Annotated in this window: 37 protein-coding genes and 4 pseudogenes; 30 read left to right on the top strand and 11 right to left on the bottom strand. The window is 59.9% G+C overall.

The annotated features are described in order from the left end of the window. Window positions 1–684 precede the first annotated feature (684 nt). From AC0L2C_RS28715 to AC0L2C_RS28690, 6 genes are all read left to right on the top strand, one after another. Window positions 685–2,478: a putative bifunctional diguanylate cyclase/phosphodiesterase gene (locus AC0L2C_RS28715; protein ID WP_473525002.1), complete on the top strand. Its 1,794-nt coding sequence runs from the start codon at window positions 685–687 to the stop codon at window positions 2,476–2,478. 69 nt (window positions 2,479–2,547) lie between these two features. Then, window positions 2,548–3,069 (top strand): ubiquinone biosynthesis methyltransferase UbiE, encoded by a 522-nt coding sequence (locus AC0L2C_RS28710; RefSeq protein WP_287240397.1) that lies wholly within the window; start codon window positions 2,548–2,550, stop codon window positions 3,067–3,069. Next, window positions 3,066–4,244 carry a class I SAM-dependent methyltransferase gene (locus tag AC0L2C_RS28705; protein ID WP_128168955.1) on the top strand — a complete coding sequence of 393 codons (1,179 nt, stop codon included), beginning with the start codon at window positions 3,066–3,068 and terminating at the stop codon, window positions 4,242–4,244. The genes AC0L2C_RS28710 and AC0L2C_RS28705 overlap by 4 nt, the downstream gene beginning before the upstream one ends. Window positions 4,245–4,258: 14 nt before the next feature. Beyond that, entirely contained in the window at window positions 4,259–6,625 is a 2,367-nt protein-coding gene (locus AC0L2C_RS28700) for a SpoIIE family protein phosphatase (protein ID WP_287240522.1), read from the top strand. A 2-nt stretch (window positions 6,626–6,627) separates the two neighbouring features. Continuing rightward, window positions 6,628–7,191 carry a slr1658 superfamily regulator gene (locus AC0L2C_RS28695; RefSeq protein WP_287240399.1) on the top strand — a complete coding sequence of 188 codons (564 nt, stop codon included), beginning with the start codon at window positions 6,628–6,630 and terminating at the stop codon, window positions 7,189–7,191. Window positions 7,192–7,211: 20 nt separating this feature from the next. Then, window positions 7,212–7,550, top strand: coding sequence for a slr1659 superfamily regulator (locus AC0L2C_RS28690; RefSeq protein WP_023797948.1), 339 nt, complete (start codon window positions 7,212–7,214; stop codon window positions 7,548–7,550). 230 nt (window positions 7,551–7,780) lie between these two features. Here AC0L2C_RS28690 and melA (AC0L2C_RS28685) read toward each other — a convergent pair. The 6 genes and pseudogenes from melA (AC0L2C_RS28685) to melA (AC0L2C_RS28660) form a co-directional block, all read right to left on the bottom strand. After that, window positions 7,781–9,153 (bottom strand): annotated as a pseudogene (gene melA / locus AC0L2C_RS28685) (alpha-galactosidase). A gap of 23 nt (window positions 9,154–9,176) precedes the next feature. Further along, a pseudogene (locus tag AC0L2C_RS28680) lies at window positions 9,177–10,847 on the bottom strand (ABC transporter ATP-binding protein). A gap of 13 nt (window positions 10,848–10,860) precedes the next feature. Further along, window positions 10,861–11,988 (bottom strand): ABC transporter permease, encoded by a 1,128-nt coding sequence (locus tag AC0L2C_RS28675; RefSeq protein WP_473525001.1) that lies wholly within the window; start codon window positions 11,986–11,988, stop codon window positions 10,861–10,863. Then, a complete protein-coding gene (locus AC0L2C_RS28670) occupies window positions 11,985–12,998 on the bottom strand; it encodes an ABC transporter permease (RefSeq protein ID WP_091594700.1) in 1,014 nt (337 codons plus the stop codon). The genes AC0L2C_RS28675 and AC0L2C_RS28670 overlap by 4 nt, the downstream gene beginning before the upstream one ends. A 121-nt stretch (window positions 12,999–13,119) precedes the next feature. Further along, window positions 13,120–15,204 carry an ABC transporter substrate-binding protein gene (locus AC0L2C_RS28665; protein ID WP_473525000.1) on the bottom strand — a complete coding sequence of 695 codons (2,085 nt, stop codon included), beginning with the start codon at window positions 15,202–15,204 and terminating at the stop codon, window positions 13,120–13,122. Between the two features lie 204 nt (window positions 15,205–15,408). Beyond that, window positions 15,409–16,870: pseudogene (gene melA / locus AC0L2C_RS28660) on the bottom strand (alpha-galactosidase). 231 nt (window positions 16,871–17,101) lie between these two features. Here melA (AC0L2C_RS28660) and AC0L2C_RS28655 point away from each other — a divergent pair. From AC0L2C_RS28655 to AC0L2C_RS28640, 4 genes are all read left to right on the top strand, one after another. Next, the gene (locus AC0L2C_RS28655) at window positions 17,102–17,968 is read left to right on the top strand and encodes an AraC family ligand binding domain-containing protein (protein WP_473525008.1); all 867 of its coding nucleotides are present in this window, start codon (window positions 17,102–17,104) and stop codon (window positions 17,966–17,968) included. A gap of 465 nt (window positions 17,969–18,433) precedes the next feature. Then, window positions 18,434–19,648 (top strand): glycosyltransferase family protein, encoded by a 1,215-nt coding sequence (locus AC0L2C_RS28650; protein ID WP_473524999.1) that lies wholly within the window; start codon window positions 18,434–18,436, stop codon window positions 19,646–19,648. A gap of 1 nt (window position 19,649) precedes the next feature. Beyond that, window positions 19,650–20,894 carry a glycosyltransferase gene (locus AC0L2C_RS28645; protein ID WP_023797957.1) on the top strand — a complete coding sequence of 415 codons (1,245 nt, stop codon included), beginning with the start codon at window positions 19,650–19,652 and terminating at the stop codon, window positions 20,892–20,894. Further along, window positions 20,891–22,081 carry a glycosyltransferase family protein gene (locus tag AC0L2C_RS28640; protein WP_473524998.1) on the top strand — a complete coding sequence of 397 codons (1,191 nt, stop codon included), beginning with the start codon at window positions 20,891–20,893 and terminating at the stop codon, window positions 22,079–22,081. Before AC0L2C_RS28645 ends, AC0L2C_RS28640 begins: the two co-directional genes overlap by 4 nt. A 91-nt stretch (window positions 22,082–22,172) precedes the next feature. Here the strand turns inward: AC0L2C_RS28640 and AC0L2C_RS28635 are convergent, their stop codons facing one another. Continuing rightward, window positions 22,173–22,844: a class I SAM-dependent methyltransferase gene (locus AC0L2C_RS28635; protein ID WP_128168964.1), complete on the bottom strand. Its 672-nt coding sequence runs from the start codon at window positions 22,842–22,844 to the stop codon at window positions 22,173–22,175. A gap of 187 nt (window positions 22,845–23,031) precedes the next feature. Between AC0L2C_RS28635 and AC0L2C_RS28630 the strand changes: the two genes are divergently transcribed. The 4 genes from AC0L2C_RS28630 to AC0L2C_RS28615 all read left to right on the top strand — a co-directional run bounded on the left by AC0L2C_RS28630 (window position 23,032) and on the right by AC0L2C_RS28615 (window position 27,766). Beyond that, a complete protein-coding gene (locus AC0L2C_RS28630; RefSeq protein ID WP_473524997.1) occupies window positions 23,032–23,292 on the top strand; it encodes a hypothetical protein in 261 nt (86 codons plus the stop codon). A gap of 17 nt (window positions 23,293–23,309) precedes the next feature. Next, on the top strand, window positions 23,310–26,024 hold the full coding sequence (locus AC0L2C_RS28625; RefSeq protein WP_473524996.1) for an ABC transporter transmembrane domain-containing protein: 2,715 nt from the start codon (window positions 23,310–23,312) through the stop codon (window positions 26,022–26,024). A 302-nt stretch (window positions 26,025–26,326) separates the two neighbouring features. Further along, window positions 26,327–26,776 carry a cyclic nucleotide-binding domain-containing protein gene (locus AC0L2C_RS28620; RefSeq protein WP_473525007.1) on the top strand — a complete coding sequence of 150 codons (450 nt, stop codon included), beginning with the start codon at window positions 26,327–26,329 and terminating at the stop codon, window positions 26,774–26,776. Window positions 26,777–26,911: 135 nt separating this feature from the next. Next, entirely contained in the window at window positions 26,912–27,766 is an 855-nt protein-coding gene (locus AC0L2C_RS28615; RefSeq protein ID WP_128168946.1) for an MBL fold metallo-hydrolase, read from the top strand. 1 nt (window position 27,767) lies between these two features. On the opposite strand, the gene AC0L2C_RS28610 is transcribed toward AC0L2C_RS28615, so the two are convergent. Then, on the bottom strand, window positions 27,768–28,532 hold the full coding sequence (locus AC0L2C_RS28610) for a polysaccharide deacetylase family protein (protein WP_473524995.1): 765 nt from the start codon (window positions 28,530–28,532) through the stop codon (window positions 27,768–27,770). Further along, complete coding sequence (locus AC0L2C_RS28605) at window positions 28,529–29,617, bottom strand: glycosyltransferase family 4 protein (RefSeq protein ID WP_473524994.1); 1,089 nt, start codon at window positions 29,615–29,617, stop codon at window positions 28,529–28,531. Before AC0L2C_RS28605 ends, AC0L2C_RS28610 begins: the two co-directional genes overlap by 4 nt. Window positions 29,618–29,690: 73 nt before the next feature. Here AC0L2C_RS28605 and AC0L2C_RS28600 point away from each other — a divergent pair, with 73 nt between their 5' ends. From AC0L2C_RS28600 to AC0L2C_RS28565, 8 genes are all read left to right on the top strand, one after another. Next, window positions 29,691–30,869 carry a DUF3095 domain-containing protein gene (locus tag AC0L2C_RS28600; protein ID WP_473524993.1) on the top strand — a complete coding sequence of 393 codons (1,179 nt, stop codon included), beginning with the start codon at window positions 29,691–29,693 and terminating at the stop codon, window positions 30,867–30,869. A gap of 111 nt (window positions 30,870–30,980) precedes the next feature. Further along, on the top strand, window positions 30,981–32,324 hold the full coding sequence (locus AC0L2C_RS28595) for a nucleotide sugar dehydrogenase (RefSeq protein ID WP_473525006.1): 1,344 nt from the start codon (window positions 30,981–30,983) through the stop codon (window positions 32,322–32,324). A gap of 204 nt (window positions 32,325–32,528) precedes the next feature. Continuing rightward, window positions 32,529–33,869, top strand: coding sequence for an adenylate/guanylate cyclase domain-containing protein (locus AC0L2C_RS28590; RefSeq protein WP_473524992.1), 1,341 nt, complete (start codon window positions 32,529–32,531; stop codon window positions 33,867–33,869). Between the two features lie 165 nt (window positions 33,870–34,034). Continuing rightward, on the top strand, window positions 34,035–35,930 hold the full coding sequence (locus tag AC0L2C_RS28585) for an ABC transporter ATP-binding protein (RefSeq protein ID WP_473524991.1): 1,896 nt from the start codon (window positions 34,035–34,037) through the stop codon (window positions 35,928–35,930). Next, the gene (locus AC0L2C_RS28580) at window positions 35,927–37,825 is read left to right on the top strand and encodes an ABC transporter substrate-binding protein (RefSeq protein WP_473524990.1); all 1,899 of its coding nucleotides are present in this window, start codon (window positions 35,927–35,929) and stop codon (window positions 37,823–37,825) included. The genes AC0L2C_RS28585 and AC0L2C_RS28580 overlap by 4 nt, the downstream gene beginning before the upstream one ends. A 2-nt stretch (window positions 37,826–37,827) precedes the next feature. Beyond that, window positions 37,828–38,826 (top strand): ABC transporter permease, encoded by a 999-nt coding sequence (locus AC0L2C_RS28575; RefSeq protein WP_023797971.1) that lies wholly within the window; start codon window positions 37,828–37,830, stop codon window positions 38,824–38,826. Further along, window positions 38,823–40,004: an ABC transporter permease gene (locus AC0L2C_RS28570; protein WP_091594734.1), complete on the top strand. Its 1,182-nt coding sequence runs from the start codon at window positions 38,823–38,825 to the stop codon at window positions 40,002–40,004. Before AC0L2C_RS28575 ends, AC0L2C_RS28570 begins: the two co-directional genes overlap by 4 nt. Before the next feature lie 209 nt (window positions 40,005–40,213). Beyond that, entirely contained in the window at window positions 40,214–40,693 is a 480-nt protein-coding gene (locus tag AC0L2C_RS28565; protein WP_128173712.1) for a class I SAM-dependent methyltransferase, read from the top strand. 36 nt (window positions 40,694–40,729) lie between these two features. Here AC0L2C_RS28565 and AC0L2C_RS28560 read toward each other — a convergent pair whose 3' ends face one another. After that, the gene (locus tag AC0L2C_RS28560) at window positions 40,730–42,145 is read right to left on the bottom strand and encodes an adenylate/guanylate cyclase domain-containing protein (protein ID WP_027154825.1); all 1,416 of its coding nucleotides are present in this window, start codon (window positions 42,143–42,145) and stop codon (window positions 40,730–40,732) included. 186 nt (window positions 42,146–42,331) lie between these two features. Here AC0L2C_RS28560 and AC0L2C_RS28555 point away from each other — a divergent pair, with 186 nt between their 5' ends. The 5 genes from AC0L2C_RS28555 to AC0L2C_RS28535 all read left to right on the top strand — a co-directional run bounded on the left by AC0L2C_RS28555 (window position 42,332) and on the right by AC0L2C_RS28535 (window position 49,604). Further along, window positions 42,332–43,156: a hypothetical protein gene (locus tag AC0L2C_RS28555; RefSeq protein ID WP_473524989.1), complete on the top strand. Its 825-nt coding sequence runs from the start codon at window positions 42,332–42,334 to the stop codon at window positions 43,154–43,156. Between the two features lie 73 nt (window positions 43,157–43,229). Next, window positions 43,230–43,754, top strand: a complete 525-nt coding sequence (locus AC0L2C_RS28550) for a GNAT family N-acetyltransferase (RefSeq protein WP_287072582.1) — start codon at window positions 43,230–43,232, stop codon at window positions 43,752–43,754. Window positions 43,755–43,938: 184 nt separating this feature from the next. Next, on the top strand, window positions 43,939–45,318 hold the full coding sequence (locus tag AC0L2C_RS28545) for a hypothetical protein (RefSeq protein ID WP_473524988.1): 1,380 nt from the start codon (window positions 43,939–43,941) through the stop codon (window positions 45,316–45,318). Window positions 45,319–45,605: 287 nt separating this feature from the next. Continuing rightward, a complete protein-coding gene (locus tag AC0L2C_RS28540; RefSeq protein WP_473525005.1) occupies window positions 45,606–48,905 on the top strand; it encodes an ATP-binding protein in 3,300 nt (1,099 codons plus the stop codon). A gap of 18 nt (window positions 48,906–48,923) precedes the next feature. Then, entirely contained in the window at window positions 48,924–49,604 is a 681-nt protein-coding gene (locus tag AC0L2C_RS28535) for a redoxin domain-containing protein (RefSeq protein WP_027154820.1), read from the top strand. Window positions 49,605–49,663: 59 nt separating this feature from the next. Here AC0L2C_RS28535 and AC0L2C_RS28530 read toward each other — a convergent pair whose 3' ends face one another. Continuing rightward, window positions 49,664–52,642: a trifunctional glycosyltransferase/class I SAM-dependent methyltransferase/polysaccharide deacetylase gene (locus AC0L2C_RS28530; RefSeq protein WP_473524987.1), complete on the bottom strand. Its 2,979-nt coding sequence runs from the start codon at window positions 52,640–52,642 to the stop codon at window positions 49,664–49,666. A 160-nt stretch (window positions 52,643–52,802) separates the two neighbouring features. On the opposite strand from AC0L2C_RS28530, the pseudogene AC0L2C_RS28525 reads away from it, so the two are divergent. From AC0L2C_RS28525 to AC0L2C_RS28515, 3 genes and pseudogenes are all read left to right on the top strand, one after another. After that, a pseudogene (locus AC0L2C_RS28525) lies at window positions 52,803–52,957 on the top strand (IS110 family transposase); the annotation flags it as partial. A gap of 600 nt (window positions 52,958–53,557) precedes the next feature. Next, window positions 53,558–54,223 carry a coiled-coil domain-containing protein gene (locus AC0L2C_RS28520; RefSeq protein ID WP_236372665.1) on the top strand — a complete coding sequence of 222 codons (666 nt, stop codon included), beginning with the start codon at window positions 53,558–53,560 and terminating at the stop codon, window positions 54,221–54,223. A gap of 7 nt (window positions 54,224–54,230) precedes the next feature. Continuing rightward, window positions 54,231–56,047, top strand: a 1,817-nt coding sequence (locus tag AC0L2C_RS28515; protein WP_473524986.1) for a protein kinase family protein, incomplete at its 3' end; no start/stop codon positions are given.

Genomic DNA, 56,047 nt, shown 5'->3' with positions numbered 1-56,047 from the left:
ATCGCAACGTATGTCTTCTTTTCCATGCCAAACCAGCGCTCGCATGCTTAATCTCCGTAGGCCCGGTTCGCGGCGTCGTGAGAGCGAGCTCGGCCGCTTTCCTTCAGGCTGCGAATTGGCTTTCCGGGGTCCAACCGCGAGGCAGCATCCATGTTCCCCGCCTCCGTTAAAAAACTTAGGCCGGCTTTTGTAGGTGGGGCTGTTGGCAGTGTCGGAGCGTCGAGAAGGCGGTGGCGCCCTGCCGGACATCGTTAAGAAGGTCAAGGAAGATTCCCGGCTTCGCCGTGGGCGTGGTGCATGGCGGCAACGTGAAGGGGCCGGTTGCGAGTCGGGGTGGAGAAGGTTGGTTTTCAGGTCCTCTCCCTCTATCACCTTCAAAATTGCCCAAACAATTCTCCGGCCCCTTCATGGCTTCCCGGAAGCCCAGCGTTTGCGGGATGTGCGGCCGAAAGCTGGGGAGAGCGGAAACAACTTTCCCTTCAATCTGCTCTCCGAATGTCCATCATTCTCCGAAGCCGGGGAACCTTTTGGATCTTCGGTCCGGCCCATCCGCGGGCACAAACTTTGCGTTTCCGCCAATGGTTCGGCCAATGGCGTCTCTATGACTTGCCCGCAAGCACCGCCGCAACCTATAGGTTTGCAACTAGCCTTATGGTTTGCTAGCTTCACCGTAGGGATGAGGAGATGCGGATTTTGTACCGCCTTTGGAAGTGGCTCTTACGTCCGAAAGCGCTGGGTGCCGGAGCGAACAGGGAGGAGCTTTCACCGAGTCATCCGTCCTCCATCAGCGAAGCACGTCTCCTGGACTTTTTGGCGAACACGACTGATGGTGTGTCGTTCTATGATCAGGACTTCCGCCTGACGCACTACGCAACCAACCTCAAAAGCATCCACAGCCGCCCGCTAGTTGCGGGCGACGCTCTGTGGGAGATTTATCCGAACGTCGGCACTGAGCTCATCGAAAAATTTGTTCGCGTGCTGCGCGGCGGCACTCCAATAAATGTCAATCTGCAGCGATCGCTGGGGGAGGCGCCCCGTTCCGCTGTCGTTTTCGGCGCTGCGAATGGAATTGGAATCATTGAATCCAGAGAAAGGGAGCGGGGCGGGCGGGGCTCACCGGAAGAGCAAGAGCGTATGATGCTCCTTCATCAGGCGACGCACGACGCATTAACCGGATTGCAGAACCGGCGGGGGTTCAGCGAAAACCTGCAACAAGCTCTGTCGGTGGTCGATGAGCCAAATGCCACTGCCCTGCTGCAAATCGACCTTGACGGTTTCAAAGCGGTCAATGACACGCTCGGCCATGGCACGGGCGATACGTTGCTTCAACTGGCAGCAGGCCGGATCCGGGACACGCTGCAGGACGGCGAACTCGCATACCGGTTAGCTGGAGACGAGTTCGCCGTCATTCAATCGCGTACGGGACAGCCCGCCGAAGCGGAACGCCTCGCGGGGGCGTTAATTGAAGGATTCAAGGCGCCGTTCATGATCAACGACATCCCCGTCTTCGTCGGCGCGAGCATCGGAATTGCATTCGGACCGGGACACGCGACCGAGGGCGAGCAGTTGATGAAGGCCGCGGATATCGCCCTTTATGCAGCCAAAAGAGACGGACGCGGCTGTGCGCGAATTTTCAATCGCTCGATGCAGCTCCTGCTCGAACAGCGTGAAAATCTGAGGCGCAGTCTTCGAATGGCGCTGGACCGGAACGAGCTTTATCTTGAATATCAACCGCTCATTCGGGCTCCCGCGTCGGTCGTGGGCTTCGAAGCGCTGCTGCGATGGCGGCATCCCGAAGTCGGGACCATTCCTCCGAGCGTGTTCATACCGATCGCCGAAGCCGACGGTCTCATGGACGAGATTGGACGATGGGTGATCGAAGAAGCCTGCCGCCAAGCAACGAGATGGCCGTCTTCACTGACGGTCGCCGTGAACCTGTCGCCGGCGCAGTTCCTGAGCGGTTCGCTCACGGACACGGTTGCTCAGATCGTCGACGCAGTCGGAATCCGCGCCGACCGGCTTGAGCTCGAGATTACCGAAACCGTTCTTCTCGAGCAAACCGTCGACAACATTGACACACTGAATACCCTGAATGTCCTCGGGATAAGGATCGCGCTAGACGATTTCGGCACCTACTACTCCTCGTTGAGTTACCTTAAGAACTTCCCGTTCGACACTTTGAAGATAGACCGATACTTCATAAAAGACTTAGAAACCGATCGAAAAAGTCAGACGATCGTGCGATCGATCATAGGCATGGCGCACGGCTTGGGGATAAGCGTCACCGCGGAGGGAGTTGAAACGCCGGGACAAGCACAGTGGCTGATCAGGGAAGACTGTGATTACCTCCAGGGCGATTTCCTTGGACGGCCACTCGGAGCCGAGGCGACGCGCGATTTCATCAGGCGATCTCCCAAGGAACTAATACGCGAAAGTGGGGACGAAATCTGGCGATCCAGCGTCCGGCCCCATGCATAGCGGCGTGGACGAAACTGAGGGGTCGCATCGCTTGACTAAAATGCAGCCAGAAACGAGTGAGGAACGCCAATGAATATTGCTTCTCATGCCGAAGATGGCGAAGCAGTCTTTGAGACAATGATCCAGATCGATTTGGACGTCAAAACTTTTATGTCTGATTGGATACTCTGCGATCAACTCTCGACCTACTCGGCGCGGATGATCAGCCATAACAGAACTGACTCCGTACGGCATTCAAACCTCTTTTCCTCTGCGTTGAACGAATTATTGGAGGTCGCCTTTCGTACGCGGCATTACGGCGGTGAAATAGCCTGTAGAGTGTCCCGCCGGGGCGAGACGGACAGGATCGAACTGACGTTCCCTTGCATGCCCGAAGAACGACAATTCTTTGAAGAAGCGGTGTTTCAAATTACGGGATCCGAGGCAATGGAGCGCTATCTCAACTCAGTGTCCGGAGACCTCGCGCCCAGTCGTGAAGTCGTTCTCCTGGAACTCGCCATCGACTACAACGCGACCCTTCGAGTCGAGCAAGTCGGCGCTGAAATCATCACTCTTGTCGTCGATCTTCCGCTTGAGGGCATGCCAAGTTGAGCGCGTACAACCTTTTCCCGCGTTTCAGAGCGCAATACGATGCAAACGATCAGGAGTTCTCGATATCGGGAATACTGCGGCCCCAATCGATCGATGAGCTTGCGCCCAGCATTGCCCTGTTGAAGGAATCAATCGCTCGTGTACGCGGCACTCTGTACGTAAACGTCAAACGATTGACGCAAATGAACAACACCGCATTTCATGCTTTCTCGCGGGTCATTATTGACGCCTGTCGCGTTCGACCAGATCTCAGGTTCGTACTCGTAACGTCAAGCGTTGTCGGGTGGACGACCAGAAAATTCGGGCGCCTGAACGGAATCGAAGCGAACATCACTGTTCAAGAGTATGACAGTGATTTCTATCCGGGGCAGAGCTTCCTCGAAGAAGGCGGGTTCATTCCGATCCTCCGCACACAGACGAAGATGACTTGGCGCCACGAGCGCACAATCTTGCCGCGACACGGCATGCAACCCGGTATCATCATGGCCGACATCTGTTGCGGAATTGGTGATTTCGCCGTACTCGTGCAGAAAGAATTTCAGCCATCACGGATTGTCGCTCTCGACCATTCCAGATCAAGCCTTGCTTATGCGCGAAGCGTGGCTGCGGCGTTCGATATCGGAGGAATTGAATACACCTATGGCGACGCGTCAGAAATGCTGCTCGACCAAGATCAGTTTGACTTGGTCACATGCCGACACTCCCTGCAGGTGTTCAACAAGCCCGAACTGATTCTCAAGGAACTCTTTCGCATCTGCAAGCCGGGGGGACGCGTCTACATCACGAATGAAAAGAACTCGCACTGTCTGGGCGAACCGCGCGCCGATAGCATCCAGTGGACCTATAATGAAGTCGCCAAGCTTTGGGCGCACTTCCAGATGGATATCGAGCTTGGCCCCAAAAGCCGTCGATACCTGGTCGAAGCGGGGTTCGAAGACATTCGAGTCGAGTCTTTCGTGGTCACCAACCACGACGGCGATCCGCAGGACTTCGCAGATGTCGTCGCGGCATGGGAGAACGTCTATGCAGGCGAGATGGCGACAAAGCGAGGTGACCCGCCGGCGTTCATCAGACGGTTCCGACAGGGTTTCCAGGATCACATTTTCGCTGCGCTCCACCCCAAGGGATATGCCGGCTGGCCAATCTGGGTTGCATCGGGACGTAAGCCACTGTGAGCGAGTCGCATGCCATTTCCCCCAAACCCTGGTCCGTTTTCCGGCCTAACAGCTTCCGCGCGAAATTCATAATCGTTGTAGGCGGGGCGGTGCTGTTCGACCTCCTGGTCGGTGGGAGCGTCGCCCTGTGGAACGTCAACCGGCTTTCCCGCGACGCGACGTACCAGATCGAGAGCGGCCTCACCAAGGCGAGCCAGGAATACCTCCAGAATTATATCGAGACGACTGCTCTGCGCGCCGATCTCCTGTTCGACCAAATGCACTCCGAGGTTACCGCACTTGCAGGCTCCATGCAGAGACTGATCGATCATCCAGAGGCGAAGGAGGCAATCGGCAACGCGCTGGCGACGGACTCCTATTTCAATGCGCCGCTTATACATGACCCCAAGGGAAACTGGATGCAGAGCCCACAAGGGTCGCCTTCGGTCTTGAGTATCTGGGGATATCTTCTCTCCCCCGATGGCCGACCGAAGCCCGAAATTCTCCACAAAATTCAGGAGAGTGCGGCGTTCGACATTTTTGGCCCAAGCCAAATGGCAACAGGCGCCAGGAAGTTGCAGGTCTATTACGTTGGACCGAAGGCAGCACCTATCATGCGCACGACTCCTTACTCCGATCAGGCGCAAACCTTCGACAAGCTCTATCCGGGCCACAACAACGCAAATTTCTGGGATTTCTTCTTTCCTGGCGTCTATGAGCGCTGGCAGGGGTGGATCAGGGACCCGAATTCGCGCCCCGTAAAAGGCGATGACATCACGGCGACTGCCCCATATATCGATGCGATTACCGGTAAGCTCATAGTGAGTTTCTTCCATCCGCTCTGGACGAAGGACCGCAAGGATGTCGCCGGCATGGTCGCTTCCGACGTAACGCTCGATCAACTCGCTGAAATCGTCGAAAGCGTGAAGGTCGCTGAGACGGGCTTCGGTTTTCTCACCATGTCGAATGGCAATGTGCTCGCGATCAAGCCCGAAGGCGAGAAAACGCTCGGGCTCAAGATTGCAAGCGGTGCGGCGGGTCAAGGCGTTACCGGACTCGATCGCTCGCTCAAAAAGAGTACGCATTCGGCCGTTGCGGCGCTCGAACTTCCTGCCGACGACAAGACGGTCATCAAGCATATTTCGATTTGGGAGGATGGCGAAGCCGAACCTCACATCGTCGCGCTTCGCCGACTGGAGGCAGTCAATCTCTGGAACAGCACGGGGTCCATCACAGCCGAAAACCAGATGCTCGGCTTCGTCGTCCCGGAGCGGGAAATCTATGCTTCCCTGCTTGCAGCGCAACAGAGCATTTCCAGCGCGACCAACCGGATCCTGGTCTCCCAGATCATCGCAATTATCATTTCGCTCCTGATTGTCTTTGCGGCTGTCTTCGGAATCTCAAAGCGGATCACCGCAGGCCTCAGCGCGCTTGCAGCAGCCGCAAAGCGGCTCCAGGCACAAGACTATTCAGTTCGAGTAAGCATTCCGACGCATGACGAAGTGGGAGAGGTGGGGGTCGCGTTCAACCGGATGGCGGAGGAGATCAGCTTCCATACGGAAAATCTCGAGCAAATCGTCGATGAAAGAACGAAGGAGCTTGAAGACGCAAATCAGGAGATTTCCGCCCTCAACAGCAAATTGCGAGATGAGAACCTCCGCCTTGGTGCAGAGCTTGCAGTTGCCAAACATATCCAGATGATGGTTCTGCCGAGAGCCAGCGAACTCGAAGCCATCCACGGGGTCGAAATCGCCGCTTATATGCGGCCGGCCGACGAGGTCGGCGGCGACTACTACGACGTCTTGCAAGAGGGATCGCGGGTCAAGATCGGGATCGGCGATGTGACAGGCCACGGGCTCGAAAGCGGTGTGCTGATGCTGATGGTTCAATCCGTTGCACGCGCACTGCAGGAGACTGGCGAGGACAATCCACGTCAGTTTCTCGATCGACTGAACAGAGCCATCTATAAAAATATCGAACGGACCAACACCGACAAGCATCTCTCGCTGGCCTTTCTTGACTTTGAGAATGGGAGGGTGACCCTGTCAGGGCAGCATGAGGAGGTTCTCGTCGTTCGTGCAAATGGAGAGATCGAGCGTATCGATACCGCCAATCTTGGTCTGCCGATCGGCCTCGAACGCAACATCTTGCCGTTTATCGCAACGCGCGACATTCCGTTCAACAGCGGCGATGTGATCGTGCTCCACACGGATGGTGTGACCGAGGCGGAAGATCAGGAGGGAAAATTGTTCGGTTTGATACGCCTCTCTAACAGTGCGCGCCACTATCATCGCAGGAGCGCCGAGGAGATCAAAACTGGAATTATTGAGGACCTGATGGCGCATATCGGAACACAGAAAATCCACGACGACATCACGCTCGTGATCATGAGGCACAAGTAGGAATGACAACACTGTTCGGAACAGCCGACTTTGCAATTGGAATGAGAGAGAGCGTCAGCCGCGTGCGATTGTTCGATGGACCTCTCGACCTGAGTTGGCATCATTGCGCTACTACTTCGGACTTCATCGCGGACGTTTTTGCCCTGCGCTTCCAGTCTTCTCGCAACGACTACAGGGAAGTGCGACACAGCATTGGCTATCTAGTCAACGAACTGATTGAAAATGCGGTCAAGTTTCGTGCGCCAGGCGAGATCACGATCGAGGCGGCCATAGAATCGGAAAGCTTTAAAATCAAGGTTTCGAATGTTGTTGACGTCGAAACAACCGCTAAATTTCAAAATCTTCTGTCGGAGATCACAGCCGGCGATCCGGGTGAGCTCCTGATCCAGCGAATCGAAGAGAATGCCGCGGACCCTCAGACAACAAATTCCGGTCTTGGATTGCTGACGTTGATGAACGACTATGGCGCGAGCCTGGCTTGGGTCTTCAGCCCCGCCGACGAAAGGGACCAGGTTCGCCTGGAAACATATGCTTCAATTGTGGTATCATCAGAAACTTATAACTAAAACGAAATGAAGACAAAATCGTGGACATAACAACGACAAATTATCGCGTGTGGAACGAAGGAAGCGATGTTTATTTTGACGGCGTAATGAGGTTGTCCAGTTCTGAGGCCTATGCGCCCATTTTGCAGCTAATGATGAATGTCCTTACCTCCAATCCTACTACTATAACGATACATGTATCAGACTTGGAGTTCCTTAACTCGTCGGGCATCAATTTATTGGCCAAATTTACCATAGAGGTCAGAAAGCATCCAGAGATCCAACTCATTGTCCGGGGAAGCTCGGAAATACCTTGGCAGTCGAAATCGCTGCCAAATCTCAAAAAACTACATCCTGCGATGGTACTCTTCGTTGGCTGACAGGCGGGTTTATCCAGGCGCCAAAGACCATTCGGCTACACTTTCCGGACGTCTGCCTTTTGAGATGCGAATCGAAAAGGACGGGAGCGGGCTCATACGCTCTGGCATCCGGCTGAATGCCGCTTCCGAGGCGGCGGCCGAAAGGCCGGTCAGGGTCATGACTTCCGGTACGGCTGAACGTCGGCGTTGGAGACGCCATATCGCGGTTCCAAACCAGGACCGTTCCGTCCTTACGCTGCCTGCACGTTTTTCGAGATCCGCGCCCACTCCGGAATCCAGTCGCGGTGCGCGGCGAGCAGGTCGTCGACCAGCGACCAGATCTGGTCGAGATCGAGCTCGGCGGCGGTATGCGGATCCATCATCGCCGCGTGATAAAGATGCTCGCGGTTTTCCGTCATCAAGGCCGCGACAGTCAGTTCCTGCACATTGACATTGGTGCGGATGAGCGCCGTCAGTTGCGGCGGCAAGGTGCCGATGAAGGTCGGCTGGATGCCGGACGCATCGACCAGGCACGGCACTTCGGCCGCGCAATTTTCCGGCAGCGAGGTGATGCAGCCATTGTTGCGGACATTGCCGTAAATAACCGAGGGCTCGCCGGTCCAGACCGAGTTCATGATCGAGGAAGCATATTCATGGCTCTCCTCGATCTCGATGTTCTCGGCGCTCCGGTAGGCGGCCGCCTGCCCTTTCCACCGCTCGATCTGCTCGATGCAGCGCTTGGGATATTCATCGAGCGGAATGCCGAATTTCTCGATCAGATCGGGCCTGCCGTCCTTGATGAAATAGGGCGTGTATTCGGCGAAATGCTCCGAGCTTTCGGTGACGAAATAGCCGAGGCGGGTCAGCACCTCGTAACGCACCTTGTTCGGGCAGCGCGGATTCCAGTGGCTGGGTTTCGGAAATCGCCCGTCGCGGTAGCCGCGCACGAGATCCGGATAAAGGTCGCGGTAGCTGCCATCGGCCTGCCGATGCTCGAATTTCAGGTAGAAGGCCATGTGGTTGATGCCGGCGGCACGGTAACGGATTTCCTCGAGCGGGATTTCGAGATCTCGGGCGAGCTCGAAAGCCGTTCCCTGCACCGAATGGCAGAGACCGACCTGCTTGATGAGCGGATACTTTTCCGCAATCGCCCAGGTGTTGATCGCCATCGGGTTGACGTATTGCAGGAGGATTGCGTCGGGGCAGATTGCCATCATGTCTTCGCAGATTTTCCAGAGGTGCGGAACGGTGCGCAAACCCCGCATGATGCCGCCAACGCCGAGCGTATCGGCGATCGTCTGGCGCAGGCCGTATTTCTTCGGCACCTCGAAATCAGTGACCGTGCAGGGCTCGTAGCCGCCGATCTGGAAGGCAACGACGACGAAGTCCGCGCCTTCCAGGGCCTTGCGCTGGCTGGATGCGTCTCGATCGTCGCCGCAGAGCCAAGCGTCTTGACCAGCTTTCCGGCGACGATCTCGCTTTCTTCCAGGCGCTGCGGATTGACGTCCATCAGCGCGATGGTAGCGCCCGAAAGAGACGGCCGCTGCAGCACATCGCCGATGACATTCTTCATGAAGACGGTGGAACCGGCCCCGATGAACGTGATTTTGGGTTGTCTCGTCATGAATTGCGCCTCTTGTCTGCGATTTACGCGGCTACCTCGAACGCGGCCCTGACGAGCCGTTCAGTGTAGGCGGTCCTCGGATGGGAAAGAACCTCGTCGACGGGTCCCTCCTCGACGATTTTACCGTGCTGCACCACCACGACCCGATGACAGAGCGCGCGTACGACCTTGAGATCGTGGGAAATGAAGAGGTAGCTCAGTCCGCGCTCGTCCTGCAGCTTGCGCAGGAGGTCGATGATCTAGGCTTGAACGGAGAGATCGAGCGCCGATGTCGGCTCGTCGAGCAGGATGAATTCCGGCTCGAGTGCGATTGCCCGCGCAATAGCGATGCGCTGGCGCTGGCCACCGGAAAACTCGTGCGGAAAGCGCGACAGGATGTTGTGCGAAAGCCCGGCGCTGACAAGCGCCTGCTCCACGCGCTGCAACCGATCACTTTTGTCGTCGCCGAGCCGATTGACGATCAGCCCCTCCTCGATGATCTGGCCGACCGACATGCGCGGATTGAGCGAGGAGAGCGGATCCTGAAAGACGACCTGCATGCGCGATCTGAGCGGCCGCATCTGGTCACGTGTCCTTGCGTGGATCGGTTCGCCGTCGAAGAAGATTTCGCCGCCGTCGGCCGTCAGAAGCTTCACCAGCGCCTGCCCGAACGTCGTCTTGCCGGACCCGGATTCGCCGACCAGCCCCAGCGTTTCGTACCGGTGAAGCTTTAGGCTGAGGCTGTCGACGGCGACGAGTTCCTTGAGCCGCGGCTTGAAGAACCCACCATGCTTCAGCATGAACGACACCCGCACATTGCTGCCCTCGAGAATGACGGCTGAGTCCACCGGCGTCGGATTGGCCATGCCCTTTGGTTCGGACGCCAGAAGATGGCGTGTATAGGGATGCTGCGGGTTCTTGAAGAGCGCTTCAGTGGTGTTGTGCTCCTTCACCTCGCCCTGGCTCATTACATAGACGTAGTCGGAAAACTGGCGAACGACCGTCAGATCGTGAGTGATCAGGATTACCGCCATACCGACCTTCTGCTGCAGATCACGGATGAGGTTGAGTATCTGCGCCTGCACGGTGACGTCGAGTGCCGTCGTGGGTTCGTCGGCGATGAGTACGTCCGGATTATTGGCGAGCGCCATGGCGATCATGACGCGCTGGCGCTGACCGCCTGAAAGCTGGTGCGGATATTGGTTGAAGCGGCTTTCCGGGTCCGGAATCTGCACCTGCCGCAACAGCTCCAGCGTACGCTCCGCTGCTTGCCTGCGGCTCATCTTCTGATGAACGCGGATCGCCTCGATGATCTGCGCGCCGACCGTGTAGACCGGATTGAGCGAACTCATCGGCTCCTGGAATATCATCGAAATGCGGTCGCCGCGCAGCGCCCGGCGCTGCCGGTCGGAGAATTTCAGCACATTTTTCCCATCATATTCGATCCGCGAGTGCACGGCCACGGCGGCGCGCTTGGTGAGCAAGCCCATGACCGTGCGCGCCGTCACCGACTTGCCGGAGCCGGATTCTCCCACCACAGCGATGGTCTCGCCGCGATAGAGCTGAAACGAGACATCCTTGACCGCGTCGACCGTCCCGCCTTCTACCTTGAAGGTCACCGCGACATTGCGGGCGTCGATGATCGGACTGCCGGTCCTCACCGCATGATCGTGACGTTCGTCCGGCGCCATCGAGGTCTTTTCCGTCAGAGCCATGGTGCCGGCCTTCTCAATAGGGATCGACGGCGTCGCGAAGACCATCGCCCAGCGCATTGAACGCAAAGACGGTGACCAGCACGAAACCCACGGGGGCAAGGATCCAGGGATAGGACCCAATGACGGAGTATGTCGCGGTATCCTGCAGCATCAGCCCCCAGGAGATCAGCGGCGGCTTCACCGCGAAACCGAGCAAGCCGAGGAAGGATTCAAGCAGCACGACATTGGGGATCGCCAGCGTGACGGCGACGATCACGTGGCTCATGACGTTGGGGAAAATATGCTGAAAGATGATCCGGCGGTCGGTTGCGCCGATCGCCATCGCCGCCCGCACATAGTCGATCCGCGCCAGCGCCAGCGTCTTGCCTCGAACTTCGCGCGACAGCTGTGCCCAGCCGAGCGCCGACATGACGACGATGACGAACGCGAGGAAGACATTGGTCGGCGCCGTCACCGGAATCAGCGAGGTGAGCGCGAGATAAAGCGGCAGTTGCGGAAAGGCGAGCACCAGTTCGACGAAGCGCTGTACCCATGCGTCAAACCTTCCGCCGAAATATCCGGACACCATGCCGACCGTCGTGCCGACTACCGTGATGATGAACACCACGGTCAGGGCGATCATCAGCGAAATGCGCGAGCCGTAGATGATGCGCGACAGCACATCGCGGCCGAATTTGTCGGTGCCGAGGAAATTGACCGGGCTTCCGTCGGTGGCGCCGAAGAAATGCCGCTGCGCCGGGATCAGTCCGAAAAGCCTGTATCCGAACCCTTTGACGAAAAAGCCGAGCGTCTGCGGGTTTTCGTAGTCGGGGCCTACGATCGGCTGGAACGTGACGGGGTCGAATTCATCTGTTTCACGAATCGGATAGCTGCGCGGCGGAAAGACGAAGTTCCCGCCCCGATCCGTCATGCTGATTGTCTGAGGCGGCGCGAAACCGACGCCGGTCAGCTTCGGATCGACGGGTGCGAAGAACTCCGCGAATATCGTCATGATCATCAGGAGGCAGACAAGGATCAGCCCTATCATGCCGGTCCAGGATCGCTTCAGACGGCGCCAGACAAGCGCGGTATAGGTTTCGTTGCCATTGCCTTTGGCCGGCAGCACGGAGGCGCAGATTATGGATTGGACGTCGGCTTTCATGCGTCGGTCCCTCCCCCAAGGCGAACCCGCGGGTCGAGCGCTGCAAGCAGCATGTCGGCGATGATGTTGCCGACGATCAGGGTCACCGACAGAACCAACATGAAGGTCGCCGTGACATAGACGTCGCCGATCCACATCGAGCCGACGATGGCCGGGCCGACCGTGGGCAGGGCGAAGATGATCGCGGTTTCGATCTCGCCGGTCAGCATGTAGGGCAGCACGACGCCCTGATACATGACGAGCGGATGCAGCGCGTTCGGCACAGCGTGGCGCATGACCACCGTGCGCTCGCTCAAGCCCTTGGCCCGAGCCGTTTCGACATATTGGGCGTTCAGCGTATCGAGAAGATTGCCCCGCATGACGCGCATGTTGTAGGCGAGCCCGCCCAAAGTGGCGATCGCGATGACCGGCCAGACATGCTTGACCAGATCGACGAACTTGCCCCACGACCAGGGCGCCCCGCCGTAGCGGGCGGAATGGAAACTGTTGATCTCAGTAACATTGAAGTGGAACACCAGGATATAGACGATGATCAGCGCCATCAGGAATCGCGGTACTGTCATGCCGAGAAACGAGATCCCCGACAGCACGCTGTCCACCCAGGAATATTGCCGGGTTGCCGCCAAAACGCCGAAGGTGATGCCGATCACCGAAGCCAGGATATGGCAGACGAGCGCCAGCGCCAGCGTACGGGGCAAACGTTCGCCGACCACATCGGCGACAGGCTTGTTGTAGAAGAGACTGTGGCCGAAATCGCCGCGGGTGACGATGCCGGTGATCCAGTTGACGTACTGGAGGGGCAAGGGCTTATCGAGGCCATGCGCGATCTTGTAGGCCTGCGCCTGGGCGTCGGCCTTTTCGAAGGATGCGCCACCCTGGTTGATCAGTTGCGAGCGCACATAGTCGCTGTAGTCGCCCGGCGGGGCCTGGATGATCGCGAACGTCACGACGCTCAGGACGAAGAGGACAGGAATCGCCGAGGCGATACGCACAAGCAGAAATCTGAACATGATCGTGTTTGCTTCTCTTGTGGCTCGTGGCGATCTGCTCCTTCACGAGGCGCGGTATCTCCACGGTTCAATTCGCGACCTCCCCTCCGGCGGATGCTCGCCGGAGGGAAATCGACTGCGGTCAGTTGATCGGACCGCCTTCACCGGGCTTGCCCGGAAGCTGCTCGGGGAACAGCTCGTAGTCGCCCTGCTTGTCGGCAGCGACGAAGACCCGTTCACGGATGATCGTGTCCTCCGCCCAATTGAACATGAAGATCGGCACGCCTTCCGGAATGTTGGAGAAGCGCTTGTTGATGATGAGCGCACCCGGATATTCTGTCAGGCCGATCGTATCGAGATTCGTCGTCGAGACCTTCTGGAACTGCTTCATCAGATCAGCCCGCTCGTCATTGTCGTTGCTGGAGATGAACTTGTTGACGACGTCCACGAGTTCCTGTTCGAACGGCATCAGATCGACCGTGCCGTCCGTTCCTGCCCTGTGATGCCAACTCGTGCGCGGACCGGTCGGGGCAAGCTGGGTCGTGTTCTGCACAACTGAGGTCTGTTCCTGCTCGTTGCGGCGAACAAGCCAGTCGAAGCGCCCGGCATACTGGGTTGCGTCGCGCTTCGCGCCATCGATTGTGTTGAGCACGACCTTGAGGCCAAGCTGTTCCATCTGGCCGACCAGACCTTCCGCGAGATTGCGATCGGTGCTGTAGTCGGAATTCACCAGAAGCACGATCTGTACGTCCGAGCCGCCAGCTGTACCGGCCGGAAAGTTGACGGCGCCGTTGCCGTCCGTGTCCTTCAACCCGACCTTCTCCAGCAGCGCCTTGGCGCCTTCCAGATCGAACGGGTAGTACACCGTCGAGGCGCGATCATAGAAGCTCGTGCCAGAGGAAATGCCGCCGGGATAGATCGCGGTGAAGGGTCCTTTGACGAGGGATTCGCCGAGTTTCTTGCGATCGATGGCCATGGTCACGGCCTTACGGAAATCGACGTTGCGGTTGAGCTCGCGTACGGCCTGCGCCCGCTCGTCCGGCTCGCCCCAGCCATTGGCTGAAAAGTTCATGCGCAGATTGTAGCCGATCAGCCGGGCGCCAAAGGCCAGCCGCGCGGGAGCCGTTTCCTGTGCGGCGCGCTTCAGCGATTCCACGAAATTTTCAGGTTGCTCCAGGTTCGAGATATCGCCGGACCCGGCGATCGCCTGCACGTCGCGATCGGCCCAAGTCGAAAGCTTGTAGTGCAGTTCGTTGAGATAGGGCAGCTGATTTCCCTCTTCGTCCACCTTCCAATAGTAAGGATTGCGGCGAAGCACGATGACGTCGTCCGAACGGTATTCGATAGGCACCCAGGCGCCCATGACGGGCATATTCAAGTATTCCGGCGGAAAGCCGTTCTTGTACTCGTCGTAGGTGGTGCCTGCATATTTCGGATGCTTGGTCTTCAAAATGTGCGAGGGGCCAGGGCAGAAGGTTCCATAGGCCATCGCATAGAGATGCTGGCGCGGGAACGCGTCCTTAAAAGTCCATTCGATCGTATATTTGTCTACCGCCTTCAGGGTGGTGCCTTCTCCGAACGTTTCCGGTGTTGCACCGTTCAGCGGCGAGACGTTCGGATCGACGACATTGTCGTCCCAATAGAACATCACGTCATCGGCGTCGAAGGGATCTCCGTCGGACCACTTTGCGCCTTCGATCAACTTCATCGTCAGTGTGTGGCCGTCTTCCGACCACTCCCAGCTCTGGGCAAGATTGGGCAGCGGCTCGACGTCTTTGGCATCGACCTGGAAGAGCGGCGCGGTGCGCGTCAGGCATTCGAACATCGCAATGTCAATGCCGCCCCAGCCTTGCGTCTGCCCGGCGCTGTAGTTCCAGCCTTCCGGCCGGCCGCCGACGACGTGGCGCATCGTGTCGCCATAGACGCCTATCCCGTCGGGCATGTTGCCTGTCTTGAAGACCATCGGCTCCTTCGGCAGCCGCTCGGCCAACGGAGGCAGTTTCCCGGTCTTGACGAATTTTTCGGTGACCCACTCCGGCTCGCGATACTCGGATAGCGCCTTGAATTCCAGAATTGAATCGCGCGGCACGTAATTGATCGTGCCTTGCGCCGGAAACGGCGGCTGTTCCGGCACGATCGTCGGCTCGGAGGCCACGGCCTGGATCGCGAACGCCGATACGCCGAACAGAAGCGCGGCGGCGGTTTTCATGCGGCCAAAAATGTTCATTGTCCTGGTTTCTCCCTTATGCTTCGGGCCCGCCGCGATGGCATGGCTCTCCTCCTACAAGCATCGAACGAAGCGGTATTCCGCTTTCTCAGAAGCGGTATTCCGCTTTCTCGGATGACAGTGCCGTGCTGCCCGAGCGCATTCGCCGAGGCACGATCCTGGCCGCCCGGTTTTCCGGAACATTGGCTTATCGCAACCAATGTCTCAGCCGGCCGCGCGCAATGCGTCCTTTTCGGCCCTGATCTCTTCGATCGAGCGAACCTCGCGGCGGGCGACGCCCTTCCATTCCCGCGTTTTTACCGTCGCGCGGCTCAGCCGCTCCTTGGCGCTGTCGATCGCATGGGCGAACTGCGGCAACCATTGCGCTTGCGCCACGACCATCTCGTCGACCATCTGCCAGACCTCTTCCGGCGTGCAGATGGCGCCAACCAGCGGATCGTGCAGCACGGCCAGTTTCAGGAGGTCGATGTCGCCGGAGATTGCCGCGTGGACGGACATGCGCTGGACATTAATCGACGAAATGCAGGTCGCGGCGCAGGCTTCCGGAAGCGTCATGCCGGCCACCATGTTGATGCCGAAGCGATCGACGAAACCAGGCGATTCGATGATTCGGACGGAAGATTGGTGATGACGCCTTCGTTCTGACGTTGAAGTGACCGCGATAGACCCGACCGGTCTCGAGCGCCTCCAGTATGTGGCTGGCGTGCTCGTTCGAGCGGCGCCCGGGATCGAAGGGCTTTCCCGCATCTTCGAGGAATTGCGGGAACTCGGTTTCGAACCAGTTCCGGGTTTCGGTCGAATAGCGCAGATAACCGCCGGTTTCGCCGTGGATCCAGTCCGACATATCGATCCACTTGGCAGTCTCCTCAGGCCGTTTGCGATACCAGGGCAGATATTCCGACAGGTGGCCGTTACTTTCGGTCGAATAGACGCCGAAGCGCTTCAACACGTCGATCCTGAGTTTCTCCTGCCGCGAGAAGACAGGATGCGCCTCGAAGGCGGCGACGAGCTCATCCCTGCCGACCTTGCGTCCCTTGACGCGAACGTCGACGAACCAGGTCTGGTGGTTGATGCCGGAGCAGACATAGTCGAGCTCGCCTTCCCCGGCGCCGAGGATCTCGGCAATCTGCTCGGCCCCATGCTGGACCCCATGGCAGAGACCGACCGTATCGACCTTGCCGAATTCGATCGCCGCCCAGGTGTTTATCGCCATCGGGTTGGCATAGTTCAGGAATTTCGCGCCTGGCTCGGCCAGTTCGCGAATGTCCTTGCAGAAATCCAGAATGACCGGGATGTTGCGCTGGCCGTAGAGAATGCCACCGGCGCAGATCGTATCGCCGACGCACTGGTCGACGCCATATTTCAAGGGGATGCGGATATCGTCGGCATAGGCGGCGAGACCTCCGACGCGCACACAGCTGATGATGTAGCGCGCGCCCTCGATCGCCTTGCGGCGGTCCGTCGTCGCGGTCACCCGTGCAGAAAGCTGGCTCGACTTGACGATCCGCAGGAGAATTGACTCGATCATCTTGAGATTGTGCTCGCTGATGTCGGTCAGTGCGAACTCGATCTCGCGTAGCTCCGGCACACACAAAATGTCCGTGAACAGCTTCTTGGTGAAACCGACGCTGCCCGCGCCAATGATTGCGATCTTAAATCTGCTCATTCGAAGGTTCTCCGCAAGCGGACTGGACCGATAGGTAAAATCGGTTCGTGGAAATCCGGTCCAGGCGTGTTATTCGGAAGACACGCAACCAAGCGGCGTGCAACCAGGATTTCATCCTCATCCCTTTTGTTTTTTGGTCAATATGCGTAAGATCACGTGCCTCCGGTAGGGCGTAGATGTGCTTTGTAGGGTAATTTTGTGCTGCAAAAACTCGTCGACCTTGGACCGGTGATGAAGATGATTTCCCTGCCGCGCGCTCGGCAGCGATTGCACACCATGCCGACGAGCACCGGCTACGACGTGAGAACGGATGCCGGCTACAGCTGGGATGGCCGCAGGCGCGGGCAGACGCCGTTCGCAGTGATGCAGCACACCATCAGCGGCACCGGAAACCTGCGTTACGGAACCAGGTCCTACCGTATCGCTCCGGGCGAGACGATGCTGTTGGTTGTTCCGCATTCGCACCGCTACTGGGTCGAAAAAGGCGGGCGCTGGGAGTTTTTCTGGATATCGATGCATGGGGCGGAAGCGTTGCGCATCCATAGAGAAGTCCTGGCAACGAAAGGACCGGTGTTCAGGCTTCGGGCAGCGACCGTCGATAATCTGGCCGACTGCGCCTACCGGCTGGTCAAAGGCGACGGCTCAACGCCGGCACGCGCCTCGGCAATTTCCTACGAGGCGGCCATGGCACTCTATGATGACGTGTTCGAACTGCACGGAAATGATGTGGCGGAGAATTCGGTAGTGCGTCAGGTGACTGACTATATCGGTGCGCATCTGCATCTGCCGTTGCCGGTCGATGAGCTGGCGCGGCTTTCCGGTCTCAGTCGCGCGCATTTCTCGCGTGTGTTCGCGGCGCATGAAGGTATTCCTCCGGCTGAGTTCGTCCTCAACCGACGCCTCGACCGCGCCGCAAAGCTACTGACCATGTCCGCCGACCTTCCGGTGAAGGATATTTCCGGCATGTGCGGCTTCGAAGATCCCAACTACTTCGCCAAGGTATTCCGACGTGGCTTCGGCGTCAGTCCGACAGAATTCAGAACCACTGGCATGTATGCAAGCGCCGGCTATCAGCAGGGGCAGATTTTGGACAGATGACAAATAGCGCTGACCTGTCATCCTTTGATGGCTGCTTTTAGCGCGAGAGAGACCGTCAACCTGGTCACTCGGACATCGGCTTTCAGGAGGCGGCAAAGCTGGCCTTGTAAGCAAAAGGCGTCCCGAAAGTCGCCTCTCAATAGCTTGATTCCCTTGAGAGAACTTGGAGCGGATGAAGCGATTCGAAAGCTCGACCCCAACCTTGGAAACGTCTATTTCTGCCAACGCCGCCTTATCCGAATCTTCGCTGCCAATCCGAGATGATCAAGACCAGAAAATGATGCAGGTTCTCTGGACCAGCGTGGCAGCTGAGCAGACGCAGCTTCCTGGCTTCTGCATATGGACCCTCTTGGGTAATTGATAATTGCGCCGTCATGTTCCAAAACAGGTCGGCAGACCCGCGAGGATGTTTTCGTGCGGGGTCGTCCACGGTCCTCAGGCGAGAATTCCAAAAGACGTTCAACAATGACCCAGCACGTACAAAATGCTCGAATTCTCATGTACAGCCACGACACGTTCGGGCTCGGCCACTTGCAGCGCTGCCGGACGATCGCGCATTCGCTGGTCGAGGATTTCCGCGGACTTCAGGTGCTTATCATTTCGGGTGCGACGATCGCTGGCGCCTTCGACTACCGCGCCCGTGTCGACTTCGTGAAGATCCCCAGCGTCATCAAGTTGCGCAACGGCGAATACACCTCGCTGGAAAAGGATATCGATCTGCATGAGACGCTAAGGATGCGCCAGTCGATCATCCGCCACACAGCCGAGACCTTCCGGCCGGATATCTTCATCGTCGACAAGGAACCGCTCGGCCTGCGCGGTGAGATCGAGGACACGCTGTCCTACCTCAAGACGCGGGGCACCACGCTCGTGCTTGGCCTGCGCGAGGTGATGGACGCGCCGCATCTGCTCGAAGCAGAGTGGGCACACAGGGATGTGATGCGCAAGATAGGCCTGTTCTACGACAAGGTCTGGGTCTATGGTCCGCCGGATTTCTACGATCCGCTGATCGGTTTGGACGTGCCGCCGGCTGTCAGGGCAAAGATGAAGTTCGTCGGTTTCCTGCAACGGAGCCTGCAGAAGAACGAGTTGCCCGGCCACCGGCCCGACGGCGATTATATCCTCGTTACCACCGGTGGCGGCGGTGACGGCGGCGACCTGGTCCACAGTGTCATCGATGCCTATCAGCAGGATCCGCAATTGCAGCATAGGGCGCTGATCGTGCTTGGGCCTTACATGCCGGCGCGCAAGCGCAACAAGCTGCTCAGGAAGGGGGCCAAGATCCCCTATATCAAGATCATCGAGTTCGACAACCGCATGGAAGATCTGATTGCCGGCGCCAAGGCGGTCGTGGCGATGGGCGGTTACAACACCTATTGCGAGATACTGTCTTTCGACAAGCCGGCGCTGATCGTGCCGCGCGTCAAGCCCCGCGAGGAACAACTGATCCGAGCACGGCGCGCAGCCGAACTCGGCCTCATCGAGATGCTTTTGCCGGAAGAAGCCGAGGATTCCCAGCGGTTTGCCAATGCGCTGGAGGTGCTGCCGGCCCGGCCCGGCCCATCGCAGAGCCATCCGCATCTGACGCTGGAAGGGCTGCCTCACATTTCTGAAATCGTCTCGGAACTGCTCGACCGGCGGGGCGGCCATCACCTTTCGGTCATTGAAGGCATGATCTGAGTTGCAACATCGCAAGATCGTCGTGGTTCTGAAGGGCTATCCGCGGCTGTCGGAAACCTTCATCGCGCAGGAACTGCTCGGTCTGGAGCGTGCGGGGTTCGACCTGATACTCTTCGCGCTCAGGCGGCCGACCGACGCAAAACGCCACCCCGTGCATGACGAGATCAAAGCGCCGGTCCATTATCTGCCGGAATATCTGCATGAAGAGCCGCTGCGCGTGGTTCGCTCGCTGTTTGCTTATCTGCTTCGGCCGGGCTTCTGGCGCGCGCTCGGATCGCTGGCTATCGACCTCGGCCGCGACTTTACGCGCAATCGCGCGCGCCGCTTCGGGCAAGCGCTCGTGCTGGCGGCCGAATGGCCGGAAGACGCGGGCTGGCTGCACGCACATTTCGCGCACACACCGGCATCGGTGACGCGCTATGCCAGCCAGCTTCGTGGCCTGCCCTGGAGCTGCTCGGCCCATGCCAAGGACATCTGGACTTCGGCGGACTGGGATCTGGCTGGCAAGCTTTCCTCGGCCCGCTGGACGGTCACTTGCACGAAAACCGGCTTCGACCGTCTGAAAAAACTCGCTAACGGCAACGCGTCTGTGCATCTGAGCTATCATGGGCTCGACCTTGATCGCTTCGGCAGTTTCGGCGAGGCGCGAAAACAGCATGACGGCTCGGCGCCGGACCAACCGGTTATCATTCTGAGTGTCGGGCGCGCCGTTGAAAAGAAAGGTTACGATACGTTGCTGGAGGCCCTTGCCCTCTTGCCTGGTGATTTGGCGTGGCGTTTCGAGCATATCGGCGGCGGCGAGGAACTGGAACGGTTCAAGGCGCTGGCGCAAAAGCTCGGCCTGGATGGCCGCGTCTTTTGGAAAGGCGCGCTTGCGCAGGAGGAGGTGCTTGAGCACTACCGCTGCGCCGACATCTTCGCCCTGGCCTGCAGGATCACTGCAAATGGCGACCGGGACGGTCTGCCGAATGTTCTGGTGGAGGCGGCTAGCCAGCGGCTTGCCTGCGTGTCGACCGATATTTCCGGCGTGCCGGAGCTTCTATCGCCGGATGAAACCGGGCTGCTGGTTCCGACGGAAAACCCGATTGCCCTGGCGCAGGCGCTGGAGCGCCTGATCCGTGATCCCGTGCTGCGCGCCCGCCTCGGCGACGCCGCAGAGCGGCGCGTGCGCGGTAATTTCGATCATTTGGCAAGCATTGGACAGCTCAAGGAACTGTTCGAGCGGGAGTGGCGGGCCGCCGAATGAAGCGGCTGCGGGCTTTCTTCTATGTCCAGCACCTGCTCGGCATCGGCCATCTCGCGCGCGCCAGCCGCATTGCGGCGGCTCTGGTCGATGACGGGTTTGACGTAACCGTCGTGACCGGCGGAGCGCCGATCGCGGGGTTTCCGGGAGTGGGTGTGAAATCTGTAACCCTGCCACCTGTCACCTCCGGTGATGAAGGATTTTCCGGACTTGTCGACCTGCAGGGCAAACCCATCGACGATGATTTCAAGAGATGGCGTTCAGAGATGCTGCTGCAGGCGTTCCGGGATTGCAGGCCTGATATCGTCATTGTCGAGGCGTTTCCATTTGGACGCCGGCAGATGCGTTTCGAACTCCTGCCGCTGATCGAGGCCATCGACGCGACGTCGCCCAGACCGCTGCTGGCGACGTCGGTCCGTGATATCCTTCAGGAGCGCGTCAAGCCGGGCCGAAACGAGGAAACGGTCGATCTGATCAACAGGCATTTCGACCTTGTCATGGTCCATGGCGATCCGGCTTTCGCAACCATCGACAAGACATTTCCACTGGCTGGGGCGATCAAGGCCGAGGTCACCTACACAGGGCTCGTTGCCGCTCCGCCATCGCCCGCGGCCTCCGAGCGCTTCGACGTTCTGGTGTCGGTTGGCGGCGGGGCTGCCGGAAAGAGCCTTGTCAGCTCCACCATCGCAGCGGCGCGGAATGCCAACAAAGCTTGGAAATGGTGTTTGATCACCGGCCCAAACCTGCCGAAAAACGAGTTTGACGCGATCGCACGCGATGCTTCGCCGGTCCTGTCCATCTTCCGGTTCCGCGAGGATTTCGCCAGCCTGCTGACCGGCGCCCGCCTGTCGGTCTCGCAGGCGGGTTACAACACGGTCTGCGATGTCCTGCGCGCGGGTTGTCGCTCTCTGCTCGTTCCATTTGCAGCCGGCGGGGAAACCGAACAGACGGTTCGCACCCTGAGGCTCGAAGAAATCGGTCTTGCAACGGTGCTGATGGAGAAGGACCTAACGCCTGAAGGTTTGGCGCAAGCGATCGAACAGGCGCTTGCGGGACCGACGCCAGCCGCGCATCGTCTCGATCTGGAGGGCGCGCATCGCTCGGCGCAAATTCTGCGCCGGCGGTATCGAACATGGTCCCTAAAAGTGGGGCCCGGTTTCGGAGAAGTTCATGATCAAAACAGACGATAGATGCTAACGCGCGTCGCGTCTGGCGAGGTTCGTGCGACGCGCTTCAACTCCTCGTTTATGCATGTCGTTGTCCCAAACCGGGCGAAATGCGTCACACAGTTCCAATCAGCATAAAGCGCGTATAATTTTTTGTCGGCAGTTCGCCGGAGAACCGCACCTCCCGTAACGCCGCCATTGCTTCGAAGGCTGCAAGCGAAGCCACGCAGTTGATGTGCGTCGGCTCGCTGAAATAATCGTTCGATTGCAGCAGTACAGTCGTGCCCCGCGGAAGCAGAGCAAGCCAGGCGCGCAGATCGGCTATGTGTTCGCAGCTCGTATTGACCATCAGGTCGGGCCGCCCGGCCGCATAGTCGAGTGCGTACATATCTGCCGTCAGTGCCCGGAAACGGTCGCCGGCTTCCCGGTTGAGGGTCCGGGCGACCGGCGCGACTTCGGGATCGATGTCGATGCTATCGACCGCCGCGATGTCGAAGCGAGCGTCGTTGAAAAGCATAGCCGGCAATACGCCGTACCATCCACCCAGAACCCATATGCGCCCGAACCGGCCGCCGCAGCTTTCGAACAGCCTGTCGAGCGCCCACATCTTGCAGGCGACCTGCTTGTGGTTGAAGGCGTTGGCGATATCGGCGTTCGGATGCCTGGTGATGACGCGCGCCAGCGCTGCCACCAGGGGGCAGTTGACATAGGCAGCAATTCCCCGCGTCAGGTCAAAGGCTTGCTCGTGCCAGTCCATGCCGGCATTGCGTGGTTGCGTGACATCCATCATATTCGTCTTGTAGGTTGGGATTTCGGGCGACACAACGCAATCTTGCCTCCCGGAAGGCTGTTGATTCGCGGACGTGATTATGCTGCAAGCCGCTTCGCCATTGCCCGGTGCCGGAGAGAGCCTGTTGCATCTGTCCGGATCAGCGGCGTCCATTCGCCAGCACCAGCCGCGCAGCTGCTGCCTCGTGCTGCTCGGCTATTCGCCGAAACCCTACCGAAGCCGCGAACCGTTTGGCCAGCCGCATTCTTCGATGATCAGCAATGCCGATGTCGTTGTTATCGATCATGCGCCGGAACTGGATCGCGCCGCCTCGCATGTTCCTTCCATCGTTGAGCGCAGGACAATCTCCGTGCGCTGCAGCTTCGAGCTTGTCTTTGGCGACGAAGAAATTGCCGATACGCCATTCGCCAGCAGTTGCTTTTACATCCTGCATCGTTCCAACTGAAGGGTCCACAGCCGCATATGGAACCCAGCCTAGCCCGCTATATCTGGACGCACACCAAGAAGCAGCAGCTCTGGATATTGATGATCGTCGTGCTTTCGATGATCCCGTATTTCATGTCCTTCGACCTGCCGAAGCTGATCATCAACGGCCCGATCCAAGGTAGCGGGTTCGAGCAACCGGGCGCGACCCAGCCATTCATGAGGCTACACTATAACCTGCCGTTCATCGGAGAGGTCCAGTTCTTCTCCGGTTTTCAGCTCGACCGCGTGGCGACGCTGTTTGCGCTGAGCCTTGTGTTCCTCTTGCTGGTCGTCATCAACGGCCTGTTCAAATTCTATATCAACACCTACAAGGGCCGCCTCGGCGAACGCATGCTGCGGCGTATCCGCTTCGATCTGGTCGATCGTGTGCTGCGGTTTCCGCCGTTTTACTTCAAGCGGGTGAAATCCGCCGAAGTGGCGACGATGGTGAAGGACGAGGTGGAGCCGCTGGGCGGCTTCATCGGCGATGCCTTCGTGCAGCCGGTGCTGCTCGGCGGCCAGGCGCTGACGGCCATGCTGTTCATCGTGGTCCAGAATTTCTGGCTCGGAATGATCGCGGCCGGGATCGTGGCGGTCCAGATCGTGCTCATCCCGCGAATGCGGCGGCGGCTGATCGTGCTCGGGCGCGAACGGCAGTTGACGGCGCGCGCGCTTTCGGGCCGGGTTGGCGAAATCGTCGACGGCATCGGCGCGGTTCACGTCCACGACACATCAAACTACGAGCGCGCCGACATAGCTGCCCGGCTCGGGCTCATCTTCAAGATCCGCTTCGATCTTTACCAATGGAAATTCATGGTGAAGTTTCTGAACAATTTTCTCGCGCAGCTCACGCCCTTTCTGTTTTACATGATCGGCGGGTATCTGGTCATCCAGGGGCGGCTGGACGTCGGTCAGCTCGTGGCCGTGATCGGCGCCTACAAGGACCTGCCCGGACCGATGAAGGAACTGATCGACTGGGATCAGGCGCGGCAGGATGTCCAGGTCAAATATCAGCAGGTCGTTGAACAATTCACCGTCGATCGGCTCATTGCGCCGAGGATCGGGGCATTGACGATCGACGATCCCGATCCGATGACCAAGCCCCTGTCGGCGATCGGTCTGTCGCTAGCAGATGATGGCGGTGCAATGCTCCTCGACCGTGTCTCCCTCAAGATCAAGCCGGGTGAGACGGTGGCGCTGCTCAGTACCGCAACAGGTGGAGCCGAGGCGCTTGCAGAAGCCTTCGCAAGGCTGAACTGGCCGGACAGCGGAAGGGTCGCTTCGGGCGCCGACGACTTGCTTGAACTCCCCGAAGCAGTGACCGGCCGGCGCATGTCCTATGCCTCGTCGGATGCTTTCCTGTTCCAGGCAAGCCTACGCGATAACCTGCTCTACGGGCTGAAGCATGCGCCGCTGACATCGGTGCCTTATGACGATGCTGCGGCAGACCAGCACCGCTGGAACATGCATGAGGCGCGCCTGTCGGGCAATCCGGATCTTGATATCCACAGCGACTGGATCAACTATGTTTCCGCCGGCGCTACCGGCCCGCACGACCTCTTTGAAGCCGTGCGCCGGGTACTCGACGCGGTTGTTCTATCGCGCGATATTCTGGATCTTGGCTTGCGCTCTTCGGCCGATCTCACGCGTCACTCCGAGCTTGCCCGGCGGATCGTCGAACTGCGTGCGGCGCTGCGAACCCGGCTGGAACACGAAGGGCTGAGCGGACTGGTGGTTCCTTTCGAACCGGGCGCCTACAACAAGGAAGCAACGATCGGCCAAAACCTGCTCTTCGGCGCTGCCGCCGGCCCCGAACTGGCCGACAGGGCTCTGGCGGCCAATCCCTATTTTGCTTCTGTTCTGAGGCAAGCCGGCCTCGACCGCACGCTCTACGAAATGGGCATGGAGATCGCCGAACAGGCGATCGAGCTGTTTGCCGACCTGCCGCCCGATCACCCGTTCTTCCAGCAGCTTGCCTTCATGAGCGCCGAGGAGATACCCACTTACGAAACCTTGCTGCAACGGCTCAAGAACCGTCCCCACGAGGCGGTTTCGGAGAGCGACCGCGCCATGATCGTCACCTTGAGCTTTGCCTATATCGAGCCCCGGCACCGCTTCGGCCTGCTGAGCGACGAACTGATGAGCAAGATCGTCGCTGCACGCAACCTGTTCCATGAGAACCTGCCGCCCGAGCTGCAGAATGCCATCGAACGGTATGATCCTGCCAAATACATTGCCGCGGCCACCGTCATGGATAATGTCCTGTTCGGGCGTGTGGGCAACAACCATCCCGACGCGCCGGATCGCATACGCTCCATCGTCTATGACATTCTTGACGAACTTGGGCTTTATGCCGAACTTCTGGATGTCGGCCTGGACTTCAACGTCGGCTCCAGCGGCAGGCGGCTGACCAGTGGACAGCGACAGAAGCTCGATGTTGCCCGGGCCCTGCTCAAGCGTCCTGATTTTCTCATTCTCAACCGGCCGCTGTCGGCGCTCGACCAGCGCATGCAGGACAAGGTGCTGCGGAACGTGCTCGAGGAAGCGAGGCGCGACGGCCATTCGCCGGCAATTGTGTGGGTCGTGACGAATCCGGCGATGGCGATGATGTTCGATCGCGTTATCGTCTTCGACTCGGGTAAATTGGTGGAAGACGGAACACCCGAGACACTTTTGGCAGGGAACGGTACATTCAAGGGACTGTTGTCATAGAGCAGCGGACATTCAGATGGGATCATTCTGCCGGTGGGAATTTACTGCAAGGTCAAGGGATTCGACGACGGGCGCAGCGAGGCCACATCCCGCCGAAACCCGAAGGGTTTGCCGCAGATTCATCCGGCTCTTCGAGTTTCCGGTTGGCGGACGCCATTGCCAGGCGGCATCGCCCGATCGCACGACATCGGGCTCGCCACCTTTTGCGCGGCTCGTCTCGCCATCCCGGAAACAGAATTCATTCCATCTGGGCGTCCATTGCTCTAGTCTGGCAAACGCGAATTTTGGGAAGGTTTGCGACAATGCTGCTCAAGGATGAAGTTGCAATGCTGCAACGAGTTCCCTTGTTCTCTGCCATCGACCCGACAAAGCTCAAGCTGCTTGCGTTCACATCCGATCGTGTGAGCTACAGCGCCGGCCAGATCCTTTTCCGGCAGGGCGACGAGGGAGACGCCGCCTATGTCATCCTTTCAGGCACGGCGGATATTCTGGTCGATTCCGACAGCGGACCGATAAAAGTTGCCGAACTGGAGCCAAATTCGATTGTTGGCGAGATCGCCATATTGTGCAACAGCTCTCGCACCGCCACCGTCAGAGCGGCAAGTCCGCTGGAAGTCTTGAGGATCCGCAAGGATCATTTCCTGAGGCTTATGAGGGAGTTCCCGGAAATGACCATCGAGATATTGCGGGTTCTTGCCGATCGCCTAAGCCATACGACCGCGGATCTGATCGACGCAAGAAGCACCAAATAACGGATGACGTGCGCTCGATCCTCGCCGTCGCGATGGCACTGGCCTCTTGCTGAGAAGGTTACCCCGGAGAAAACCTGTCTCGCCTAGCAGCAGTTGTTTGGCTACGATGGGCGACGGGGACTGGGAAGGGGTAGCATGGACTACGAAGTTTTCCTGGTCAGGTTTTGGGGCGTGCGCGGCAGCACTCCGGTGTCAGGGCCAGAATTCTCTCGCTATGGCGGCAACACGAGCTGCATTGAGATGCGATGCGGCAAGCATACGCTTCTATTCGACGCGGGCTCTGGCCTACGGCCTGCCGGCGCCGCGCTACGGGCGTCAGGCGTGACCGATTTCGACCTGTTTTTCACCCATTGCCATTACGATCACATCATCGGGCTGCCGTTTTTTGCGCCGATCTATGACCGGAGCGTCAAGCTTACGCTTTGGTCCGGGCATCTTGCAGGACGCATGACGACCCGGCAGATGGTCGATGAGTTCATGCGGCCGCCGTGGTTTCCGGTGAAACTGGAGATCTGCAAGGCAAGCCTCGACTGCCGCGATTTCGTATCCGGAGACGTGCTTCGCCCGCGCGAAGGGGTGGTGGTCCGAACCGGCAGTCTTATCCATCCGGGCGGCTGCATAGGCTACCGGGTCGAATGGGGCGGCCGGGTCGTGGCGGTGATCACAGACACCGAGCACGAGCCGGACAAACTCGATCAGGCGGTGCTCGCCCTGATCGAAGATGCCGACCTCGTCATTTACGATTGCACCTACACCGACCAGGAAATGAAACGCCGCCGCGGTAACGGGCACTCGACGTGGCAACAGGGCGTCAAGCTCTGTGAGGCGGCCGGTGCGCGACGGCTTGCGCTGTTTCACCACGATCCGACACGCACCGACGAGCAACTGGACGAGATCGAGCAACTGGCCAAAGACAGGTTTGCCGGCGCTTTTGCCGCTCGGGATGGCCAGACGCTCGAATTTCCGGGCTCGTTGCACAAAAAGCGCTGAGCTATTTTCCTCTACTGGCGCTGCGCCCGATCAATGTCCCGATCGGAAGCCATGCGCAGGCTTCAGTCTGTGAGGTGACTGTGAACAGCCGTTCGAGGAACAGCCAGGCCGATTCATCATGTACGAGATGGTGGGTAAGCAGGCCGACCGGTTCGCCGCCGTCGATTGCACGCTGCAATTGCGCGATGATAGCCTGAACCAATAGGCCATGATCGCGGCAGCCGCGCGTGCCATGCCAATCCATGATGTCGACATTGCTGTTGATGACCGCCAGTGGAACCGGCTTCGGCGGCCCATAGACCGACAATGCCACAAATCCTATCGATCCAAGATGGGATACCAAGCCGGCGTCGATCCTGTTCCAGGGTGGCACCAGCATCGGAACGGCACGTGCGCCGTGCAGGCCGGTTATATGCGACAGCCCGCGAGCCAGGTCATCGAGCACCGCCTCGCGTGGCCGATGCGCGCCGAGCTCCTGCTTTTTCTGGTCCTCGGGCGCATGATTTCGGTGCGCCCAGCCGTGGATGGCGACCGCGGCATGCGGCGCCTCGTCAAGCCGGGCGACAAGCTTCTCATCAGTCAGGGCCGGAATGACGGCCAGAGTGACCGGAACCGCGAATTCACCGGTGAGGTCGAGCAGCCGATCGAGCGCAGGCGTCGGATCCACGGCGTCATCGTCACGCAGCCAGAACTCTGCCTTACGGTCCGCCCGTTGCCGGCACGCCAGTTCTTCCACCAAGGGCTGCCAGATCCGATCGGATGTCATGAGACCGGGATCTTCGCAAGAAGTTCGGCCAGACGCCCCGCTGCAACACCGAGGGAGCGTTCTTCGAGGATGAAACGTCTGGCTTCCGCGGCCATGATGGTTCTTTCGTCGTCACGGGCCAGAAGCCTTTCAATGGCAGAAGCGAACGCCGCCACATCGCCCGGCGGGGTGAGAAACCCGGTCTGGCCATCCCGCACGACCTCCGGCACGCCGGCGATGTCCTGAGCCACCACCGGAAGGCCGGCGGCCTGTGCTTCAAGATAGGCAACGCCATAGGCCTCGCCGTAACCCGGCCAGACGTAAATTCCCCCACTGTAGAGGACATCCGGCACGGCGGCCGGCTCAATCGCGCCAAGCCATACGATACGGTCGGCGGGCAAGCCGGCGAATTGCGCTTTGACCTCGTCACGGGCAGGCCCATCCCCGACGACCGACATGGTCCAGGGCAGGTGGCCGATCGGACCGAGCGCCTGCGCCAGCATGCGATAGCTTTCGACTTTGTCGCCCGGGCGCATCATGGCGACGGTAACGAGGCGCGTCGGACAACCCCGTGCCGGCATTTCCCCGAATGCCGATGTGTCGATGAAGGGCGAAAGCAGACCGAGAGCGGCGTCGGGAATCGCATCTGCCAGCCCCTGACGATCCCTTTGCGTGAAGCAGATGTTCAGCGCTGCCTGTTCGACGGCTCGCGCCACCAACGCCTGCGTGTCGGCCCACAAACCGGCGTTGCGCCGCCTCGAATAGGAGGCTTCCGCTGTCACACAGGGGATAGCAAAGGCCGACGCCAGTTCGGGTCCGATCAGGTCGGGCGCCTTGTAATAGGGATGATAGGAGAACCAGAGATCGGGCTTGCCGTCACGATCCCAAACCTTTGTCAGCCGCGCGGCTTCCTCTCGGGCTTCGATCTTGAGCGCATCGAAAATTTTCGGAACCGGTTCGCGTAGATAGAAGCGCAATTCGGATGCCAGTTCGACGCTATGCCCTGCATGCTCCAGCGCCTTGACCAGCGTCCGTGCCATCTGGCGGTCGCCGGAGGCAACGGGATGATTGGGCGACTTCAGCGGCGCGTAGAAGGCAATTCGCATCGCCCGACCCTATCATCGGAAAGCCTGCGCAAGTCAATTTCGAAGCATGATCGACTCACTTTCAAGCAGTGGAATGTGGTATCTAATGCTCATGGAAACAGCTGCAGCGTCCGATCCGTTTGTCGCTTCTTTGCCGGTCTTCGCAAGGTTCGAAAGCGTTGCCGATATCGATAACTATCGGCCTCTCCCGGATGGCTGGGCGCTGGCCACCGCCGACATCGTCGGCTCGACCAAGGCGATCGACGCTGGGCGCTATAAAACCGTCAATATGGCCGGCGCCAGCGTTATCTCGGCGCTGCTCAATGCGCTGGGTCGGCGAGATCTTCCCTTTGTCTTCGGCGGCGACGGCGCGCTCGTGGCGTTTCCCGGCTCGGCACTGGAGATCACCCGCAACGCGCTGGCCGCTGTCCAGAGATGGGTGGCGGACGAACTGGACCTGACCTTGCGTGCCGCAATCGTGCCGATAGAGGATATAAGAGCGCAAGGCCTCGACGTTCGCGTGGCGAGGTTCCGGGCCTCCGAAGCGGTCTTCTATGCCATGTTCGCGGGCGGTGGCGGCAGTTGGGCGGAAGCCGAGATGAAAGCGGGGCGCTACCGCATCGATCCTGCGCCAGCCGGCACACGGCCGGATCTTACCGGCCTCTCCTGCCGCTGGAACCCGATCGACGCCCGGCATGGCGAAATCGTCTCGATCATAGCCATCCCGGGGGCGTCGCGCGACTTGCGCGGTTTTCAGTCTTTGGCTTCCGACATCATCGCCCTTGCCGGGGGGCAGGAACGCGATGGCCACCCGTTGCCGGTGAACGGTCCGGCCTACAGTTTTTCGCCCGCCGGCCTCGATATCGAGGCGCGGGCCATGGCGCCGGCAGGATGGCGGTGGCTGTCGAAGCTGTGGATATTGTTCCAGCTGACGCTTACGGCTGTCACCGATAGATATGGCTGGACGATCGGCAGCTTCGATCCGAAGATCTACAAACGCGACGTGGCCAGCAATTCGGATTTCCGGAAGTTCGACGACGGCTTGAAGATGACAATCGACGTTGACGCGGACGTGTTGCAACGGATCGAGAACCGGCTGAAACAGGCGGAAGAGGCGGGCATCTGCAACTATGGCCTGCACCGCCAGAAATCGGCCTTGATGACATGCCTCGTCGCCTCGCCACTGCAGCGCGATCACGTTCATTTCATCGATGGCGCCGCCGGCGGCTATGCGATGGCCGCCGCAAGCCTGAAGGCGAAGGTGCCGGTCTGACGACAGCTTGCGGAAATCGATTTTCCGCAATATGCCTCGGGGTTCTTGGGGAACCAGGTGAGCCTCGCCATGGGCGCGGACGGCCTGTCCGAATTGACGGAAAGCAGATTTTTGGACGCCTCACGATCGACATATGACCGTCTTCTGAACCTGATTTCGACGCGCGCCGCGCAAGTCGGCGTGATCGGGCTGGGCTATGTCGGGTTGCCGCTGGCAGTTGCGATCGCACGCGCCGGCTTCCCGGTTTCCGGCTTCGACATCGAAGCCCAGAAGGTCGAGAGCCTGAACAACGGCCAATCCTACATTGAGGCGGTGACGCCGACAGCCCTTGCCGGCCAGGTGGCGAGCGGACGGTTCCGCGGCACTGCGGATTTTGCCGAACTGGCCGTCTGCGATGTCATCATCATCTGCGTTCCGACACCGCTGACGAAAAACCGTGAGCCGGACCTCTCCTTTGTCAGGAACACGGCAGGCACCGTAGCGAAGCATCTGCGTCTCGGCCAGCTGATCGTGCTGGAATCGACCACCTATCCCGGCACCACCGACGACGTGATCAAGCCGATACTGGAAGAAACCGGCTTGCAGTCCAAGATAGACTTCTTCCTCGGTTTCTCGCCCGAACGCGAGGATCCCGGCAACCGCAGCTTTGAAGTCGCGACGATCCCCAAGGTCGTGGCAGGCGACGGCATTGAAGCGGCGACACTCGTGCAGGCTTTCTACCAGGGCGTGGTCAAAACCGTCGTTCCGGTTTCCACCACGGCGACCGCCGAGGCGGTCAAGCTGACGGAAAACATCTTCCGCTCGGTCAACATAGCCCTGGTCAACGAGTTGAAGGTCGTGCTCGGTGCGATGGGCATCGACATCTGGGAGGTGATCGAGGCGGCAAAGAGCAAGCCCTTCGGCTACATGCCTTTTTATCCTGGCCCCGGACTTGGCGGGCACTGCGTTCCGATCGATCCCTTCTACCTGACGTGGAAGGCGCGCGAATACGAAATGCCGACCCGCTTCATCGAACTGGCGGCAGAGATCAACACGGCCATGCCGCGTCATGTGATCGATGAACTGGCGAAGGCGCTGGACCGGCGCTGCGGCAAGGCGCTCAGCCGCTCGCGCATTCTCATCATCGGGCTCGCCTACAAGAAGAATGTGCCCGACATCCGCGAAAGCCCCTCGTTGCGGCTCATTGAACTCATCGAGGAATGGGGCGGCAAGGCGGAATTTCACGATTCGCATGTTTCCGAGATCCCGACGACACGGGAGCATATGACGATCAAGGGGCGGCGCTCGGTCGAATTGACCGAGGCGGCATTGAAGGATTTCGATGCTGTCGTCATTGCAACCGACCACGACGCGATCGACTATCAGGCGATCGCTGATCACGCTCTTCTGATCATCGACACACGCAATGTTTTTGGCCGCCTCGGGCTGGCCCGAGAGACGGTGGTGAAGGCCTGACCGCGACTGAGCCGGCGATTTTTTTGCCTGATGTCAGGATCGTGATTGCACTCCCCCGGCAGCCTCGCCACATAATGCCCCTCGCCGGCTTTTGCCCAAAGCCGGCTTCATTGATTTCGGGGGTCTTGTCCCTGGGGTCGTTAGCGGAGCGTGTTGGGGCGGATCAAAGGAGAATGGCTCGTCTTCGACGGGTCTCAAGACAGCATGAGCACAGCGCAAGCAGAAATTTCCAGCATTCTCATGGACAAGGTTGCCGATTGGCTCACCCAATCGGCGCTGGCGGGCGACGCCCTGGAAACATTGGTAAAGGGTTTTTGTGAACGGCTGGCTGCTGCCGGCCTGCCGCTGAAGCGGGTGCATTTGAGCTTTTCGATGCTTCATCCGCTTTATGACGCGCTTGGCTTCACCTGGCTTCGCGGCCAGGGCATGGAAGTGGAAGGCTTCCGCAAAGAGGACGGCGCTCATTCTGACAGATTCCTGACCAGCCCATACTACCATCTGCTCAGCAACAAGCTCGACCATCTGCGGCGCCGGCTCGACCCGTCGGTACCGTCGGAATTTCCTGTTTTCGATGACCTCAGGCTTATGGGCGTGACCGACTACATGGCATTCGTGCATCCCTTCAACGGCAATACCAGTCAGGGCATGCTCGGGTCCTGGTCGACCGACAGCGCTGCAGGCTTCAGCGACAGCATGATTTCAGCGCTGCTGCGCATCCAGAACCATCTCGCTATCGCAACGAAGATGGCGGTGCTCACCAAGCTGGCCGACAACATGATGACCACGTATCTCGGCGGCGACGCCGGCAGGCGCGTGCTGGACGGCCAGATCAAGCGCGGCGAGGGCGACACAATCCGGGCCGCACTGGTCATGGCCGATATGCGCGGCTCGACAAGGCTTGCCGAAACTTCCGGCCGCGAAATCTACATCGATACGCTGAACCAGTTCTTCGATGCCATTGCTGCACCTTTCAATCGCAGAGGCGGGCAGATCATGAGTTTCCTGGGGGATGGCTTCATTGCCGTCTTCCCTTGCGAAAGGCACCGCTCGCAGTCCGAGATCGCCTGCCAGGCTGCTCTTGCGGCAGCGCACAAGGCCACGGCGCGCATGAAAGATCTCAATCTGCGCAGAAAGGAGCAGGGATTGGGCGACATAAACTTTGGCATCGGCCTGCATGTCGGCAATGTGATGTACGGCAATGTCGGACTTACGGACCGGCTCACATTCTCTGTCTTCGGCTCGGCTGTAAACGAGGTCCAGCGCCTCCAGACCCTGACCAAGAAATATCCGCACAGCGTTCTCGCCAGCAAAGACTTCGCCAGCTATTGCGGCGCCAACAGCTGGCTGACGCTCGGCAACGAGGAACTGGCGGGCGTCAAACAGAAGCTGACGGTGCTTTCACCCGATCTGTCGGGTGCTCTCGCACTCGATGAAGACGGTGCGCTGGAGCCGATTCACGACCGAATATCCGACGCCGAGCAGGTCATGCTACTTCATCGCGATGCAGCGCGGCTGTCGGCGGCCGACCGGAGGAAGCTCCAGTAACCGCCACGATCTGATCCGAACGCCTTTGGTGCGCAGTCCGGTCGCCGGTTCCGCCAGGGAACTGGCGACCGATTTCGAATCCAAGTTGCTCTGCGCTGCCAATGCGTTAGTCTCGCTTTCTGGGCCCGCCGCCCGGCGGGCTGCCAGAGTGGGGCTGGTATGAGAATGAATTCGGGTGTTGATCTGCTGCGGATCGAGGATGTTGGCATCTCTTTTGCCATTATCGGCGGACCGTTGCATGCCGTCAGACGTGCAAATCTTCGCGTCTTGCCCGGCAAGGTCACTGCGCTTGTAGGCGAGTCCGGTTCCGGAAAATCGGTTCTCAGCCAGGCAGTGATGGGCATTTTGCCGAACACAGCCCATGCTCGCGGCCGTATCCTGTTTTCCGATCCTGAAAAGCCCGGCACGACGCAGGATATCCTGCAGATGCCGCGTGACGGACCCGAAATCCGGGCGTTGAGAGGCAGCCGCATCGGCAAGATCTTTCAGGAGCCGATGACATCACTGTCGCCGCTGCACACGGTCGGCAATCAGGTCAGCGAATCCCTGCAGATTCATACGCCCATGGCGCGGGCAGAGCGCAAGGCGCAGGCCGAGGAAATGCTCGACCTTGTCGGCTTTCCCAACCCCAAGCGCGCCTATGACATGTATCCGTTTGAACTTTCGGGAGGATTGCGTCAACGCGCCATGATCGCCATGGCGCTTATCTGCCGGCCCGCCCTGTTGATCGCCGACGAGCCGACAACGGCGTTGGACGTCACCATCCAGGCGCAAATCCTGCAATTGCTGCGCGGGCTTCAGGCCAAGCTGAACATGGCGATGCTGCTGATCACGCACGACCTTGGCGTGGTCGCCAATGTCGCCGACGAGGTGGTGGTCATGTACCATGGCGAGATCATGGAAGCGGGACCTGTCGAGGCGATATTCCGCCGGCCAGGCCACCCTTACCTGAAGGGCCTGATGGCAGCCGTTCCGCATTTCGACCTGAAGCCTGGCGAAAGGCTAAAGGCGCTCCGCGAGGTGCCGGTGAATGTCGGGAACCTGCTCGGCAAGCAGACGTCGCCGGCATCGAAGGGGCCGGACGACATCCTGCTGTCGGTCAGGGATCTGACAAAGACCTTCACCATCCGCAAGTCCGGATGGTTCGGCGGAGATCATCAAACCTCTGTTCGCGCCGTCGACGGCGTGAGCTTCGATATCAGGCGGGGAGAGTGTCTGGGTCTTGTCGGCGAAAGCGGCTCCGGCAAAACCACCGTCAGCAAGATCCTCATGCGGGCTGTCACCCCAAGCGGCGGCTCTGTGATCTTCAACGGCCGCGATGGTCCGATCGACGTCCTGGAAGCCGAGGGAGACGCCCTGCGCATGCTGCGCGCGAAAATCCAGATGGTCTTCCAGGACCCGGTTTCGTCGCTTTCACCTCGCATGACGGTGGAGAACATCTTGAGCGAGCCGCTGGAGATCCATCAACGTGGCAATGCCGCGTCCCGACTCGTCACGGTCAAGAGCCTGATGCAGGCAATCGGGCTCGATCCGCGCTTCATAAAGCGTTATCCGCACAGTTTCTCCGGCGGGCAGCGTCAGCGTATCGGCATCGCGCGCGCGTTGGCGCTGGGGCCCGAACTCCTGATCTGCGACGAGCCGGTTTCGGCACTCGATGTCTCCGTCCAGGCGCAGATCCTGAATCTTCTGAAGGACCTGCAGACGGAACTGGGCCTGACCTACCTGTTCATATCCCACAACTTGGCGGTGGTGGACTACATGGCAGACCGCATCGCGGTGATGTGCGGCGGCCGTATCGTCGAGCTCGCGCCGCGCGAAATTCTGCTTAGGAAACCGGTCCACCCCTACACGCGCTCACTGCTCGCCGCAGTACCTTTCCCCGACCTCGACAGGCCGATGGACTTCACAACGCTGAAGCTCGACGGCGCTTCCGACACCAGCGCATGGGGACCGCAATTCCGCGACGAGAGCGACAAGGATATGCTGTCGCCGCTCGACCTTGGCGGCGGCCACCTCGTGCTGGCCCGGCGTACGGCCGATGTCAGCGAGTTACGCCATTGATCAGCCGGCGCACCGTCCTTGGACTTATGGCTTCGGCATTTCTGCCGGGCACGTCGCGCGCCGGCGATCTGGAGCCGGAATTTCTTCAGCCGCAGCTGAAGGCCAAGGCGCTGCCGGCACTCGCCGAACGCTTGCCCAAGAGCCCGCGCGCGTTGAACCTCGCCGCGATGGGCCGGCAGCCCGGCCAGTATGGCGGCACGCTGCGCACGATCATCGGCAGCCAGAAAGATATCCGGATGATGACGATCTACGGGTATGCTCGCCTGGTCGGCTATGACGAAAAGCTCAACTTGCAAGCCGACATTCTCGAAAGTTTCGACGTAGCGGATGATCGCGTCTTCACGTTCAAGATTCGGGAAGGCCATAAATGGTCTGACGGTAGCCTGCTGACGCCGGAGGATTTTCGCTATTGCTGGGAAGATGTCTGGCTGAACGATGAGCTTTCGCAAGGCGGGCTTGCCCCTGCCCTGCTGGCGAACGCCAAGCCGCCACGCTTCGAGATCGTCGATCCGTCGACGGTCCGCTATAGTTGGGATGCGCCCAATCCCGACTTCCTGCCCAAGCTTGCTGCTGCTTCGCCGCTATCGCTGGTTCTGCCGGCCACCTATCTCAAGCAGTTCCACAAGAAATACCAGGATCCATTTCGGCTCGCCGGCCTGATGAAGGAGAACCGGGCCAAGAAATGGACGCTCCTGCATATCCGCATGTCGCGGCAGTATCGCCCGGAGAACCCGGAACTGCCGACGCTCGATCCATGGCGGAACCGGACCAAGCCCCCGGCCGAGCAATTCGTCTTCGAGCGCAACCCGTTCTTTCATCGAGTAGACGAGAATGGCCGGCAAATGCCCTACGTTGACCGGATTGTCATGAATGTCAGCTCGCCGGCGATCATTTCCGCCAAGACCGGTGCGGGCGAGAGCGACCTGCAAAGCATGGGAATTGACTTCACCGACTACTCCTTCCTGAAGGATGCGGAGAAGCGCTACCCGGTGAAGATGCATCTCTGGAAACGCACACAGGGTTCGCGGCTGGCGCTGCTGCCCAATCTGAATTGTGCCGACCAGGTGTGGCGTGGCCTTCTTCGTGACGTTCGCGTGCGCCGCGCCCTTTCGCTCGCTGTGGATAGGCGCGAGATCAATTTGGCCGTGTTCTACGGACTGGGGCAGGAAAGTGCCGATACGGTCCTGCCGGAGAGCCCGCTCTACCGGCCGGAATTCGCGAAAGCCTGGGTCGCCCATGATCCCGACCAGGCCAATGCCCTGCTCGACGAGGCCGGGCTTCAGACGCGTGACGATGACGGCCTGCGGATACTTCCCGACGGACGCCCAGCGCAGATCATAGTGGAGACGGCCGGCGAAAGCACGCTGGAAACCGACGCGCTCGAACTCATCACCGATCACTGGCGCAAGATCGGGATCGCCCTGTTCATCCGGACTTCGCAGCGCGATATCTTCCGCAGCCGCGCGCTTGGCGGCCAGATCATGATGTCGATGTGGTCGGGCATCGACAATGGCGTGCCGACCGCCGACATGAACCCGTACCAGTTGGCCCCAACTATGGACGACCAGCTGCAATGGCCGCTCTGGGGTGCTCACCACTTGTCTCATGGCAAGGTCGGTGAGGCGCCCGATCTTCCGCCTGTGGTCGAGCTGATGGCTTTGCTCAAGCGCTGGAAGGCATCGACCGAAGCCACGGAGCGTGCCGAAATCTGGAACTCAATGCTGTCGATCTACACCGATCAGGTGTTTTCGATCGGCACCGTGAACGGAACGCATCAGCCGGTTCTGGTGTCCTCGCGGCTGCGCAATCTGCCTGACAAGGCGCTCTACGGCTACGACCCGACCGCCTATTTCGGTGTCTACATGCCGGATACATTCTGGCTTGGAGAGTCCTGAGCGTGCTTCGATATTTTGTCTGGCGCATTGCCGTGATGGTTCCAACGCTGCTGGTCATATCGGCACTGGTGTTCACGATCATCGAACTTCCACCCGGCGACTATTTCGACAGCTATGTTGCCGAGCTTCGGGCTCAGGGCGAAGCGGTGGATTCCGATCGCATCGAGATGATGCGCAAGGACTATGGTTTCGACCAGCCACCGGTCATTCGCTACTTCTACTGGGTCGGCGGGATGTTGCGCGGCGATTTTGGCTATTCCTTCGAATATGAGCTGCCGGTCCGCGACGTCGTCGGGGACCGAATGTGGCTGACGGTGCTGGTTTCCTTCGTCACGATCATCTTCACCTGGCTCATCGCCTTTCCGATCGGCATGTACTCCGCCACGCATCAATACAGCTGGGGCGACTACGGCCTGACTCTCTTCGGCCTTCTCGGCCTTGCCATTCCGAACTTCATGCTGGCGCTGATCCTGATGTATTTCGCCAACATCTGGTTCGGCACATCCATCGGCCATCTCATGGACCAGCAATATCTCGGCGAGCCGATGAGCTGGGCCAAGGCGAAGTCGATCCTCGCCCATCTCTGGATTCCGGTCTTGATCATCGGCACCGGGGGCACGGCAAGCATGATCCGGCGGCTGCGCGCCAATCTTCTCGACGAGCTACACAAGCAATATGTCGTGACCGCGCGCGCCAAGGGACTTCATCCGTTCAAGGCGCTGGTCAAATATCCGCTGCGCATGGCGCTCAATTTCTTCATTTCCGATATCGGCTCTATCCTGCCGGCCATCATCTCCGGCGCCGAAATCACGGCGATCGTGCTGTCTTTGGAAACGACCGGGCCGATGCTGATCAAGGCGCTGCAAAGCCAGGACATGTACCTGGCAGGGTCGTTCCTCATGTTCCTCGCCTTCCTGACGGTCATCGGTGTCCTGATTTCCGACCTGGCGCTGGCGCTGCTTGATCCAAGAATTCGTTTGCAGGGCGGTAGCACCAAATGAGCACGCATTCGCCGCTGCCCGCTCCGGGTGCTCCGCTGCAACACTACGTTTCTACCGCGCCCTTTGACCTGGAGTCGGTCGAGGCGATGACGCCGGAGCAGTCGAAGGTCTTTCAGGCGTCGCAGTTGCGGCTGATGTGGTGGAAATTCCGGGAGCACCGGCTTGCCGTTATTTCAGGCATATTCCTGGCAGCGCTTTATTTCGGAATACTGATCTGCGAGTTCCTGGCCCCCTACAATCTGCACACGCGCAACATGGACTACATCTATTCGCCGCCGCAGCGGGTGCACCTGTTCCACAACGGCCAGTTCGTCGGGCCGTTCGTTTATGGCCGCCAGATGACGCTGGATATGGACACGCTCAAGCGGAACTACATCGAGAATCAAGATGATGTTCAGCGGATCCGTTTCTTCTGCAAGGGCGACAGTTATCGGTTCTGGGGCCTGATCGAAGGTGACAGGCATTTTGTCTGCCCTGCCGAAAACGGCCAGCTCTTTCTGGCCGGCACTGACAGGCTGGGGCGCGACGTGCTCTCGCGCATCATCTATGGCGCACGCATTTCACTGACAATCGGCCTCGTCGGCATCAGTTTCAGCTTCCTGCTCGGCATCGTCATCGGCGGACTGGCCGGCTATCACGGCGGTATATTCGACCTGATCGTTCAACGGATAATCGAAGTTCTGCAGTCAATCCCCAGCATTCCGCTATGGCTGGCTCTGGCGGCGATCATGCCGATAACCTGGAGTCCGATCCTGATCTATTTCGGCATCACCGTCATCCTCGGGCTACTCGACTGGACCGGATTGGCGCGGGCCGTGCGTTCGAAGCTTCTAGCGTTGCGCGAGGAGGATTACGTTCTGGCTGCGCAATTGATGGGCGCCAGAAGCAGCCGCATCATCGGGCGGCATCTCATTCCCGGCTTCATGTCGCATCTGATCGCGACGGCGACGATCTCCATACCCGGCATGATCCTGGGCGAGACGGCGCTGAGCTTCCTCGGGCTCGGCCTGAGGGCGCCGATAACCAGTTGGGGCATCCTGCTCACGGAGGCGCGCAGCGTCAGCGTCATCGCGTTCTATCCATGGCTGCTTTTGCCGATGCTCCCCGTCATTCTCGTCATCCTGGCGTTCAACTTCCTCGGCGACGGCCTGCGGGACGCTGCAGATCCCTACAAGTGAGATCGCTATTCCGCCGCGCGCCGGGCCACCCGCTCCACCCGGTATGATCCTGTCGGCAGCCTGTTCGGTTATTGCAGGGTTCATCGTTCGCCTCTATACGTGCCGGGACGCGATCGGCGGTTAACATGTCGCCCTCGGGTTTCACCCGTGAACCGCTCTGGTCGCGGGCATTGCTGATCTCTTGAGCTGGTTTCAGGACACACACGCATATGACTCGCCTTGAGAATTTCATCAGCAGGATGACCGCACAGCGCGACATTCTCGATCAGGTTTGCCCCGAGGTGGCGAAGATGGAAGGGCCGGTGCTCGAACTCGGCCTCGGCAACGGCCGTACGTACCACCATCTGCGCGAGCGCCTGCCCGGACGCCGGATCGTGGTGTTCGACCGTGAACTTAGCGCACACGCCAGCTCAATTCCCGACGCTGAAGACTTCGTGCTCGGCGAAATACGCGAGACGGCGAAGAGGTTCATTGGCATCGACGCGGCTCTCGTTCATGCTGACATCGGCACCGGCTATGACGATCGCGACGCAGTGACCTCTACCTGGCTTCCCGATCTGATCGCGCGCCTGCTTCGCGTCGGCGGCTTCGCGGTCAGCGGCACGCCCCTCGAGCACCCGCTGTTGCAACGCCTCCAGCCGCCGCCTTCGGTGCCCGCCGATCGTTATTTTGTCTGCAGGCGCGTGTGAGGGGCCGAGACGACCCAAATCTTCGGGGCCAAATCTTCAGGGGATCATATATACTGCTATCTCCCGCTCAATGCCGCGCAGCGAGACCTCGTGGGGCACGGGCGTCAGCGCGTTCCTGTGCAACAGATCGGCGGTGAGATTGTCGTCGACCACGGCACGAGTGGCGAAGATCGCCTGTGCGTTGGCAAGGTTCTGGACCCGCGAAGCAATGTTGACCGTCTGGCCGAAATAGTCCTGTCGCTCGTTCATAGACACGGCGATGCAGGGGCCGGCATGGACTCCGATCTTGAGCAGCAGATCCTCGCGCCCGCTCTTGTCGTTGAGCTCACGCATGGCATCGCGCATCCTGAGGGCCGCAGCAATCGCACGATCGGGCGTCGCGAAGGTCGCCATCACCGCATCACCGATCGTCTTCACCACCGCGCCTGCCTCTGCCGCGACGATCTCGTGCAGAACCTGGAAATGCACGCGCACGAGATCGAAGGCTGAAAGATCGCCAACCCGCTCGTAAAGCTCGGTCGATCCGCGCAGGTCGGTGAACAGGAAGGTCAGGCTGGTGATTTTCAGGCGCTGGTCGATGTCGAGCGTATCCGTGCGATAGAGATCGCGGAACGTCTGGTTGGTGAGCAGGCGCTTGGCGGTCAGGAAGGGCCGGCGTTTGCCCAGGAGATCATGCAATTCCTGGCCGGCGATGAAGACCGTCGGCAGCACGCGGGTGTCGGTCCTGTTCTCCAGCGAAATGCGCAACGGGCCGGGTTGCATCTCCAGCGTCTGGTTCTGGACATGGTCGCGGTCGAAGACCAAAGAGAGGCTTCGGCGCTCTTTTGTTGGTTCGCCCTTCCCGTCGATGAACTGCGCTGAATGGGTGACCGGCTCGAAGACGATGACGAACTCAGACGGAAGCTGGATGGGCAGAACCGCCTTTTCACCGGGGGCAAGCTCGATATCCTCCAGCGAGAACGCTTCTATCTTTTTCGCGAAATCCTCTTCCGGCAGATCGACGCCGGACGCCCAGTAGATCTGGCGGAAATATTCCACCAACGGCAGTTCGTGTGGATTGTGGGCGGCAATCCTGCGCACGCGAGGACTGACGGTGAATGTCACCTCGACCATCTCGTCGAGGGTCGGCGAATAGCCCTCGGAGCACAGCGCGCAGGTGTATTCGTCCTTCTGCAGGGTTTTCAGCGTGGCGTTGGAGTCGAGCACGCCGCCACAGCCGGGGCATAGAACATTCCAGGAAATGTCGAAGATGCCCACCCGCGCCGCATGGAGAAAGGCGCTTATGGCGCGTTCCTCGTCGAGGCCATGCTTGCTGGCGAAGGCTGGCGCATTGATGCGGCAAAGTTCGCGGTCCTTGCCCTCCGCGATGGTTCGCCTGATCGCGTCGATTGCCTGCGGATCGACATCGGTCGATTGCCGCAGAAGCGAGAACAGATCCTGAGCTTCGTTCATCGTGCAGGCTCCGGAAAATGCGCCCCCGAGGCGTCTTTGGTCCGAGTGCTCCATCTTACTTCGAAACGCATCGTACGGCCATTCGAATAGATAAGCCTGGTGACAGTTCAATTTCCATTCGGCGGATTTTCACTGGCCGCAAGCGGCACTAGGATGGCGGGGCATTCATCTTTGGGGTCTTCTCCCATGCCGACATCCAACAACCCGCCATTTCCCGCGGCCCTGCGCCTTTTCTCTGTGGTGGTCATCATCGTCCTGATCGTCGGCGCCGGCCTGTTTTTCGCGCCTGTGCTGGTCAAGCCGCGCTGGCCTTGGGCCGTCACGCCTTTCAATGCCCGCTTCCTCGGCGGCTTCTACACCGCCGAAATGGTCGTGATGGCGGCGCTGCTGGTCTGGAATCGCTGGTCACCCGGCCGGCTCGTGCTCGTCATGGCCTTCATCTTCACCGCCATCGTGTCGGTGGCTTCGTTCATCAATCTCGGCTATTTCAACTTCGAGCGCAAAGCGCCCTGGCTCTGGTTTTTGGTCTATCTCGCTTCGGTCGCGGTATCCGGGCTGTTCCTGTGGCGGGCCAGGGCCCGTCCTTCAGCAAAAGGCGTGACCTTAACCCCCGTGTGGCGCGGCTACATGCCGGTGGAATCGGCGATCCTTGGGCTCTATGGCGTCGGCCTGTTGCTGTTTCCCCTGACATTCGGCAGCATCTGGCCATGGCCGATCGATGCCTTCCACGCTCAGGTCTACAGCGCCATCTTCCTGGCCGGGGCGGGCGGTATATATCTCGTCTGCAGAAGCGCGCCGCCCGAGGAACTGCTGGTGCTCGGCTTGGCGCAGTTTCTGATTGGCCTGCTTGCCATCCTTGGCCTCGTCATCACCGACGCTGCGGTGCACCGGATCGACTGGACAGCGACCGGAACATTGTGCTGGCTCGCCCTTTTCGGCTGGATCGGCATCAGCGGCGTCTTCAAACTCTACGCCGCCTCCCGGTATTTTAGCTCGCATCCGGCATCATAGGTTGCAGAGACGGCTGGATTTTCAGGTGACGTCCGGTGCATCGTGGCGGCCGATTGCCTTCGCCGGGAAAGCCATGACCAGCACGACCTCGCCATCCCCAAAGAAAATCCAGCCGCAGCTCCGGTCCATCCGGCTAAGCGATGCGGAGGCGCTTTGCGCTATCTTCAACATGCCGGGCTTCCGCTGGGGCACGCTCAGGATGCCTTTCGAGATGGTGGAGCAGGTGGAGCGGCGCATCGCCAAGTCCGGCCAGGAAACCACCTGGATCGTTGCCGAATTGGACGGCAAGGTCGTCGGCCATGGCAGCCTGGTCGTGCAGGGTTCGCCGCGCCGTTCGCATATCGGCGAGATCAATATCGGCCTTGACGATGCCTTTGTCGGCAAGGGTATCGGCTCTGCCATACTTGGCGCGCTGCTTGACGTGGCTGACAACTGGCGCGCCCTGAAGCGGGTCGAATTGACCGTCTATGCCGACAACGAACCGGCCATCCGTCTCTACACAAGACACGGCTTCAAGGTCGAAGGCCGACATGTGAAGGCCGGTTTTACCGACGGCCAGTACCATGACCTCCTGAGCATGGCCCGGCTGCGGTTCTGAGATCCGCTGTTTGGTCCTAACTGTTTAGCCAATCTGATAATTCGTGCCGAGTCGGCGCGAACAGGCGATTGCTCATGGAGACCTGCGTTGGATACGGTCAATTTCGCCTCCATGTGTGGGCCGGTCGCATCCAGCAAGTCTGGTCTCCCTTGGCGTTTGCACCGCAAGCGGCTAGACGGGACCAATGACCGCCGTCTTTGACCCTACGCCTCCGGTGGAAATTCTGGCAGTGCTGTCGCTGCTCTGCCCGGAAGTCGTGCGCGACATCGAGCAGAACTGGAATGCACCGGTTTCCGACTACGCCCGCCATCTGTGGCGGCCGGTGGCAAGGCCTGCATCGGGCCCGGCGATCGCTGCCCGCTCGATCCTGCGCGAAGTCCTGCATCAGCGCCTTGGTGTGATCATGCAGCCTGAAGAGATCGGCAAGGTCCTCGACGAGTTCGAGTACAGACCGGTGATTCAGTCCGGCCTGCACTGCCTGCTTCTGATGGACCGGATCACCTTCGATGCCCTCCTGCTTGCCTGGCTCGGCGCGGTCGAAAACGGGCTGTCGGCCTTCTTCAGCTTCATGGGAACGACGATGACCATGGAGACAATTGGCCGGGAGGGGCCGGGATGGCTCGATGTCGGTGACGACAAGGTCAACCTGTTTGGCATGGGGCGCCACAAACTGTGCCGCAAAAGCGCCTGCGTGGCCGGTCCCGTCACCCTCAACAAGCGCGCGCTCGAAGCGGTGGGCGACGAAACGGATGCCAGCCGCTGGCTGGGCACACTGCTTGCCAGCCAGGACAAGGTGTTTGGAACCGCCGCCGATGCGCTGACAGCCCTCAACGAGGATCTGGTCGCCGATTGGGATCGTTCCGGCATGGCCCAGCCGGTTTTCATCGATGATCGGCTCGCCGCGGCTGCCATGGCGCGGCATCTGGAACATGACGGCAGCCTTGTTTCCAGGCTGCTCCTTGAGCCCGCAAGGCGCCAGCGTCTCGAACGTGCCTTGCAAGCAGCCGCATCGAGCCCATTTGGCAGATTCCTGCCCAATGCCACGGCCTATTTCTGGGGCATCCGCGAGGAGCGCGTGCGCAAGCTCGTCCTCGAGAACGGGCACCTGATCGAGCCTGGCAGGCCGCATGGTCTTTCCATTCCGTTCGAGCGGCCGCATCTCAGGCAGGCGCTACTGGACGGCGTGCTGCTGCCGAACTTGTTCCTGATGTTCCTCGTCCTGGCCATATTGCCGCGCGTGCGGGTTGTGGGCGGCCTGAGACAGATTGGTTATGTAGCGCTTTTCCACTCGATCCTGCTGGCTGCGCTGGATGAAAACGCGCCGGAAGAGCGCGATCTGGCTGCGGAGCTGCGGGTTCGGGAAAACGCCTGGGGCATGCGGGTCATCGACGAAAAGATCTCGGTCCGCGAGCAGCTTGCCGGCCTGCCGGAAGGGGCGGTCTTCCCGGACCTGCTCCGGCAATACCGTTTGCGGACGTTTGCCGAGGCGACCGACGACCTGAAGCTGGTTCGCGAAAACGCCCGATGGCGCAAGATCGGCCAGGCAGAGATCAAGGCGAACTGAGCCTACTTCAGGTTGATTTTCTGGTGCGCAACCGCAAGCGACGGCGATCTATCGGTGAGCCTCTGGCGTCTGATCCGGCCGCGTCCTTGACGCTGATGCCTTTCGGGATTTCGACGGCGGCTTCCGCCTCGATCGGCAGCGCTCTGCCACCGGACCCACACGGATCGCTCGATGCCCATTTGCGCTGCCGCTTGCTGGTCGACGGCTATCGGTTCATTCTTGTGAACCTTGGCCGTGAAGTGCGTAGCGAGATCACGCCGTCACGGCCCCTAGTGAGGTCTTGTTCGATGGACTGCTCGGGCTGCGGTTTCGAGGTTGAGGGCGGTTACGCTTTCTGTCCGAGGTGTGGCAGGCGCCAGCCCGTGCCATGCGCCAGTTGCGGCTACCGCTGCGCACCTGATTTCGAGTTCTGTCCGAAATGTGGGGCAAGCGTCGGTGCGCCCGCAAAAGCCGTCGAACGGCCTGCTCCGACGCCAAGCCGGACCATTGTGCAGCCTTCTCGAACTCCGTCGCTGCTTCCGAACATCGAAAGCGAAGATGGGCTGTATCCCGTCTCTGACGCCGATCGCCGGACGGTAACGGTCCTGTTCGCCGACCTTTGCGGCTTCACGACACTCAGCGAGCAGCTCGACCCCGAGGTCATGCAAGCGCTGCAGAACGAACTTTTCAAGGAATTGACGGCGGCCGTGCGAAACTTTGGTGGTTTCGTCGACAAATTCATCGGCGATGCACTGCTCGCTTTGTTCGGTGCGCCGGTCGCGCATGAGGACGATCCGGAACGTGCGCTTCGCGCCGCTCTCGACATGATCGCCCGGACGGCGCGGCTCGGCGAAAGCACCCCCCACTCCGGCTCGCCTCTGTCACTCCATATCGGCATAAACACTGGTCCGGTCGTCACTGGCGGATTGGGGGTCGGCACCGCCAAATCCTATTCGGTGACCGGCGATACAGTGAATACGGCGCAACGCCTGCAATCGCTGGCCGCACCGGGTGAGGTGCTGGTAGGCGAGCTCACTCACAGGCTGACCCGGCACGCCTTCTCTTACGAGTCGCTGGGTGATGTCGTGCTTCGCGGCAAGGCTGGCAGTGTGCTCGTCCATCGACTGGATGCACCGCTTGCGGCGCCGCGTGCAGCGCGTGGGCTCGAGGCGCTCGGCCTCAGTGCGCCGATAATAGGTCGTGGTGCGGAGCTCAATAGAATGCTGGCGTGCCTTGACCAGGCGTGCGGCGGCTCGGCCCAACTTGTCCGCCTCGTCGGAGAAGCCGGTATCGGGAAATCGCGGCTGGTGAACGAGTTCGTCGCCCGCGTCGGCGACGAGGATCGTTTTCGCAACGTCGCCGTGCGGCAGGCCACGTGCTCACCGCTGGGCGAACAATCATTTGGCGCCTTGGGCGCAGTGGTGCGCAGCGCTGCCGGGATGATGCAAAACGACAATGGGGACGAAATGCGGGGGAAGCTCGCAGGCTTGCTTGCCGATCTCGGCCTGCAGGGCGAGGAGGCAAAGCGGCTGATGCCTTTGCTCTACCATGTGCTTGGCCTTGGCGACCCCGATACCACCTTGCAGCATGTCGAGCCCGAGCAGCTGCGGCGGCAAATTCTCTACGCAGTCCGCACAATCATCGAACGGCGGCTTGCGTTGTCGCCGCTGTTGATTGTCGTCGAAGACCTGCACTGGGCCGACGCCGTGTCGCTCGAGGCACTACGTTTCGTGATGGACAGGTTAGTGCGCACGCGGTTGATGGTGCTGGTCACGCATCGTCCGGCGCCGGACAATGACCAGCTCGACTCAAGTCGGGTCAGTCACACAGCGCTGAGGCTTTCGCCCCTCAACAGCGATGACGGACGCAGCCTGCTGGCGGCGCTTTTCGGCGAGAGCTGGGTAAACTCCGCGGGAGGGCTTCTCGACCAGATCCTCGAGCGCGCGGGCGGCAACCCCTTTTTTGTAGAGGAGATCGTTCGCGGCCTTATCGATCGCGGTGTACTGATGCGCGAGGGCCAGCGATGGCGGACTGTGGCAGGCGAAGTGGCAACCGGCATTCCCGCCACTATCCAGGCAATGTTGCTTGCTCGCGTCGACCGGCTGCCCCAAGAGGCGCGCCGGTTGGCCCAGGAAGCCGCGGTAATCGGCCCGCGCTTCAATGCCACACTTCTGAAAACCGTGACAGCCGACCCTGGCCGGCTAGAAGCCGGCTGCGAACTGCTTTGCGATGCGGAAATCATCGAGGAAGTTGCCGGATCAGGCTCGGTCTCGTCGCAAGGCTACCGCTTTACGCAAACACTGCTGCAGGACGTGATCTACCAGAATCTGCTCCTGCAACGCCGGACCGACATCCACGGGCGGGTCGGCGCTGCCTTGGAGCAACTGTGCGGCGACAAGCCGGAACGGCTCGAGGATTTGACCGTGCTCGGTTATCATTTCGCACAGAGCGCCGAGCGGGAGAAGGGCGCGCATTACCTGCAGGCGGCGGGCGATCGCGCTCGCATGATATACGCCAACGACGACGCCCTTCGTTTCTACGATCGAGCACTGACTGCGTTGGGCGCGATCGGGCAAACACCGCTCAAACTGGCAATTGCAGAGCGCATTGCCGATTTGAGCGGCCCGGTAGGCCGCCGCGAGATCGCGCACCACCACTACGAGACGGTGTTGCAGGCATACCGCGAGTCAGCCAATCGTGTCGCTTCGGCGCGAGTTTTGCGTAAGATCGGTCGGCTGCTCTGGGACGTCGGCAAGCGGGACAACGCAGAATCCCGCTATGCTGAAGCGGCAGCGCTCCTCGATGGAGCGGATGCTCCGATCGAGCAAGCGCAACTCTGGCAAGAACGTGGCCGACAGGCGTTCCGTAGCGGAGATCACGCTCTCGCGGTAAAATGGGCAGACGCGGCGCTGGATTGCGTACGCACTCTGACAACGGAGCATGTCTCCGAGGTAGGATGTGATGCCACTCTTGTGACCGCCGAGGCACTTAATACCAAGGCTGTTGCGCTGGCTCGCCTTGGGCGAAGCCGTGAAGCCGTGCGACAGGTTGAGCGTAGCATTGAATTGGCCGAAGCCGCCGGTCTACTGGGCGCGGCCTGTCGCGGCTACACCAATCTCGGCGTGCTTTACACGACTATCGATCCGGCACAGGCGATGGAGGTCTGTCGGCGCGGTCTTGAAGTGGCGCGCCATATTGGTGATTTGGGTTTCCAGGCGCGCCTTCTCGCCAATCTGGCTGTCGCTTGTTGTACTTTCACGGATCGCTGTCCAACGGAGGGCGTGCCTGCTGCCGAGAAGGCCATCGAGATCGACCGGGCGCTCGACCAGCGCGAGCACCTGGCGGTGCCGTTGATCGTGCTTGGGCAGATCCACCAGTGCCACGGCCGTCCGGAACTGGCGGTCGGCTTGTTCCACGAAGCACTGGACGTAGCCCGCGAAACGGGCGAACCCCAACTGCTGTTTCCGTGCTATGATGGTCTCGCAACGCTTAATCTCGACCTCGACAATCTGGCCGAGGCCGAACGCTACTTTTCCCTGGCGCAGGGCATATGCGCCCAGCACGGGCTCGACCCGGAAGCGCTTGTGGTGCTGCCTTTTCTCGACTAGCCGGGTTGGAGGTTGGAAATGTCCGCGCGTAGTGACTTGGTACCGCTTCAACCGGGCGACCGTGCGCCGAACTTGGTACTCGACGCCATTACCCAGGAAGGCAAGATCGCGCTTGACGACTATCGCGGACAAAAACCGGTGCTGGTCGGCCTGTTTCGAGGTCTGCATTGTGCGTTTTGCCGGCGCTATATCGCCGCCCAGGCGCGGCTTGATCCGGAGCTGCGCGAAAAGGGCGTGGAGAGCCTGACGGTGGTCAACACCCCGATCGAACGGGCGCGCCTCTATTTCCGCTACCACCCGATGCCGAATCTGCTTGCGGCCTCCGACCCTGAGCGCGCTTCACATCGTGCTTTTGGACTGCCCAATCTCGAATTCACCCAAAACGAGACGAACTGGCCGTACAAGGTCTCGATGGCAGCGGTAAAGGATATGCGGGTCGACATACCAGGCGAGTTGCCCGGTCCTATGGATCCTATTGCGGCCACCGAAATCCTCAACAAGATGGACCATTACGAAGTGACCGAAGCCGACGAGCAGATGGTGGCAACGGGACACGGACAACTGGTCGGTCAGTTCCTGCTGGACCGGCAGGGGATCGTCCGCTGGAGCTTCACGGAGGTTCCAGAGGGTGGGCGATACATGTTTGGGGCGCCAAGCCCGCAGGAGCTGATGTCAGCCGTGTCCCAAGTCGCCCAATAGACTTGCGAACGAGGTAAGGTAAACGGGCGGGACACTGAAATGACACTGACGAGACGAGTTCACCGTTCTTCGAGCACGGCCTCGACCTTGGCTACAAAGTCATCGAGTGAGCGATCCCCGCGAATCTCGATGCGCGGAAGGTCGATGGGATCGCAATCGAGGTCCGCCGGCCCGTGTCTGCCGCCGAAGCCGATCCGATAGCCGCACTCCTTGGCCAGCCGGCCAAGCCGTCGGTCGGTGACAGAAAAGGGTGCCGCGAACGCCGTGGTTGGCCGACCGGTCCACCGTTCGATGAACATGCGAGAGCGCAGGAGCTCGGCGGCCAGGTCGGAGCTCGACAGACCATCGATGGCGCGATGCGTCGCCAGATGGCTTCCGAAGAACGCACCTTCGGCGGCGAGGCGTCGCACCGTCCCGGCGTCCATAAGCTGTGTCGGCGGACCGCTGTCGGCGTCCCACAGTGCACTTTCACCCACTAGGTCCGTCACCAGGAACACTTCCGCGGTCAGGTCGTTCGCTCGCAAGATCGGCCAGGCATGGTCGGCAAAGTTCTGGAAGCCGTCGTCGAAGGTGATGAGCACTGGGCGGCCAGCGAAAGGTTGACGGCTGGCGATGAACCGTTCCAGCTGCTCGGACCTAATCGCGTGAAAGCCATTGGCGCGCAGCCATGCCATCTGACTGTGGAATGCGGCGGGCGTGAGCCGAAAACGGGCGAGCGCGGCCGGACCTTCATCGGCGACGCTGTGATACATGAGGACAGGGATACGCTGCCGCCGCTCGCTACGCGCAACGTCGCGGCGCAGGGCCCGCGCCCCGCCCCAGACGATATTTCGCGCGACCCCGATTTCGAGGCGCGCGCGGATTGGCGCATGATCGATCATCGGTTCCGTCGCCACCTCGTCCGGTGACAGGCGGCGGAAGCGGTCTATGCGATAGAGCTCGGTCTGGATCGATTGATCGAGGACGAGGCCTTCGGTCCCTGCCAGCGTCTCTGAGATCGCTTGTGCACCGAATGTGTTCCAGTCGAAGCCGGTCCTTTCAACATTGTCGCGTAATACGAATGCGTGTGCGTTGATGAAACTGCCGCCAGGCGCCAATGCCTCGACGATTTTTTTGGCGATGCGCCGCAACTCGGCGAGATCATCCAGATAGTAGAGCACTTCCGAACACACGATCAGGTCCATCTCACCAGGCAGCGTGTCCGCGCAGAAATCCAGTACGCCGAACTCAACATTCGGCTGATCGCTGCATCGCGCGCGCGCTCGCCCGATAGCGACGGCGGAGATGTCGGTTGCGGTCAAATGGCCCACTCGCGGCGCCAGCTGCCGCGTGAAGTGCCCCTCCGCGCAGGCCAGCTCGAGCGCCCGTCCGATCGGACCAGCAGGCAGAATTTCGAGCTGCCGCTCATATTTTTCCTGCTCATAGGACGAACCGTAGTTCCAAGGATCCTCGGTCGCGAAACGGCGATTCCAGAACGACCTGCGATCATTGTCGTGCCCATCCGCAGCCGATGCACGGTGCGGTGGTGCAAGCGGCTCTGTAGCTTCGGCGCTCGACCGAACCAGCCTCCGCGCTTCCGCGGCCAACCGCGCGAGTTTGCCGAAGTGGCTGTCCCGATCGGACCGGCGTCCGGCGATGGACAACAATGCCTCGGCTGCAGATATGTCTGACATGTCGGCACCGGCACCCTGTTGCGGGGCATGTACAGGCGGTCGCCTCGCAAGCCGCGCGGCACTGTGTATAAGCCGCTCAGGGGGCACGAAATCTCGGGCCAATTCAATCCAATGGCGCCTTGTCACTTTCCCGAGTACGCCGAACTGCACGACAGCCTCGATCTGGCCATCCATCATCAGATAGGCATAAATTTGATCGATTCCTTCCGGAAGTTCGATCGAGGTCGGATTTCGAATATCGACGCGAATTGCAAGCGTCCGCGCCAGCCGGCGCGGCGCGGCAAGATCGTCGAAGTCGAGAAGCATTTCCTCAAGGTGATACTGGACGCGGCGCCCCGCGACGGGATCGTCCCAGACCTTGCCGAGTTCGGTGATCAACTCGGTGAGGGAGCCGCCGAACCTGTCCCATCTGGCAGCCAATTGCGCTGGCACCGATAGGCTTCCTACCATAAGGCCATCGAAGGCCACCTTGGCGATCTCACGCGCCCACTTACGTCCTGCCGGGAGCGCGCGCAGGGTCTGCGGGCTGATCGAGCGGCGGCCGCTGCCGCAATCCGACGCGGCGTTCCACAACGCGAACCACGCGAGTGCTTCGGAAGCGGTGCGGCCGTTCGTTTCGATCGCACCATTGGCATGAGCCGATGCTGGCTTTTTGACCCTGGGATCAGGAGAAAAGCCGCGGGCGATCACGATTTCCGCATCGGCCAGCATCTGTGTCGAATTGCGGGTGAGCGAGTTGGGACTGGTCCGATAGAAAGCGAGCGACTCGTCGACCATCACCCAACGTTTGCCTAGACGTGCCAGGCACTGCCACAGATCCCAGTCCTCGCAGGTGCGCAGCGAAACATCGAAGCCGCCCAACTCGACAATTGTCTTCCGGTCGACGAGCAGCGCGTGAGTGCGGACGGGGCAACGGCGCGCGAATGTTTCGAAGGGCTGGATCGCAACCTCCGTCGGGATGCTCGACGGGGTGAGTTCGCCATCGGGCATCACGCGCCGGGAACCGCAATAGGCGGCGACCGCATCGGGCGCGGCTTCAAGTGCGGCCAGCATTTTCGCAAGGAAGCCGGCGTCCACCCAATCGTCCGCATCCAGGAACATGAGCCAGCGTCCGCGCGCTGTCGAAATCCCGCTATTGCGCGCGCCGGCGGCGCTATACGCAGAAGCGCTCAACGTCCGAAACCGGGCATCGTGCTCCACATAGCCGGCGATGATCGCGGCGGTGGCGTCCGTGGAGACGTCGTCGACGACGATCGCCTCCCAATCCACTATTTCCTGATCGACAAGGCAATCGAGTGCGCGCGGCAGCGTTACCTCCGCGTTGTGCGCAGGAACCACGATTGAAACCAAGGGATTATGCGCCACGCCGTCTTACCCGCGCCTGGTTCGAAGGTAGAACAAGAGTCCCGAAACATAGCCGGCGATTTCCTGCCAAAGGAAACGGTCCTCAGCGACACTGCGTCCAAACAGTCTCCTGCGAACGCTTCCGAGCCGCCGCGACGCCGCCATTTGGCTGCAGAGCGAGCTTGCTCCTGTCGTGCTACCGATGTTGGAAGCCGGGCGCAGCATTCGCATCCGTGCCGCCGAGCTTGGGCGCCAGCTGTCGCAGAGGGACGTCAAGGCCAAGCATGCCGCATAGTCATGTCGTCGATCCCCGGAGTCGGCGCCATGACCACGAGCTGCGGTCCCTGGCATCGTGCAATAGCTATGGCAACCTGACGTCTTTTGCAATCGGGACGCAATAGATACAAGCCCACTGAAGCGTTGGTGTGAATGACTGCAGTGATTGGGACTATTGCTCCCCTCCTATCGACCGAAACGCCTCGATTCCGAGGTGCATTCTCGAACAGCCATTCTCCGTGCGAAACAAGACCTTCCTTCTACCGTTGGGCCCGCATCGGAAGCTGATCGTCGCAGTATACAACCGGGTGCGAGACAGTATGTGCACCGCCAGACCCGCTATTTTAGATACTTCTAATGAATATGCGCTACTTAATTGAGTTTCAAGTAGCTATAGACTGACATTGTATTATTCATTTCTATAGTAGATTGCGTCAAATGGTCGATTAGATTAGCCGGTTATGCCTGCTATCACGAAGAGATGTGCGAGCGACGTAACTCGGAACCCGTTCATTTGCCGCTAGTCAAGAGATGTAAAAGGGACCCACGAATTGGCTTAAGGCAAGAAGATTCCGGCTTGCGAGCCGGCTATTTTGCTGACATGTTTGGGCGTTTTTGGGTTTTGCACTGTGGCAGGTGTTCAAATGAAGGGGCATAAGGATGGCTAAGGAATCTTCGAGTACCGCTTCTTCGGCAAGTAAAGCGGACGAAAATTTGATAAACAATCCAGATGGAAACGGGCTGGCCTTCATGGGGGTCCAGGCCCGCGAGAGCGGGGTGTCCGGCGACGCTGTAGGTGTCGACAAGATACGTGATCTGCTGTTCGGCAACCAGATGCAGGACTACGACCGCCGATTTTCCAAGCTTGAAGAACGGTTCTTGCAGCGCTTCAAGGATGTCGAATCCGAGGCCAAGCGCAATCTTGAAATGTACGAGTCGAATGCAAAGAAGCAGGTCGAATCGCTCGCGGCGCAATTGCGGAACGAAAAAGATGCACGAGCCGAGGCCGACAAGGAGATTGACCGGAATCTTCGCGAGCAAAATCAGGCGCTTGAAAAGCAGGTGCGCGCGTTGTCGGATCAATTGAGCGAGCTTGAGCGCGAAGTGGCGGACCGGATAAATCGAAGCGATCAATTGCTGCGTGAGGAAATCAAGCAAAAGAATGAAAGCATTCAGATGCTGATTGAGAAAATGTTTTCCGATCTCAGCAACGTCAAGACCGACCGAAATCTTTTGGCCGGCCTGTTTGTCGAGGTTGCAAAATGTCTAAATCAGGATCCCGTCGGCAGCAAGCACAACTCGGAACGCAGCTGGAAAGTGAGTTGATCGGAACTTGACGTCGACCGTCGACCCAATCAGCCTTCCTCAAAGAGCAGCTTCGAACGATCCAGAGATTGATCGCGAGGCTCTGGCTAATCTTTTGGTCGAAATTGCCCGGAACGTCGATCCGGACTATCGTGCGCGTCTCGACGGAGTTCCAACCGCCGATCCTCGCATGGAAACGCTGCGCCAGTTGCTGGTCGGCCGGGAACTTTCGGAGCTTTCACGAGTTGCGCACCTGCTCGACGAACCTGAGCAGCTTGCGTCTGCAGTGGGGGGTGTTCTCCCCAGCGCAGCCGCACGTGCGCCTCATGTGCAACTCGGCGAGGCCCTTACGCCAGCTGTCGAGAGGGCCGTGCAACGGTCCATCCAGAAGAGCCCGCGTACGCTTACGGATATATTATACCCGGTGTTTCTGCCGGCAATTCGCAAGTCGATCGGGGAAAAGATCGATCAGACCTTTCAGTCGCTGAATGAAACTCTAAGACATATATTTACCTGGCATGGGCTCAAGTGGAGATTTGAAGCTTGGAGAACGGGTGCAAGCTTCTCGGAAGTTGTTCTTAAGCATTCTCTTGTCTATCGTGTAGAGCATGTATTTCTCATCAACCGCAATTCCGGGATTTTGATAGCGCATGTAACAGCCGATAATGCAACGAGCGAAGATCCTCAACTCATTTCTTCGATGCTTAGTGCTATTCAAGATTTTGTGAAAGACTCATTTAACGAGAAAGAACAAAGCGGCCTGGACACTATCCGTTTCGGAGAGCTTCGTCTCTGGTCGGAAGTTGGACCGTTTGCGACTTTGGTCGCGGTGATCCGGGGAAATCCGCCAGAGGAATTACATGAAATCGTTCGCGATGTGTTGTTTCGCATCCATGATGAATACTCCCAGGCTTTAGAGCAGTTTGACGGCGACAGTTCGCAGTTGGCCGGCATAGAGACGCAGTTGCGGACCTGCGTTGAACTGAAGCAGGAGGACTCAAACCAGGGATTTCCGTGGCTGGTGGTGGCTGCAGTCCTGCTGGTTTTGATTCCGGCAGGCGGTTGGTTCTTTCTTTCCTGGCAATCCGGGCAACGCTGGCAGGCCTATGTGTCGCGGCTGAGTACCCAGCCGGGCATCATCGTTGCCGAACAAAAGATGCGCGATGGCCAATTCTATATTGCCGGTCTGAGAGACCCGCTTGCCGCCGACCCGCAGGCTTTGCTGTCCGGAACGCAGGTCGATCCCGCCCGCGTTCATTCGCAGTGGCAATTCTATCAGAGCCTTGATCCGGAGTTCGTGTTGAAGCGGCTAACGGCGTCGCTGGCTCCGCCGGATTCAGTACGACTTTCGATCGTCGAGGATCGCATCGTTGCCGAGGGTGAGGCTCCCGACACCTGGATAGATCGGGCACGCGCAGCGGCCCGACAGCTTGAGGCAGGCGGACCGGTATTCGATATCTCCAGGGTCCGTGATGTGAGCCCCGAAGCACGCGAGGCGGAGCGCTGGCAGGCCTATGTGTCGCGACTGGGAACCCAGCCGGGCATCATCGTTGCCGAACAAAGGATGCGCGATGGCCAATTCTATATTGCCGGCCTGAGAGACCCGCTTGCCGCCGACCCGCAGGCTTTGCTGTCCGGAACGCAGGTCGATCCCGCCCGCGTTCATTCACAGTGGCAATTCTATCAGAGCCTTGAGCCGGAGTTCGTGCTGAAGCGGCTAGCGGCGTCGCTGGCTCCGCCGGATTCAGTACGACTTTCGATCGTCAATGATCGCATCGTTGCCGAGGGTGAGGCTCCCGACACCTGGATAGATCGGGCACGCGCAGCGGCCCGACAGCTTGAGGC

The organism is Mesorhizobium sp. WSM4845, assembly GCF_055811455.1.
Note: the sequence above shows the minus strand (reverse complement) of the source record. Positions and strands in the feature narration are given on the sequence as shown.

Bases quoted from the DNA above. Each gene is read 5' to 3' on its own strand.
- AC0L2C_RS28715 (WP_473525002.1), top strand. From the start codon at position 685: ATGCGGATTTTGTACCGCCTTTGGAAGTGGCTCTTACGTCCGAAAGCG.
- AC0L2C_RS28710 (WP_287240397.1), top strand. From the start codon at position 2,548: ATGAATATTGCTTCTCATGCCGAAGATGGCGAAGCAGTCTTTGAGACA.
- AC0L2C_RS28695 (WP_287240399.1), top strand. From the start codon at position 6,628: ATGACAACACTGTTCGGAACAGCCGACTTTGCAATTGGAATGAGAGAG.
- AC0L2C_RS28675 (WP_473525001.1), bottom strand. From the start codon at position 11,988: ATGAAAGCCGACGTCCAATCCATAATCTGCGCCTCCGTGCTGCCGGCC.
- AC0L2C_RS28670 (WP_091594700.1), bottom strand. From the start codon at position 12,998: ATGTTCAGATTTCTGCTTGTGCGTATCGCCTCGGCGATTCCTGTCCTC.
- AC0L2C_RS28665 (WP_473525000.1), bottom strand. From the start codon at position 15,204: ATGAACATTTTTGGCCGCATGAAAACCGCCGCCGCGCTTCTGTTCGGC.
- AC0L2C_RS28655 (WP_473525008.1), top strand. From the start codon at position 17,102: ATGAAGATGATTTCCCTGCCGCGCGCTCGGCAGCGATTGCACACCATG.
- AC0L2C_RS28650 (WP_473524999.1), top strand. From the start codon at position 18,434: ATGACCCAGCACGTACAAAATGCTCGAATTCTCATGTACAGCCACGAC.
- AC0L2C_RS28640 (WP_473524998.1), top strand. From the start codon at position 20,891: ATGAAGCGGCTGCGGGCTTTCTTCTATGTCCAGCACCTGCTCGGCATC.
- AC0L2C_RS28635 (WP_128168964.1), bottom strand. From the start codon at position 22,844: ATGGATGTCACGCAACCACGCAATGCCGGCATGGACTGGCACGAGCAA.
- AC0L2C_RS28625 (WP_473524996.1), top strand. From the start codon at position 23,310: ATGGAACCCAGCCTAGCCCGCTATATCTGGACGCACACCAAGAAGCAG.
- AC0L2C_RS28620 (WP_473525007.1), top strand. From the start codon at position 26,327: ATGCTGCTCAAGGATGAAGTTGCAATGCTGCAACGAGTTCCCTTGTTC.
- AC0L2C_RS28615 (WP_128168946.1), top strand. From the start codon at position 26,912: ATGGACTACGAAGTTTTCCTGGTCAGGTTTTGGGGCGTGCGCGGCAGC.
- AC0L2C_RS28610 (WP_473524995.1), bottom strand. From the start codon at position 28,532: ATGACATCCGATCGGATCTGGCAGCCCTTGGTGGAAGAACTGGCGTGC.
- AC0L2C_RS28605 (WP_473524994.1), bottom strand. From the start codon at position 29,617: ATGCGAATTGCCTTCTACGCGCCGCTGAAGTCGCCCAATCATCCCGTT.
- AC0L2C_RS28600 (WP_473524993.1), top strand. From the start codon at position 29,691: ATGTGGTATCTAATGCTCATGGAAACAGCTGCAGCGTCCGATCCGTTT.
- AC0L2C_RS28590 (WP_473524992.1), top strand. From the start codon at position 32,529: ATGAGCACAGCGCAAGCAGAAATTTCCAGCATTCTCATGGACAAGGTT.
- AC0L2C_RS28585 (WP_473524991.1), top strand. From the start codon at position 34,035: ATGAATTCGGGTGTTGATCTGCTGCGGATCGAGGATGTTGGCATCTCT.
- AC0L2C_RS28570 (WP_091594734.1), top strand. From the start codon at position 38,823: ATGAGCACGCATTCGCCGCTGCCCGCTCCGGGTGCTCCGCTGCAACAC.
- AC0L2C_RS28565 (WP_128173712.1), top strand. From the start codon at position 40,214: ATGACTCGCCTTGAGAATTTCATCAGCAGGATGACCGCACAGCGCGAC.
- AC0L2C_RS28560 (WP_027154825.1), bottom strand. From the start codon at position 42,145: ATGAACGAAGCTCAGGATCTGTTCTCGCTTCTGCGGCAATCGACCGAT.
- AC0L2C_RS28555 (WP_473524989.1), top strand. From the start codon at position 42,332: ATGCCGACATCCAACAACCCGCCATTTCCCGCGGCCCTGCGCCTTTTC.
- AC0L2C_RS28550 (WP_287072582.1), top strand. From the start codon at position 43,230: ATGACCAGCACGACCTCGCCATCCCCAAAGAAAATCCAGCCGCAGCTC.
- AC0L2C_RS28545 (WP_473524988.1), top strand. From the start codon at position 43,939: ATGACCGCCGTCTTTGACCCTACGCCTCCGGTGGAAATTCTGGCAGTG.
- AC0L2C_RS28540 (WP_473525005.1), top strand. From the start codon at position 45,606: ATGGACTGCTCGGGCTGCGGTTTCGAGGTTGAGGGCGGTTACGCTTTC.
- AC0L2C_RS28535 (WP_027154820.1), top strand. From the start codon at position 48,924: ATGTCCGCGCGTAGTGACTTGGTACCGCTTCAACCGGGCGACCGTGCG.
- AC0L2C_RS28520 (WP_236372665.1), top strand. From the start codon at position 53,558: ATGGCTAAGGAATCTTCGAGTACCGCTTCTTCGGCAAGTAAAGCGGAC.